Origin of the sequence: Nocardia sp. 852002-20019_SCH5090214 (assembly GCF_001665865.1) — a bacterium.
GTDB lineage: Bacteria > Actinomycetota > Actinomycetes > Mycobacteriales > Mycobacteriaceae > Nocardia > Nocardia nova.
In genome coordinates, this window is the sequence record NZ_LZMK01000123.1 from 1 (window position 1) to 56,299 (window position 56,299).

57 protein-coding genes and 3 pseudogenes (1 of these 60 cut by a window edge) are annotated in these 56,299 nt (G+C 68.8%); 20 read left to right on the top strand and 40 right to left on the bottom strand.

What is annotated here, in order from left to right:
- Positions 1-480, bottom strand: a pseudogene (locus tag A5780_RS10155) (tRNA (N6-isopentenyl adenosine(37)-C2)-methylthiotransferase MiaB); the annotation flags it as partial.
- 297 nt (positions 481-777) lie between these two features.
- On the opposite strand from A5780_RS10155, the gene A5780_RS10160 reads away from it, so the two are divergent.
- The 4 genes from A5780_RS10160 (at position 778) to A5780_RS10175 (ending at position 4,076) form a co-directional block, all read left to right on the top strand.
- Entirely contained in the window at positions 778-1,506 is a 729-nt protein-coding gene (locus tag A5780_RS10160) for an amino acid ABC transporter ATP-binding protein (RefSeq protein ID WP_064908334.1), read from the top strand.
- 85 nt (positions 1,507-1,591) lie between these two features.
- On the top strand, positions 1,592-2,422 hold the full coding sequence (locus A5780_RS10165) for a glutamate ABC transporter substrate-binding protein (RefSeq protein ID WP_063017437.1): 831 nt from the start codon (positions 1,592-1,594) through the stop codon (positions 2,420-2,422).
- A gap of 65 nt (positions 2,423-2,487) precedes the next feature.
- A complete protein-coding gene (locus A5780_RS10170) occupies positions 2,488-3,174 on the top strand; it encodes an amino acid ABC transporter permease (RefSeq protein ID WP_064908301.1) in 687 nt (228 codons plus the stop codon).
- On the top strand, positions 3,171-4,076 hold the full coding sequence (locus A5780_RS10175; RefSeq protein WP_063017434.1) for an amino acid ABC transporter permease: 906 nt from the start codon (positions 3,171-3,173) through the stop codon (positions 4,074-4,076). The genes A5780_RS10170 and A5780_RS10175 overlap by 4 nt, the downstream gene beginning before the upstream one ends.
- A gap of 218 nt (positions 4,077-4,294) precedes the next feature.
- Here A5780_RS10175 and A5780_RS10180 read toward each other — a convergent pair whose 3' ends face one another.
- From A5780_RS10180 to A5780_RS10200, 6 genes and pseudogenes are all read right to left on the bottom strand, one after another.
- Positions 4,295-4,495, bottom strand: coding sequence for a DUF6186 family protein (locus A5780_RS10180; protein ID WP_063017432.1), 201 nt, complete (start codon positions 4,493-4,495; stop codon positions 4,295-4,297).
- Complete coding sequence (locus tag A5780_RS10185) at positions 4,492-4,902, bottom strand: hypothetical protein (RefSeq protein ID WP_064908302.1); 411 nt, start codon at positions 4,900-4,902, stop codon at positions 4,492-4,494. Before A5780_RS10185 ends, A5780_RS10180 begins: the two co-directional genes overlap by 4 nt.
- A gap of 319 nt (positions 4,903-5,221) precedes the next feature.
- A pseudogene (locus A5780_RS43055) lies at positions 5,222-5,503 on the bottom strand (recombination regulator RecX); the annotation flags it as partial.
- 51 nt (positions 5,504-5,554) lie between these two features.
- Positions 5,555-6,202, bottom strand: a pseudogene (gene recX / locus A5780_RS42500) (recombination regulator RecX); the annotation flags it as partial.
- Between the two features lie 579 nt (positions 6,203-6,781).
- Positions 6,782-7,825, bottom strand: a complete 1,044-nt coding sequence (gene recA / locus A5780_RS10195; protein WP_025351561.1) for a recombinase RecA — start codon at positions 7,823-7,825, stop codon at positions 6,782-6,784.
- 216 nt (positions 7,826-8,041) lie between these two features.
- The gene (locus A5780_RS10200; RefSeq protein WP_227463068.1) at positions 8,042-9,076 is read right to left on the bottom strand and encodes an Lrp/AsnC family transcriptional regulator; all 1,035 of its coding nucleotides are present in this window, start codon (positions 9,074-9,076) and stop codon (positions 8,042-8,044) included.
- A gap of 96 nt (positions 9,077-9,172) precedes the next feature.
- Between A5780_RS10200 and A5780_RS10205 the strand changes: the two genes are divergently transcribed.
- Positions 9,173-10,582 (top strand): MFS transporter, encoded by a 1,410-nt coding sequence (locus A5780_RS10205; RefSeq protein WP_064908303.1) that lies wholly within the window; start codon positions 9,173-9,175, stop codon positions 10,580-10,582.
- Positions 10,583-10,612: 30 nt separating this feature from the next.
- Here A5780_RS10205 and A5780_RS10210 read toward each other — a convergent pair whose 3' ends face one another.
- The 10 genes from A5780_RS10210 to pgsA all read right to left on the bottom strand — a co-directional run bounded on the left by A5780_RS10210 (position 10,613) and on the right by pgsA (position 18,183).
- Entirely contained in the window at positions 10,613-11,086 is a 474-nt protein-coding gene (locus tag A5780_RS10210) for a nuclear transport factor 2 family protein (RefSeq protein WP_063017425.1), read from the bottom strand.
- 67 nt (positions 11,087-11,153) lie between these two features.
- Positions 11,154-11,348: a DUF3046 domain-containing protein gene (locus tag A5780_RS10215; RefSeq protein ID WP_030513212.1), complete on the bottom strand. Its 195-nt coding sequence runs from the start codon at positions 11,346-11,348 to the stop codon at positions 11,154-11,156.
- Positions 11,349-11,394: 46 nt separating this feature from the next.
- Positions 11,395-12,558, bottom strand: a complete 1,164-nt coding sequence (locus tag A5780_RS10220) for a glycosyltransferase (RefSeq protein WP_063017423.1) — start codon at positions 12,556-12,558, stop codon at positions 11,395-11,397.
- 108 nt (positions 12,559-12,666) lie between these two features.
- Positions 12,667-13,377: a PIG-L deacetylase family protein gene (locus tag A5780_RS10225; RefSeq protein ID WP_064908304.1), complete on the bottom strand. Its 711-nt coding sequence runs from the start codon at positions 13,375-13,377 to the stop codon at positions 12,667-12,669.
- Positions 13,378-13,535: 158 nt separating this feature from the next.
- Entirely contained in the window at positions 13,536-13,709 is a 174-nt protein-coding gene (locus A5780_RS40795; protein ID WP_030513209.1) for a hypothetical protein, read from the bottom strand.
- Between the two features lie 203 nt (positions 13,710-13,912).
- On the bottom strand, positions 13,913-14,710 hold the full coding sequence (locus A5780_RS10235) for a hypothetical protein (protein ID WP_104365956.1): 798 nt from the start codon (positions 14,708-14,710) through the stop codon (positions 13,913-13,915).
- Between the two features lie 726 nt (positions 14,711-15,436).
- Positions 15,437-16,249, bottom strand: a complete 813-nt coding sequence (pspA, locus tag A5780_RS10240) for a phage shock protein PspA (protein ID WP_030513206.1) — start codon at positions 16,247-16,249, stop codon at positions 15,437-15,439.
- A gap of 219 nt (positions 16,250-16,468) precedes the next feature.
- Positions 16,469-16,840, bottom strand: a complete 372-nt coding sequence (locus A5780_RS10245) for a helix-turn-helix domain-containing protein (RefSeq protein ID WP_030513205.1) — start codon at positions 16,838-16,840, stop codon at positions 16,469-16,471.
- Positions 16,841-16,987: 147 nt separating this feature from the next.
- Entirely contained in the window at positions 16,988-17,524 is a 537-nt protein-coding gene (locus A5780_RS10250; protein WP_369829515.1) for a CinA family protein, read from the bottom strand.
- Positions 17,521-18,183, bottom strand: a complete 663-nt coding sequence (gene pgsA, locus A5780_RS10255; RefSeq protein ID WP_227463066.1) for a CDP-diacylglycerol--glycerol-3-phosphate 3-phosphatidyltransferase — start codon at positions 18,181-18,183, stop codon at positions 17,521-17,523. The genes A5780_RS10250 and pgsA overlap by 4 nt, the downstream gene beginning before the upstream one ends.
- Before the next feature lie 119 nt (positions 18,184-18,302).
- On the opposite strand from pgsA, the gene A5780_RS10260 reads away from it, so the two are divergent.
- The 4 genes from A5780_RS10260 (at position 18,303) to A5780_RS10275 (ending at position 20,102) form a co-directional block, all read left to right on the top strand.
- On the top strand, positions 18,303-18,845 hold the full coding sequence (locus A5780_RS10260) for an amino-acid N-acetyltransferase (protein ID WP_064904197.1): 543 nt from the start codon (positions 18,303-18,305) through the stop codon (positions 18,843-18,845).
- Between the two features lie 17 nt (positions 18,846-18,862).
- Positions 18,863-19,165, top strand: coding sequence for a YciI family protein (locus A5780_RS10265; RefSeq protein WP_063017419.1), 303 nt, complete (start codon positions 18,863-18,865; stop codon positions 19,163-19,165).
- Between the two features lie 64 nt (positions 19,166-19,229).
- Positions 19,230-19,640, top strand: coding sequence for a nuclear transport factor 2 family protein (locus A5780_RS10270; protein WP_064904206.1), 411 nt, complete (start codon positions 19,230-19,232; stop codon positions 19,638-19,640).
- Positions 19,641-19,676: 36 nt separating this feature from the next.
- Complete coding sequence (locus A5780_RS10275) at positions 19,677-20,102, top strand: TIGR03668 family PPOX class F420-dependent oxidoreductase (protein WP_064908305.1); 426 nt, start codon at positions 19,677-19,679, stop codon at positions 20,100-20,102.
- A gap of 16 nt (positions 20,103-20,118) precedes the next feature.
- Here the strand turns inward: A5780_RS10275 and A5780_RS10280 are convergent, their stop codons facing one another.
- From A5780_RS10280 to dapA, 4 genes are all read right to left on the bottom strand, one after another.
- The gene (locus A5780_RS10280) at positions 20,119-22,707 is read right to left on the bottom strand and encodes a DNA translocase FtsK (protein WP_064908306.1); all 2,589 of its coding nucleotides are present in this window, start codon (positions 22,705-22,707) and stop codon (positions 20,119-20,121) included.
- 114 nt (positions 22,708-22,821) lie between these two features.
- Positions 22,822-23,445: a TIGR03085 family metal-binding protein gene (locus tag A5780_RS10285; protein WP_030513197.1), complete on the bottom strand. Its 624-nt coding sequence runs from the start codon at positions 23,443-23,445 to the stop codon at positions 22,822-22,824.
- Between the two features lie 130 nt (positions 23,446-23,575).
- Positions 23,576-25,636 (bottom strand): ribonuclease J, encoded by a 2,061-nt coding sequence (locus A5780_RS10290; RefSeq protein ID WP_064908307.1) that lies wholly within the window; start codon positions 25,634-25,636, stop codon positions 23,576-23,578.
- Positions 25,633-26,541, bottom strand: coding sequence for a 4-hydroxy-tetrahydrodipicolinate synthase (gene dapA, locus A5780_RS10295; RefSeq protein WP_063019211.1), 909 nt, complete (start codon positions 26,539-26,541; stop codon positions 25,633-25,635). Before dapA ends, A5780_RS10290 begins: the two co-directional genes overlap by 4 nt.
- A gap of 147 nt (positions 26,542-26,688) precedes the next feature.
- On the opposite strand from dapA, the gene A5780_RS10300 reads away from it, so the two are divergent.
- Positions 26,689-27,135 (top strand): hypothetical protein, encoded by a 447-nt coding sequence (locus A5780_RS10300; RefSeq protein ID WP_063019217.1) that lies wholly within the window; start codon positions 26,689-26,691, stop codon positions 27,133-27,135.
- Position 27,136: 1 nt separating this feature from the next.
- Here A5780_RS10300 and A5780_RS10305 read toward each other — a convergent pair whose 3' ends face one another.
- From A5780_RS10305 to A5780_RS10345, 9 genes are all read right to left on the bottom strand, one after another.
- Positions 27,137-28,174 carry a hypothetical protein gene (locus A5780_RS10305; protein WP_064904189.1) on the bottom strand — a complete coding sequence of 346 codons (1,038 nt, stop codon included), beginning with the start codon at positions 28,172-28,174 and terminating at the stop codon, positions 27,137-27,139.
- The gene (locus tag A5780_RS10310) at positions 28,158-29,459 is read right to left on the bottom strand and encodes a sensor histidine kinase (RefSeq protein WP_146100927.1); all 1,302 of its coding nucleotides are present in this window, start codon (positions 29,457-29,459) and stop codon (positions 28,158-28,160) included. The genes A5780_RS10305 and A5780_RS10310 overlap by 17 nt, the downstream gene beginning before the upstream one ends.
- On the bottom strand, positions 29,423-30,079 hold the full coding sequence (locus A5780_RS10315; RefSeq protein WP_030513191.1) for a response regulator transcription factor: 657 nt from the start codon (positions 30,077-30,079) through the stop codon (positions 29,423-29,425). The genes A5780_RS10310 and A5780_RS10315 overlap by 37 nt, the downstream gene beginning before the upstream one ends.
- A gap of 125 nt (positions 30,080-30,204) precedes the next feature.
- Complete coding sequence (locus A5780_RS10320; RefSeq protein ID WP_030513190.1) at positions 30,205-30,657, bottom strand: flavodoxin family protein; 453 nt, start codon at positions 30,655-30,657, stop codon at positions 30,205-30,207.
- Positions 30,658-30,687: 30 nt separating this feature from the next.
- Positions 30,688-31,176, bottom strand: coding sequence for a hypothetical protein (locus A5780_RS10325; RefSeq protein WP_064904188.1), 489 nt, complete (start codon positions 31,174-31,176; stop codon positions 30,688-30,690).
- On the bottom strand, positions 31,173-31,928 hold the full coding sequence (dapB, locus tag A5780_RS10330; RefSeq protein WP_369817533.1) for a 4-hydroxy-tetrahydrodipicolinate reductase: 756 nt from the start codon (positions 31,926-31,928) through the stop codon (positions 31,173-31,175). The genes A5780_RS10325 and dapB overlap by 4 nt, the downstream gene beginning before the upstream one ends.
- Positions 31,929-32,075: 147 nt before the next feature.
- Positions 32,076-33,191 (bottom strand): alcohol dehydrogenase catalytic domain-containing protein, encoded by a 1,116-nt coding sequence (locus tag A5780_RS10335; protein ID WP_063019226.1) that lies wholly within the window; start codon positions 33,189-33,191, stop codon positions 32,076-32,078.
- Positions 33,192-33,241: 50 nt separating this feature from the next.
- Positions 33,242-34,558, bottom strand: a complete 1,317-nt coding sequence (locus A5780_RS10340; RefSeq protein ID WP_156769436.1) for a pentapeptide repeat-containing protein — start codon at positions 34,556-34,558, stop codon at positions 33,242-33,244.
- A 130-nt stretch (positions 34,559-34,688) separates the two neighbouring features.
- Positions 34,689-35,894, bottom strand: coding sequence for an MFS transporter (locus A5780_RS10345; protein ID WP_064908309.1), 1,206 nt, complete (start codon positions 35,892-35,894; stop codon positions 34,689-34,691).
- 96 nt (positions 35,895-35,990) lie between these two features.
- Here A5780_RS10345 and A5780_RS10350 point away from each other — a divergent pair, with 96 nt between their 5' ends.
- Entirely contained in the window at positions 35,991-36,335 is a 345-nt protein-coding gene (locus tag A5780_RS10350; protein WP_063019229.1) for a helix-turn-helix transcriptional regulator, read from the top strand.
- 1 nt (position 36,336) lies between these two features.
- Here the strand turns inward: A5780_RS10350 and A5780_RS10355 are convergent, their stop codons facing one another.
- The 4 genes from A5780_RS10355 to A5780_RS10370 all read right to left on the bottom strand — a co-directional run bounded on the left by A5780_RS10355 (position 36,337) and on the right by A5780_RS10370 (position 41,951).
- Positions 36,337-37,653, bottom strand: coding sequence for a pitrilysin family protein (locus tag A5780_RS10355; protein ID WP_104406637.1), 1,317 nt, complete (start codon positions 37,651-37,653; stop codon positions 36,337-36,339).
- 178 nt (positions 37,654-37,831) lie between these two features.
- Positions 37,832-40,117 carry a polyribonucleotide nucleotidyltransferase gene (locus A5780_RS10360; protein ID WP_063019231.1) on the bottom strand — a complete coding sequence of 762 codons (2,286 nt, stop codon included), beginning with the start codon at positions 40,115-40,117 and terminating at the stop codon, positions 37,832-37,834.
- A gap of 404 nt (positions 40,118-40,521) precedes the next feature.
- Positions 40,522-40,791 carry a 30S ribosomal protein S15 gene (gene rpsO, locus A5780_RS10365; RefSeq protein WP_040720363.1) on the bottom strand — a complete coding sequence of 90 codons (270 nt, stop codon included), beginning with the start codon at positions 40,789-40,791 and terminating at the stop codon, positions 40,522-40,524.
- 176 nt (positions 40,792-40,967) lie between these two features.
- On the bottom strand, positions 40,968-41,951 hold the full coding sequence (locus A5780_RS10370) for a bifunctional riboflavin kinase/FAD synthetase (protein ID WP_030513180.1): 984 nt from the start codon (positions 41,949-41,951) through the stop codon (positions 40,968-40,970).
- 352 nt (positions 41,952-42,303) lie between these two features.
- On the opposite strand from A5780_RS10370, the gene A5780_RS10375 reads away from it, so the two are divergent.
- On the top strand, positions 42,304-42,966 hold the full coding sequence (locus A5780_RS10375) for a metal-dependent transcriptional regulator (protein WP_051755147.1): 663 nt from the start codon (positions 42,304-42,306) through the stop codon (positions 42,964-42,966).
- A 49-nt stretch (positions 42,967-43,015) separates the two neighbouring features.
- On the opposite strand, the gene A5780_RS10380 is transcribed toward A5780_RS10375, so the two are convergent.
- Together A5780_RS10380 and A5780_RS10385 are read right to left on the bottom strand one after the other, a co-directional pair.
- Entirely contained in the window at positions 43,016-44,077 is a 1,062-nt protein-coding gene (locus tag A5780_RS10380) for a tartrate dehydrogenase (protein ID WP_063019048.1), read from the bottom strand.
- Positions 44,077-45,552, bottom strand: coding sequence for an NAD-dependent succinate-semialdehyde dehydrogenase (locus A5780_RS10385; RefSeq protein WP_064908310.1), 1,476 nt, complete (start codon positions 45,550-45,552; stop codon positions 44,077-44,079). Before A5780_RS10385 ends, A5780_RS10380 begins: the two co-directional genes overlap by 1 nt.
- 150 nt (positions 45,553-45,702) lie before the next feature.
- On the opposite strand from A5780_RS10385, the gene A5780_RS10390 reads away from it, so the two are divergent.
- Both A5780_RS10390 and A5780_RS10395 read left to right on the top strand, forming a co-directional pair.
- Positions 45,703-46,944: an aspartate aminotransferase family protein gene (locus tag A5780_RS10390; RefSeq protein ID WP_064904181.1), complete on the top strand. Its 1,242-nt coding sequence runs from the start codon at positions 45,703-45,705 to the stop codon at positions 46,942-46,944.
- A 35-nt stretch (positions 46,945-46,979) separates the two neighbouring features.
- Complete coding sequence (locus tag A5780_RS10395) at positions 46,980-47,480, top strand: DUF3830 family protein (RefSeq protein ID WP_064904179.1); 501 nt, start codon at positions 46,980-46,982, stop codon at positions 47,478-47,480.
- A 60-nt stretch (positions 47,481-47,540) separates the two neighbouring features.
- On the opposite strand, the gene A5780_RS10400 is transcribed toward A5780_RS10395, so the two are convergent.
- Positions 47,541-48,932: an amidase gene (locus A5780_RS10400; RefSeq protein ID WP_227463065.1), complete on the bottom strand. Its 1,392-nt coding sequence runs from the start codon at positions 48,930-48,932 to the stop codon at positions 47,541-47,543.
- An 11-nt stretch (positions 48,933-48,943) separates the two neighbouring features.
- Positions 48,944-49,909: a D-2-hydroxyacid dehydrogenase gene (locus A5780_RS10405; RefSeq protein ID WP_063019053.1), complete on the bottom strand. Its 966-nt coding sequence runs from the start codon at positions 49,907-49,909 to the stop codon at positions 48,944-48,946.
- An 85-nt stretch (positions 49,910-49,994) separates the two neighbouring features.
- Between A5780_RS10405 and A5780_RS10410 the strand changes: the two genes are divergently transcribed.
- From A5780_RS10410 to A5780_RS10420, 3 genes are read left to right on the top strand one after another with little or no spacing between them, the layout of a single operon-like run.
- Positions 49,995-50,735: an Asp/Glu/hydantoin racemase gene (locus A5780_RS10410; RefSeq protein ID WP_063019077.1), complete on the top strand. Its 741-nt coding sequence runs from the start codon at positions 49,995-49,997 to the stop codon at positions 50,733-50,735.
- An 8-nt stretch (positions 50,736-50,743) separates the two neighbouring features.
- Positions 50,744-51,490, top strand: coding sequence for a maleate cis-trans isomerase (locus A5780_RS10415; RefSeq protein ID WP_063019079.1), 747 nt, complete (start codon positions 50,744-50,746; stop codon positions 51,488-51,490).
- Positions 51,477-52,145, top strand: coding sequence for a GntR family transcriptional regulator (locus tag A5780_RS10420; RefSeq protein WP_030513170.1), 669 nt, complete (start codon positions 51,477-51,479; stop codon positions 52,143-52,145). Before A5780_RS10415 ends, A5780_RS10420 begins: the two co-directional genes overlap by 14 nt.
- 8 nt (positions 52,146-52,153) lie before the next feature.
- Here A5780_RS10420 and truB read toward each other — a convergent pair whose 3' ends face one another.
- Together truB and npt are read right to left on the bottom strand one after the other, a co-directional pair.
- Positions 52,154-53,077, bottom strand: coding sequence for a tRNA pseudouridine(55) synthase TruB (gene truB, locus A5780_RS10425; RefSeq protein ID WP_063019055.1), 924 nt, complete (start codon positions 53,075-53,077; stop codon positions 52,154-52,156).
- Positions 53,077-53,715: a 4'-phosphopantetheinyl transferase Npt gene (gene npt, locus A5780_RS10430; RefSeq protein ID WP_281210275.1), complete on the bottom strand. Its 639-nt coding sequence runs from the start codon at positions 53,713-53,715 to the stop codon at positions 53,077-53,079. The genes truB and npt overlap by 1 nt, the downstream gene beginning before the upstream one ends.
- A gap of 203 nt (positions 53,716-53,918) precedes the next feature.
- Here npt and A5780_RS10435 point away from each other — a divergent pair, with 203 nt between their 5' ends.
- The 3 genes from A5780_RS10435 to A5780_RS10445 all read left to right on the top strand — a co-directional run.
- Positions 53,919-54,416, top strand: a complete 498-nt coding sequence (locus tag A5780_RS10435) for a GNAT family N-acetyltransferase (protein WP_064908311.1) — start codon at positions 53,919-53,921, stop codon at positions 54,414-54,416.
- Positions 54,417-54,708: 292 nt separating this feature from the next.
- The gene (locus A5780_RS40800) at positions 54,709-54,984 is read left to right on the top strand and encodes an acyl carrier protein (RefSeq protein WP_197516554.1); all 276 of its coding nucleotides are present in this window, start codon (positions 54,709-54,711) and stop codon (positions 54,982-54,984) included.
- Positions 54,981-56,299: the 5' portion of an AMP-binding protein gene (locus A5780_RS10445; RefSeq protein WP_064904170.1), read on the top strand. The gene runs 190 nt beyond the window's last position; the window shows 1,319 of its 1,509 coding nt (coding positions 1-1,319); it begins with the start codon at positions 54,981-54,983; the stop codon falls past the right edge of the window. Before A5780_RS40800 ends, A5780_RS10445 begins: the two co-directional genes overlap by 4 nt.

Here is a 56,299-nt window from a genome sequence, read left to right on the forward strand (position 1 = left end):
AGCCGGCAGCGTGGACGGGAAGGCCTCCAGCGATTCCAGGATTTCGACCTGCGCCTGCTCGTTGTGGCGGGCGCGCTCGAGCAGCACCGGCAGCGACCCGATGTTGTGGGTGCCGAAGACGACATCGACCCAGGGCGCCTTGCGCACGACGGTGTCGCGGTCCTTCTGCGCCAGGCAGCCGCCGACCGCGATCTGCATACCGGGCCGCTCGGCCTTGATCGGGGCCAGATGTCCGAGCGTTCCGTACAGTTTGTTGTCGGCGTTCTCGCGCACCGCGCAGGTGTTGAACACCACCAGATCGGCGGTCTGCCCGCCCGTCGCCTTGGTGTATCCGGCGTCCTCGAGCAGGCCCGACAGCCGTTCGGAGTCGTGCACGTTCATCTGGCAGCCGTAGGTGCGCACCTCGTAGGTCCGCGGGGACTGCGGATCGGTGGCCGAACCGGGGGCGCGTCCCGCAGCCGAATGCGCTGCAACCTGCATGGACGAATTCACGGGTCCAGGGTAGACGCTGCGCGAAATCGGACGCCCACCCCGGTCGCCCGGGACCGGGCCGCGGTGACGCCGGTCACGCGGGCCGGTGCCCAGGTCACCACCGGGTTAAGCGCAGGCGGCGACGGCGCGACGCACGCGCCAAAAGTGCGCATTTCGCGCAGGACCGCTCTAGGGTCGACTGTCATGACCGATGCTGCCGACGCAACACCCGGCACCGCCAGCGCTGGGAACACCTCCGATCCGGTCGCGGCCGAGGCATCCGCGGGAACCGCGACCGTCCCACCGATGATCTCGATGCGCAACGTGGACAAGCATTTCGGCGATCTGCATGTGCTGCGCGATGTGAATCTGGAGGTGCCGCGGGGGCAGGTGGTGATCGTGCTCGGCCCCTCCGGGTCGGGCAAATCCACGTTGTGCCGCACCGTCAATCGGCTCGAACCGATCGATTCCGGCACCATCGCCGTCGACGGTGTCGAGCTTCCGGCCGAGGGCCGCGCACTGGCGAAGTTGCGCGCCGACGTGGGCATGGTGTTCCAGTCGTTCAATCTGTTCGCGCACAAGACGATCCTGGACAACGTCGTGCTCGGGCCGGTCAAGGTGCGCCGCATCGACAAGAAGCAGGCCCGCGCGCGGGCACTGGAACTGCTCGAGCGGGTGGGCATCGCCGATCAGGCCCACAAGTATCCGGCGCAGCTGTCGGGCGGTCAGCAGCAGCGCGTGGCCATCGCCCGGGCGTTGGCGATGAATCCGAAGGTGATGCTGTTCGACGAGCCCACCTCGGCGCTGGATCCGGAAATGGTCAACGAGGTGCTGGAGGTGATGGTCGCATTGGCCAAGGAGGGCATGACGATGCTGGTGGTCACGCACGAGATGGGATTCGCCCGCCGCGCCGGAGACCGTGTGCTGTTCATGGCCGACGGCCGGATCGTCGAGGACACGGCGCCCGAAACCTTCTTCACCGCACCCGCTTCCGAGCGTGCCAAGGATTTCCTGGGCAAAATCTTGAGCCATTGATCGCAATGCACGACCGCGGCGGGATCGATGACCGGCCCGCGCACCGCGGAGGACCCTTCACACTTCACGAGAGAGAAGGCATTCGATGAGGATCACCCGAGCGCTGCGGTTCGGCATCGGCGCGCTGGCCATCGCGGTCGTCGCGACCGGATGCGGCGGCGGCAGCAACAAGACCGCCACCGAACACGCGTCGGAAGGCAAACTCACCATCGGCATCAAATTCGATCAGCCGGGTCTGGGCCTGCGCAATCGGGACGGGTCGTTCTCCGGATTCGATGTGGATGTGGCGACCTACGTCGCCGGAAAGCTCGGCGTGAGCCCGGACAAGATCACCTTCAAGGAGGCTCCCTCCGCACAACGCGAGACGCTGATCCAGAACGGGCAGGTCGATTATGTGGTCGCCACCTATTCGATCACCGATCAGCGCAAGCAGAAGGTCGACTTCGCCGGGCCGTATTACGTTGCGGGCCAATCCTTGCTGGTGCGCGCCGACAACGCCGATATCACCGGTCCGGAATCGCTGAAGGGCGGCAAGAAGCTCTGCTCGGTGAAGGGATCCACACCGGCGCAGAACATTCAGAAGAATTTCGCCAACGATGTGCAGTTGCAGGAATACGACACCTATTCGCTGTGCGTGGAGGCGCTGAAATCCGGGGCGGTGGACGCGGTCACCACCGACAACATCATTCTGGCCGGTTACGCCGCGCAATCTCCGGGCCAGTTGAAGGTGGTCGGGCAGCCGTTCACGACCGAGAACTACGGCATCGGCCTGAAGAAGGGCGACAAGGAGTCTCGCGACAAGATCAACGATGCGATCGAGGCGATGATCAACGACGGCTCCTGGAAAGCCTCGCTGGAGAAGAACTTCGGCAACACCTTCCCGATCCCGTCGCCGCCGCAGGTCGACCGCTACTGATTCGGCGCGGGTTCCGGCCGCCCGGAACCCTGTCCGGCACAGAGAAGTAGGAGGGCGCGTCCACCGTGTTCGACTTGATCTCCCGATACGACAATCAGCTGTGGGACGCCTTCTGGGTAACCATCGAACTGACCGTGTTCTCCGCCGTCGGGGCGCTGATCATCGGCACCCTGGTGGCGGCGATGCGAGTGTCGCCGATTCCGGTGGCGCGGTGGATCGGTACCGCGTATGTGACCGTGCTCCGCAATACCCCGCTCACGTTGATCCTGGTGTTCTGCTCACTCGGTCTCTACACGACCCTGGGCATCAAACTCGCGAGTGAGAGTTCGGGGCTGGATTTCCTGCCCACCAACAACTTTCGTTTCGCCGTCCTCGGCTTGAGTGTGTACACGGCGTCGTTCGTGTGTGAATCGCTGCGCGCGGGTATCAACACCGTGCCGCTGGGGCAGTCCGAGGCGGGACGGTCACTGGGCTTGACTTTCGGTCAGAATCTGCGACATGTGGTGTTGCCGCAGGCGTTCCGGTCGGTGATCGCGCCGCTGGGCAGCGTATTGATCGCGCTGACGAAGAATTCCACGATCGCGTCGGCGATCGGTGTGGCCGAGGCGGCGGCACTGATGGCCTCCATGAACGAGACCGAGGCCGACATTCTCGCCATCGGCGCGATCTTCGCCCTCGGCTTCGTCATTCTCACGCTGCCCACCGGATTGCTGTTCGGCTGGCTGGCCAAGCGATTCGAGGTGAAGCGATGAGTGCGAATGCCTCGGTCCTCTACGACGTCCCCGGCCCGAAGGCGCGCCGGCGGCATGCGCTGTATTCGGTGCTGGTGCTGGCGGTCCTGGTGGTGCTCGGCTGGCTGGTGTGGCGGGCGTTCGACGAGAAGGGCCAGCTCACCGCCGAGAAGTGGAAGCCGTTCGTAGAGTCGGAGGTCTGGCAGACCTACATCCTGCCCGGCTTGCGCGGCACCCTGGTGGCCGCCGCGCTGGCGATCGTGTTCGCGATGGTGATCGGCGTGGTCTTCGGCTTGCTGCGCCTGTCCGAGCATCGCGTCGTGCGGTGGGTGGCCGGGGTGATCGTCGAGGTGGCCCGGGCCATTCCGGTGCTGATCCTGATGATCTTCCTCTACAACTGGTTCGCCAAGGACAATCTGTTCGCCTCCGACCAGCTGGCGCTGGCGGCCGTGGTGATCGCCCTGACCGTGTACAACGGGTCGGTGATCGCCGAGATCGTGCGCTCGGGCATTCGATCGCTGCCGCGCGGCCAGACCGAGGCGGCCCAGGCGCTGGGATTGCGCAAGGGGCAGATGATGCGGATCATCCTGCTGCCGCAGGCGGTGACGGCGATGCTGCCTGCGCTGATCTCGCAGATGGTCGTGGCGCTCAAGGACACCGCACTCGGCTACCAGATCACCTATCAGGAAATCGTGCGCCAGGGTCAGCAGCTGGGTGCGGCCGAGCAGAACACCGTGCCGGCGCTGATCGTGGTCGCCGTCATCATGATCGCCCTGAACTGGGCGCTGACTGTCCTCGCCACCAGAGTGGAGCAGCGGTTGCGGTCGCGGCGCCGGGGGCGGACGGTGCTGGGTGTGAATTCGGTGCTCACCGATGCCGCGCCGGGCGTGGATCTGTCGCTGAGCCGGACCGCGGCGCCGTAACCGGGCGGTTCGGCGATCGCGGCGGATTCGGGTGCGCAGCTGGGCAGGGCGACGGTGTCGACGTCCTCCGCGGGACGAGTTGCGCTCGCACCGAGCACAACCCTCGCACCCGCCGGCTCGATGGTCGATCCTGAACGCGCACCACCCCGGTCGCCGGGCCACGCCACTCGCGGCGGCCGGGGATGGGTGTCCAATCGGCCGCTGTGCCTTCCCTGCGACTATCTGGCCAGGAAATGCCAGCCGAGCCACGCCCACAGGATTACCGCGACGATGCGGGCGGTTCGGGTGCGGGTCAGATAGCGCACGGTGTCGCCGAGGCCGGCGAACGATATACGGCGCCAATATGCCACCACCGCCGTGCTGATCACGATGACGGCCAGGACTGCGAATCCCGTGATCACGAGGGCGCGATCGGTCATTTCCGCACCAGCCACCATCCGACCCCCAACCAGATCAGCCATCCGAGGAAGCGGCCCGGCCCAGCCTCCAGCGCGGGGCTGAGGAGGGTCGACAGGGTCGGATGCGCGGCGTCGGGGACGAGCAGTGCGGGCTGGGACAGCCAGGCATACAGTTCCCACGCCAGTACGGCTGCGAACAGGATCGACCACACCACCACCGCGCGCCGAACCGCCGGCGTGAGCGACATTCGCCGTGTCCCGACCCGAAGGGCACCGACGGCGACCACGACTGCGACACCGGCGACCAGCACCGTCGCGGCGACACCGAACGGACGGGTGAACGACCCCGCCACCGCCAGCCCGACCCAGACGGCGACCGCCCCGACGTGTCGGCGCCGGCTGCCGCCGCCCCGCACGTCGGTGGTCATCAGCGCAGCATAGGGCCTGCACCGGACACCGGTCGAGTCACGCGGGCGGGTAACCCTGCGCGAGTTCGGCGCGCACGGCGGCGTAGGCGATCGACTGCCGGTATCCCTGGCGGGCGAGCATGCCGACGAGGCGATTGACCACCTTGTCCTCAGAGAGGTTTCGCGGCAGGGTGCGCATTTTGCGGCGCACCAGTTCCGCTGCTCGCTCCGCGTCGTCGTGGCCGGAATCCGCCGCTACCGCATCCGTGCCGGCGCTCTCCTCGGTATCGCCGACGGAGTTCTCGGTCCGGTTCGGCTGTGTGGCAAAGGATTGCGCGGCCGCGGCCATTTCATCCTTCACCACGGCATACGCCATGGACTGCGGGTAGCCGCGGCGGGCGAGCATGCCCACCAGCCGCGCGGTTGCCTTGTCCCGCGGTACATCGCGCGACAGCGTCGCGAGCTTTTTCCGCACCAACTCCGCGGCGTGCTCGGCGTCGTCGGGCCCGGACTTCCGCGACACCGCCCCGATCCCGCCGAGCCCGGCCCCTCCGCCTCCCCGGCCGCTCGGCGAATGATGTTCCGCTACAAGAGGCCCGGCACCGTCGGCGGGTTCGTCGTCCGCGACGGGATCTGTGTGGTCGAAACCGTCGGGGCCACTGCTCGACGTGGCGGCCGCGGCGAGCTCGTCCTTGACCACGGCGTAGGCCATGGACTGGTTGTAGCCGCGGCGGGCGAGCATGCTCACCAGCCGGTTGGTCCTCTTGTCGGTGGGGAGGTCCGGCGGCAGGGTGGTGAGCTTGCGGCGGACCAGTTCGGCGGCGCGGGCGCTCTCGTCGGCCGGGGTGATGGCGGCCAGCGCGGGCCCGGCGTCGGCGTCGGACACCCCTTTCCGTCGAAGTTCTTGCGCGAGAACCTTTTTCCCCTTGCCGGAGAAGGTGTGACGGGAATGCACCCACTGTTCGGCGAAGGCCGCATCGTCGATCAGCCCGACCTCGGCGAGGCGGTTCAATACCCGCTCGGCGACCTCGGGTGCGAACCCCTTGGCCGCCAGTTTGTCCGCCAGTTCGGCGCGGCTGCGCGCCCGATCGGTGAGCAGGCGCAGGCAGATGTCCTTGGCCTGCGCCTCGGTCCCCGCCTTCGGTGCAGCGGATTGCGCGGCGTCGGAACGCTTCCCGCCGTCGGTGCCGGATCGACGCCGCGAACCCCGGCGCCCTCCCCCGTCGCCGCCGTCCCCGCGTGACCGTTTTCTCGAGCCCCGGTCGTCCGGAACGAACGAGCCGTTGTCGCCACCCTTCGGCTGCCCCTCCGCCCGGTGGATGCGGTCGGACTGACGATCGCCGTCGACGCGCTCGCCCCACCCGCGCTGCAGCGCGTCGACCTCGGCCTGCAGTGCGCGCATTCGATTGCGCGCCTGGGAGGCTTGTGTCGCAGAGCCATCACCGAAACGACCGGAGATCGCGGCTTCCACACTCGACTGCGTCCGCCCTTCAGGCTCGGAACCGTCCCGCCCCTCGAGCCCACCACGACGCCCAGCGTCGGGCTCGGAACCGGACCGAATCTCCGGCTCGATGCGGGGCGGAAGCTCGGGCTCGAATACCGGCCGGTCGACGGGGCCGGTTGTGCCCGTGGCATCGACCGAATCATGCTGGGGCACCGGGCCGTCGTCGGAACGCCAGACACCGGTGAGCGAATCCCCCGTGGCCGATCGCCGACGTCGGGGCGAACCGCCCTGTCGGCGAACGGGTTTCGACCACGACTCGTCGTCCGGGTCGCCACTGCGTCGGGAGCGGGAGTCGATGTCTTCCAGTTGCCGCCGCAGGCGTTCGACGGCGTCGAGCCGAGAGGCGCCAGGGTCCGGGAGGGGTGTGGACCCCGGCGCTTCCCGGTGCGGCATCGGTTAGAAGTCGACGGGCGCCTCGGCACCCGCGTCTGCGGTGACGTCGGCACCGATGCCGAGCTTCTCCTTGATCTTCTTCTCGATCTCGTCGCGCACGTCCGTGTTCTCCAACAGGAACTTGCGGGCGTTCTCCTTGCCCTGGCCGAGCTGATCGCCCTCGTAGGTGTACCAGGAGCCGGACTTGCGGATGAAGCCCTGATCGACACCCATATCGATGATCGAGCCCTCCTTGGAGATGCCGGCACCGTAGAGGATGTCGAATTCGGCCTGCTTGAACGGCGGCGACACCTTGTTCTTGACGACCTTGACGCGAGTGCGGTTACCCACCGCATCGCTGCCGTCCTTCAGCGTCTCGATGCGGCGCACATCCAGACGCACGGAGGCGTAGAACTTCAATGCCTTACCACCCGTGGTGGTTTCGGGCGAGCCGAACATCACGCCGATCTTCTCGCGCAACTGGTTGATGAAGATGGCGGTGGTGCCGGAGTTGTTGAGCGCACTGGTCATCTTGCGCAGCGCCTGGCTCATCAGGCGGGCCTGCAGACCGACGTGGCTGTCGCCCATCTCGCCCTCGATTTCCGCACGCGGTACCAGCGCCGCGACGGAGTCGATGACGATGATGTCCAGCGCGCCGGAGCGCACCAGCATGTCGGCGATCTCCAGCGCCTGCTCACCGGTGTCGGGCTGCGACACCAGCAGGGCGTCGGTGTCGACACCGAGTTTGCGGGCGTATTCCGGATCCAGCGCGTGCTCGGCGTCGATGAAGGCCGCGAGTCCGCCGTTGGCCTGCGCGTTGGCGATGGCGTGCAGAGCGACCGTGGTCTTACCGGAGGATTCCGGACCGTAGATCTCCACGACGCGGCCACGCGGCAGACCGCCGATGCCCAGCGCCACATCCAGCGCGATCGAACCCGTCGGAATGACCGAGATGGGCTGATGCGCCTCCTCGCCCAGGCGCATGATCGCGCCCTTACCGAAGCTCTTCTCGACCTGCGCCAGAGCGAGCTCGAGCGCCTTGTCGCGGTCGTAGGCCTGTGGTGCCATCGTCTGTTCCCCTTCTGACGGGTAAGTCTCGTTGTGTGGTTAGCGCCCACGGTAGAGGGCGGCACCGACAAGTTCTGACGGCAAGCTTAGACGAACACGTGTTCGAGGCAAGCGACGCGCCCGCCGACACGCACGACAGCCGCACAGCCGCACCCCGTTCCCGGCAATCGCCGCGCTGTCCGGCCGGTCATGCGGCCTCGATCCGCCGTGGCCTCGTCATCGAGTTGCCGTCGGCACCACCGCGATCCGGTCGGTCTGCATCAACGCCTGCGCCTGTTTCAGCATCCGCAGCGTCGGGGTGACCTCGACGTCGACGATCCCGTCCAGAGCCCCCAGCCGCTCGGTGAGGTAGCGGTACAGGTGCGAACTGTCGCGGCAGACGATGGAGGCGACCAGATTGGTGGGCCCGGTGGTGGCCGCGACGAACGCCGTCTCCGGATGGGTGGCGATCGCCCGGCCGACGGCGTCGAGCTCGGCCGGGCGCGTCCGCACCCACAGCGAGGCCCGCACCGCGTATCCCATGCGCTCGACGGCGAAATCGAGATCGAAATACAGCACGCCCGCCGCCGCCAGCTCGGACATCCGCCGCGCGACCCGGGTCGGACTCCAGCCGGTTTCGGCCGCCAGCCGGGCATAGGAGGCGCGTCCGTCGCGGGCCAGCAGCGCGAGCATCGCCTCGTCGGCCGCGGACAGGTCCATCGGCGCGTCGGGTCCGCGCTGATCGTTCATCGCGGGCCGCGGTCCCAGCCGCCGCAGCTGTTCGGCGGTCAGCAAGCGGCTGTAGCGCGGCCACTCCTCCGCCAGCGGAAACCGGTGGATGATCTCGTAGGCCATCAACCCGGTGACCTGGCTGGCCCGCGGAAGAACGTTGAGCAGCAACGCATCTCGCTGTTCGATCGAGCGCGGGCGGCTCACACAGGTGACCTCCGAACCGGTCGACAGCAGCGCCACCCAGCTCACATCCGGCAGCCGCGCCAGCGATTCGGCCAGCCGCAGCGCCTTGTCCGGGGTGGACCGCACCCGCAGCATCCAGCGCGTATTCCCCAGCGGCATGGCGTTGACCTGGCCGGAGACGTGCAGGATGCCGCGTTGGCGCATCGATCGATAGCGGCGGGCCACGGTTTGCTCGGAGACACCGAGGATCGCGCCGAGGGTGGCGAACGGGATGCGGGCATCGGTGACCAGGCCGTGCACGATCTGCTTGTCGAGCGTATCGAGAACGGAGGATTCGATTTCGTCTTCGGGGTTCACAGGCGGAATCTCGCATCGACGGCCGGATAGCTGGATGGATATTCAAACATCTCGCACGCTTGGCGTCGATATCGTTCGCACTACCCGGAGGTCGCCATGCGGAAATGGCTCCCCTTGTTCGCGGCGTGCCTCGGCACGCTCATGCTGCTCATCGACGTCACGATCGTCAACGTCGCGCTCCCGGACATCGCCGCCGATCTCGGCACCGGACTGTCGGGGTTGCAATGGGTCGTCGACGGCTACGCGCTGGGCCTGGCGGCACTGCTGCTGGTGCTGGGCTCGTTCGCCGACCGATTCGGCGCCAAACCCACCTATCTCGCGGGTCTGGCGATATTCGCGGCCGCCTCTCTGGCCTGCGGACTGGCTCAGTCCTCGGCCCTGCTGGTGGCCGCGCGGGCCGTGCAGGGAGTGGGCGGTGCGGCCATGTTCGCGACCACCCTGTCGCTGCTGCACGCCACCTACATCGGCCGCGATCGCGGCACCGCGTTCGGCGCGTGGGGTGCGGTCGCCGGGGCGGCCGCCGGCATCGGGGTGGTGCTCGGCGGGGTACTGACCGACCTGCTGTCGTGGCGGTGGATCTTCCTGGTGAACCTGCCGATCGCGGCGGTCACCATCGTGCTGTCGCTGTACGCCTTCGGCCCGTCGCCGCGCCGGCCCGGCCGTAGCGTGGACGTCGCCGGGATGGCCGCCTTCGCCGTCGCGGCGACCGCGCTGACCTACGGCATCATCCGGGGCGGGGAAGACGGGTGGGGCGACGGCGCGGCAGTCGGCACGCTGATCCTCGGCGCGATCGCGCTCGCCGGCTTCGCTCTCGTCGAATCACGCAGCGCCACACCGATGTTCCCGCTCGCGCTGCTGCGCAACCGGGAATTCACGGCCACCCTGGTCGCGGCGGCGGGCTTCAATTTCGCCGCCTTCGCGAGCAGTCCCCTGATCTCGCTGTGGTTGCAGCAGCCGCTGCAGCTCAGCCCGCTGCGCGCCGGCCTGTCCATGCTGCCGATGGCGGCGACGGCATTCGTGGTCTCGGGCGCGTTCGGGCGGTGGCTGCACGACGTGGCGCCCCGCTGGACCATCGGTGGCGGATTGGTGATCACCGGTATCGGGGCGGGCCTGCTCGGCGTGATCGACGCCGGATCCACCTGGAGCGCACTCCTTTTCGGCTACGTGGTGATCGGCATCGGCATCGGTGTGCTCGCGCCGCCGCTGGTGGCGGTCGCGATGGCCGCGGTGCCTCCGCAGCAGAGCGGCACCGCCGCCGGAGCGGTGAACACCGCCCGGCAGCTGGGCCTGGCCCTCGGTGTCGCGGTACTCGGCACGGTATTCCGCAGCTCGGCGAACGAGGACCGGATCACGGTGTCGCAGTTCGTGTCCGGGCTGGACGCCGCGGTCGCGGTGGCGGCGGGTGTGGGCATCGTTCTCGGCATCATCGCCTTCGCTCTGTTCCGCACCCGTGCCGGGACCACCGAGCCGGCGGAACCGGCTGCCGCCGAGATCCAGGTCGGCTGAATCGGCGCCGATTGCCCGGAGAAAATGCGGTCACCCTTCGGATCCGAGCCCCGCAGGCAATCGCGGCGGGGTTCCCTGAGTCCAGGTGATGCGTAGCGAGGAGGCCCGGATCCGCCAGCCGTCGGCTGTGCGGACCAATTCGGTGTCGGCATGGCCCGCAGAGATGAACACCGCCTCGGAGCCATCGGCGAGGACATGGGTGCTCAACTGGGCGCCGCGCGCCGTGGCGCGGTCGCCGTCGATCTCGATCACCGCGTTGGTTCCCAGGTGAACGGTCCGGTCGAACAGCGCCATCCCGCGCCGGATGTGCGCGAGTACGGCGTCGCGGCCGTGGACGGTGCCGATCGGCATCTCCGCGGTCGCGTCCTCGGTGTAGTAGGTGCGCGCCCACCGGTCGTCGAACACACCCTCGTCGAGCGAACGCAGATAGCGGTCCAGCAAGTCGGTTATCTCGGACCGGTCCAGTAGTTCCCGAATCCGGTTCTCGGTGATCTCGGTATCCATGCGACCACCCTGCAACCTCGAGCAAGCTCGAGGTCAAGGTCGCTGTGACGCAGCCGACGGCCGGCGCTCACCAGCGGTTCTTCGGTACGTCGAATTCCGCGCACAAGGCCCGCCAGACCTCGCGCGGGTCGATACCGTCCTCGATCGCCTGGGCGCCGGTACGGCCGTTCATCGAGGGCAGGACATGATCGGCCAGCAGCAGGTCGCCGCGGGCGACGCCGAATTCGGTATGCAAGAGTTCCTGAAATTCAGTCAACCGCACCGTGCCGAGGGTACCGGTCGCGCACGAACCGCCGGCGGGCGTGCGGTCAGCTCGCGCGAGCCCGATCCAGCGTGCGGTGACAGATGTCGATCGGATCGGCGACATCGGAGACGGTGGCCGCGGCCGCGGCGGCGGCCTTGCGATAGGACTCGTCGCCGAGAACGGTGTGCACCGCCGCGCGCAGCGATTCCGGGGTGAACGGCCGCACCAGCAGCGAACTCCCCTGGCGGACGGCACGATTGGCCAGTTCCCACTGATCCCCGCCACCGGGCACCGTCACGATCGGCACGCCGGCGAGCAGAGTTTTGGCCAGCAATCCGTGTCCCCCGCCGCCGACCACCACGGCGGCGTGGCGCAACAGCTCGTCCTGCCGTCCCAGACCCGCCGTCGCCCACGGCGGAAGATCCGCAGGGGGCGTATCGAGCATCGAAATCGCCACGCGCACAGCACTGTCCGCGAGCGCCTCCAACGCACCGGTCGCCAGATCATCGAACCCGGTCCGGGCGGTCGAGGGCGCGACCACCACCAGCGGCCGGTCGCCGGGCGGCGGCGCCAGCAGCTCCGAGGTCGGCTCCCACAACAGCGGCCCCACCACGTGCGCGTCCGCGGGCCAATCCGGCCGTTCGACCTCCAGAGCGGGCAGCGTGGCGATCAACCGCGCGTCCGGACCCGGATCCACCTCCGGCAGGCCCACACTCGCCCGGGCCGCTCCACGCTGGCGCTCACCGCGGGTGATGGCGCGCGCGGTCAGCCCGCGCAGCACCGTATCGCGCATCCGCCCACGCAGGCCCTCCCCCGGCGCGAGCCCACTGCCGATGGGAGGCAACGCTTTCGACGGCAGATACAGCGGATGCGGCGACAACTCGACCCACGGCACCCCCAGCCGCTCGGCGGCCATCCCACCGCCGGCGGTGAGCACATCCGAAACCACCAGCTCCGGCAGCATCGCACTGAGATCGGGGAGGATCTCCGAGGAGATATGCGCCGCGCGTTCGTGGATCCGCGCGCCGGCGTCGGCGTCGTCGTCCTGCGGGCGCGGCGCCAAACCCTTCAACCGCCGCACCGCGATGCCCGCGTCCCGCGCCGCATCGAACCAGCGCGGACTGGTGAACAACACCGGATCATCGCCCGCCTGAAGAAACCGCAGGCACAGCGCGATCGCCGGAAACGCATGACCCGGATCCGGACCCGCGACGACAGCCACTCGCATGCGCCCCACCCTGCCATACCCCCTCCCTGCCCGATGCCGGGCGGGCACAGCTACCCGACGGTCATGAACGGCGCCCGGGACGATCGTGGCCGCTCACAGTGCCGGCGATCAGTCGGCGAAGTGGTACAACTCGAACCCGACCGCCCGCTCGGCATCGAAGCCCGCTTGCGGTCCCGTGGCCCGATCCACGATGGCGCGGGCCTGATCCGCCACCGGCTCATCGCTCAGCGCGCTCAGGTAGCGACTGTGCTGCATCAGCGAATCCACCGCCGCCCGAACGGTATCGGTGACATCCACCGCATGCGTCACCACCGGACCCACCACCGCCGCCCAGCGCGGCGTCCAGATCGGCAATTCGGCCAGCTCCGGGAAGATCCATTCGTTGCCCGCGTCCGAGATCGCGTCCAGCGCACTGCGCCCCACCGCGCGATGATCGGCGCTGTTCGCATAACCCGGCGCCCAGGTGTCGCCGAAATTGAACAACACCACCATCTCCGGTCGATGCCGCCGGATCGCCGCGGCCAGATCGCGGCGCAAACCGAGCCCACCCTCGATCCGCCCGTCCGGATAGCCGAGAAACTCCACATCCTCGACCCCGACCGCGCGCGCCGACGCGATCTCCTCCTGCTCCCGCACCGGACCACACTCGGCCGGCGGCAGGCCCGCGATCCCGGCCTCACCGCTGGTCGCCAGCAGATACCGGATGTGCTTACCCTGCTTCGTCCAGCGCGCCACCGCGGCCGCGGCACCGTACTCGATATCGTCGGGATGGGCGACGATCACCAGACCGCGCTCCCAATCCTCGGGTAGCTCTAGCATTTGCCTCCGCTTCGCTCCGTCGGTCCACAATCGAGGCGGCCGAGAACCATGAACGTGCACCGCTCCGAAACGCTAACACGACCGGTTCCTCGGCTTCGCCGTCGCGAAACAGCAAGGGGCCGTTAGGTATTCGTACCGAACGGCCCGGGGTTGGCTCACTACAGTTTGGTGACCGTCGACTTGTTCGAGCCGGAGACGGCCTTGTACAGCAGGTACAGGCCGAAGACCACGACGCTGATCATCAGGATCGGGAACAACGCCTTGACCAGCGCGCCGATCACGATCAGCGCCAGCCACACGAGCGCGACGACGCCCAGAATCTTCCAGAACATGTCCATTCCTCCCGAAGGTTTCCGAACCGCCGTCAACGCGATCCGACTCCTCCATACTGTCAACTCGACGCCGGAAAATCACCAGGTCACAACCGATATCCGGGAAATATCAGGGTGAACCCCTAGGCGGATCAGCCGCGAGGATCGGCCCTGAACGCGGCGCCACCGGCCCCAGGGACCCGACGCCGCCGAGGAGCCCGCACTCAGTGCCGGTCGGCCAGGTCGGTGAGGGCCTGAGCCCAGCCGTCCAGTCGGTCGGCCGCCTCGCGCAGGGTGAACATGGCCCAGCCGAATTCGTCCGCCGGGGTCGGCGCTTCGCTCGCCCCGGCCGCCAGGATCTGACCGGCCGCGGCGACAAGCTGCTCGTATTCGGTCACGCCGGATTCCAGCCGGCCGACCATCGCGCCCGATTGCTGCCGCAATCCCGCCCCGGCATGCGAGGTCGCAACCACCGCGAGCGCCTTTTCCATCGCCGCGATATCCCCGGCGAGAGCGTGCAGGGCGGCCGCGCCGGATGCCGCGGTCGCCACGGTGTCGGCGAAATCGTCGGCCGGGATTCGCCCGCTCGCCTCGATCTGACGGCCGAGGGCGTGAAAGGCGCGTTCCGCCCGGACCAGCCGGGCGATGGGCGCCCGCGCCGCGGACTGCGCTGCGGGCAGCCGCCGGGGTACGAACGCCGCGGGCGGCAAGGGGTTTCGACGCAACTCCAGGTATCGGCGGGTGCTCACCGCGGCGCCGGTCACCAGCGCGGCCGCACCGCCACCGACCACCACAACCGCCCACACGGGCGCCGAGATCGCGACCAGTCCGGCCGTTCCCAGCGCGGTCACGCCCGAGGCCGCGCTCCAGCGGAGGCTGCGTCGCCGCACCCGCCGCCGGCGGCGAAGTTCACGCTCCCGCGGGTCGGCCCACTTCCGGACCGCATGCAAGGCGAATTCCCCGGCGTCGCGTAGCGTGCCCGGAACCCGCCCGGCGCGTGCGAGCGGCTCCTCCGCGGCCACGGTGTGGGCGATGGGATCGCGAAACGCACCTCGGCCAGGCGAACGACGGCGCTCGCGCGCATTCCCACCGGCTCCGCGTGATCCGGTGGGCGACCAAGCGGGCCCGCTGTCCGGCTCACGGATCTCGTGGTCGACGCCGTGAGCGCTCGGGTTCTCCGTGTCCGATGCGGGATCGACTATCGTCCGGCCGCCATCGGATTCGATATCGGGAGCCTTGCCACGCCGACGAGACCGACGACCGGACGGCGCTACACGACGACCGCGCAGAATCTCGCGCGCCGCACGGCGACGGGTGTTCACGTCTCGGCCCTCGGCCCGGGAGTTCCGGTCCGCGCCCGTGTCGTCCACCGCCTCGGACGATCGACTATGTGCACCGGCACCTTCGGGCTCGGCATACGCGGCGGATGTGGTCACGCCCGGCGGCGAGGGATCGTCGACGCCGGTCACCGCGTTCTCCTCGAAAGCCGGTGAAGGCGTGGCCGCAGCGGAAACCCGATGCCGCTCAATGGATTCGGCGATCGACTGCCACGCGGCGGCGTCGGCGACGGGCGGGGAGGTCGTCAGTGGCGTCCGCGCCGCATCGGCCGACGGTGCGGCGGAGGCGGGCGGCGCGGACGCGGCGCCGCGAGCGGATCGGGACCAGGGCCGCGCACGGGTCGGCGCGGGCTCGTTACCTGCCCGCGTTCGTCCCATCTGCCCAGCCTTCCGATCGACCCGCTACGCGCCTTACTGCTGCGCGGCCTGGCCCTTGTTCACCTGCGGCTGAGCCGGGTTGGCGATGGACTGACCGGCGGAGTCACCCGAGGGCAGCGCGTCGCCACGCATGGAGGCGCGGATCTGCTCGAGGCGGTTGTGGCCGGCCATCTGCACGCTGGCCTGCTGCACCTCCATCATGCGACCCTGCACGGTGTTCTGCGCGAGCTCGGCGGCGCCCAGCGCGTTGGCGTAGCGACGCTCGATCTTCTCGCGCACCGCGTCCAGGCTGGGGGTGCTGCCGGGAGCGGACAGCGTCGAATCCATCTGCTGCAGCGATGCGGAGACCTGCTCCTGCATCTTGGCCTGCTCGAGCTGGCTGAGCAGCTTGGTGCGCTCGGCGACCTTCTGCTGCAGCAGCATGGCGTTCTGCTCGACCGCCTTCTTGGCCTGGGCGGCGGCCTGCAGTGACTGGTCGTGCAGCACCTTCAGGTCCTCGACGGACTGTTCGGCGGTGACCAGCTGGGCCGCGAACGCCTCGGCGGCGTTGGTGTACTGGATCGCCTTGTCGGCGTCGCCGGCGGCATTGGCCTGATCGGCCAGCTGGACGGCCTGGCGCGCGTTGGCGTTGAGCTTCTCGACCTCGTCGAGCTGACGGTTGAGCTTCATCTCCAGCTGGCGCTGGTTACCGATCACCGACGCGGCCTGCTGCGACAGGGCCTGGTGTTGACGCTGGGCTTCCTCGATAGCCTGCTGAATCTGCACCTTCGGATCCGCATGCTCCTCGATCTTCGAATCGAAGAGGGCCATCAGGTACTTCCAGGCCTTCACGAACGGATTAGCCATCGATTGATCCCGCCTCCATCTGACTACGCCGCGCCCCAGCACGGCGGCGGTGCGCGACCGTCACGCACCCCTGTGTCCCTATCCTCCACGGCATCGGATCCGGGCTGCCGAACCACCCGTAACCGACGCTTACAGAGAATCTATCGGTTTCCGCTCCGTCGTACAGCCTTGCCGGCGCCGATCCGGCGCCGGCAGTTGTGATCGCCGGTTCGCGGCGAGTCACTTCGCTTGCACCAAGACCAGTTTCTCGGCCTTCGGGGCCGGAATCACGATCCGGGTGTCCTCGGCGATTCCCGCACGGGCCGACGCACTCGCGGCGGGCGCGGTGTCGGCGGTCTCCGTCGCGGGGGCCGGGGCGTCGGCGTCGGCCATGGTGGCGCTCACGTCGACCAGCACCTGCGACAGCGGCACGTCCAGCGCCTGGCAGATCGCGGCCAGCAGCTCGCTCGAGGCCTCTTTCCGGCCGCGTTCGACTTCGGACAGATAGCCCAGGCTCACGCGTGCCGACGTCGACACCTCGCGCAGGGTCCGGCTCTGGGCGATCCGAGCGCGCCGCAGACTCTCGCCGATGGCCTCTCGAAGCAGCGTCATCTCGTTCTCCTCACGTTCTCGCCTCACCGGGCCGAGCGCGACCGCCGTCGAGCGTGACGCACCCCTCCGTCTACAGTGCCAACGTCGCATGCCACCCCGTTGGTTCCCGTCCGCGGGAACCGATCGGCAGCCACCGGAAAGCCGTCGTCAGCCGGTGCCGGTGCGGTCGCCGCCACCGACGCGGCGCAGCAGCTCCGCGACGGCCGTACGAACCGCGCTCATCCTGATCGTCCACCGGTCCCCGGCCAGCTGCAACCGCACCACCTCGGTCCCTTCGGGCCCGCTCAGCCCCAGGAAGACGGTGCCGACCGCGCAGCCGTTCTGCGGGTCCGGCCCGGCGACGCCGGTCAATCCGATCCCCCAGTCGGCCCCGCACACCGTGCGCGCGCCGACGGCGAGCTGTTCGGCGGTTCCGGCCGCGACCGGCCCGTCCGTGGCCAAGGTGTCCTCGCTCACGCCGGCCAGGCGATGTTTGAGATCGGTGGCGTAGACGATCACTCCGCCGCGCAACACCACACTGGCTCCCGGCACCCCCGCGATGGTGGCCGCGAGCAAACCGGCGGTCAGGGATTCGGCGGTGGCCACGGTCTGACCGATGCGGGTCAGCGTCGCCACCAGTTCGCCGGCCTCGGGGACAGCGGCCAGCGGGTCGGCGGCGGCCACCTCGGTGCCCACCGTCGTCACCGCCGCTCGACCGGCCGCGCCCACAATCGGGCCGCCTGCACCACGTAATCCAGTCCGGTCACCACGGTCAGCACCACGGCGACATACATCAGCGCCATTCCGGCGCTCGCCCACGCGCCCGCCAGCGGCAGCAGCAGAACGGCGATCGCCACCGACTGCACCAGGGTCTTGGCCTTACCGCCGCGGCCGGCCGGAATCACGCCGCGGCGCACCACCGCCAGTCGCAGCAACGTCACGCCGATCTCGCGGGCACAGATCACGACAGTGATCCACCACGGCAGATCGCCCAGTGCCGACAACCCGATCAGGGCCGCACCGATCAACGCCTTGTCGGCGATCGGATCCGCCAATTTGCCGAAGTCGGTGACCAGTCCGTACTTGCGCGCGAGCTGTCCGTCGATGCGGTCGGTGATGGCCGCGACGCCGAACAGCGCGGCCGCGGCGATCCGCCACCCGGTGTCGTGGCCGCCGGCGGCGAACAGCGCCAGCAGGAAGATCGGCACGATCACGATGCGCAGGACCGTGAGAATGTTGGCGATGTTCATCAGTGGCACCGCGGACGGCTCGACCGTCCGCTTCGGTTGCGGCGGAACGAGATTCGCCCGCGCTCTGCCGGCCTCGGCCCAGGTCCGGTCCATGTCGTCGCTCTGCACGCTCACCGGCACCCCCGGCCGGAATGCACGCAGCCGCGGCCCCCGGCGGATCGAGGCAGGCGGGCGGACGAGATGTGCGGCACTCCACCAGACTATCGGTTAACGACCCGACTACTGTGCACCCCATGACGACGCGGGCACACCACACTGATTCGATCGGCGCCACCGGCCCCGGCACCGTGGTCGTCCGACGCGCCCGCACCTCGGATGTGCCCGAGATCAAAAGCCTCGTCGACGTCTACGCGGGCCGCATTCTGCTGGAGAAGAATCTCGTCACACTCTATGAGTCGGTCCAGGAATTCTGGGTGGCCGAGGCCGACGGGCGCCTGGTGGGATGTGGCGCATTACACGTGCTGTGGGCCGATCTGGGCGAGGTGCGTACGGTCGCGGTCCACCCCGACGCCAAAGGACAGGGCGTCGGGCGCCTGATCGTGGATCAGCTGATCGCGACCGCCCGCGAACTCCAGCTGCAGCGACTGTTCGTGCTGACTTTCGAGGTGGAGTTCTTTTCCCGGCACGGGTTCGCCGAGATCGACGGCACGCCCGTCACGGCGGAAGTGTTCGCGGAGATGTGCCGCTCCTACGACACCGGTGTGGCCGAATTCCTCGACCTCAGCTACGTCAAGCCGAATACCCTCGGCAATACTCGAATGCTGTTGACCCTCTGAATCTTTCGGGAGCTCGCGTGCCGATCTTCGCCGTCCACTACACCTATTCCGATGCCACCGCCGCCGGGCGAGACGAGCATCGGCCCCGCCATCGGGAATGGCTGTCGAATCTGGTCGACCGGGATGTGGTCCTGTCGACCGGGCCGTATGCCGACGGCTCCGGCGCGCTGCTGCTGTTCCGCGCCGACGATGCCGCGGCGTTGGAGGAGCTGCTCGCGGCCGATCCGTTCGCCCGGGAGGGGCTGATCGACGCGAAGCGATTCCTGGAATGGACCCCGGTGATGGGCGCCTTCTCGGCACAGGCGGCGCCGAACGCCTAGGCAGGCGCGGCGAAGCCCGCTACGATGCTCGGCATAGTCAACCAGTTGCATATGCGAGGTGGCGATGCAGGCATTCCGACAGGCCGTGGAGGCACGTGACAGCGCGGCGATCGAGGCGTTGCTCGCCGAGAACGTCGTGTTCACCAGCCCGGTGGCGTTCAAGCCTTATCCCGGCCGGGCCATCACCGCCGCGATTCTGCGCGGCGTCATGCGGGTCTTCGAGGACTTCCGTTACGTCCGCGAAATCACCGAGGGGCACGACTCGACGTTGATCTTCGAGGCGACGGTCGACGGTAAACATGTCACCGGTGCGGATTTCATCCACACCGACGAGGCGGGCCGCATCGACGATCTGATGGTGATGGTCCGCCCGCTTTCGGCGGCCAATGCCCTGGCCGCGGCGATGGGTGCGCAGTTCGAGCGCATCCAGGCGGAGGCGGCCGAGCAGATCCAGCGAGAGAACGCGCCGCTGTAGGCCACACCGCGCCGTCCGGCGATCTACCGTGAACCGGTGCGATTGGATCCCGATACGGCACTGACGCGAGCTCGCGCGGCCCGCGTTGCCCGGCTGGGTACGACCGATCCGACCGGCCGGCCCCATCTGGTGCCCGTGACCTTCGCACTCTCCCCGACGGGCCGCATCCTGGTCACCGCGGTCGATCAGAAGCCCAAATCGACGACGGATTTACAGCGGCTGCGCAATATCGCCGCCGAGAACCGGGTCTCGGTACTGGCCGACGAATACGACGAGGACTGGTCGCGGCTGTGGTGGGTCCGGCTCGACGGCACCGCCGCCGTCGCCACCGGCGACACCGAACGCGCGGAGGCGATCGCCTGGCTCACCGCGAAATACCCGCAGTATCGCGGCAACGCCCCGCGCGGACCGGTTATCCGGGTCGAGATCCGGACCGTCACCGGCTGGGCCTACACCGGGTGAGGCCTACGCCGGGAGCCTAGGCATCGATCGCATCGGGTTCGGCCGCCGGCTCCGCCTCTCCCCCGCCGCGGATCGAATACAGCAGTCCGTCCAGCTCATCGGGTTTGACGAGCACGTCGCGCGCCTTGGAGCCCTCGCTCGGGCCGACCACGCCGCGGGTCTCCATCAGATCCATCAGGCGGCCCGCCTTGGCGAATCCGACGCGCAATTTGCGCTGCAGCATCGAGGTGGAACCGAACTGCGAGGTGACGACCAATTCGACGGCCTGCAGGAAGACATCCAGATCATCGCCGATATCCGGGTCGACGTCCTTCTTCTCCCCGGCCTTGGCGGTGGTGACGCCTTCCTGGTACTCGGGTTCGGCCTGATTCTTGGCGAAGTCGACGACGGCCTGAATCTCCTCGTCGGAGATGAACGCGCCCTGCAATCGGGTCGGCTTGGACGCGCCCATCGGCAGGAACAGGCCGTCGCCCATACCGATCAATTTCTCCGCACCCGGCTGGTCCAGGATGACGCGGGAGTCGGTGAGCGAGGACGTCGCGAACGCCAGCCGGGAGGGGACGTTGGTCTTGATCAGACCGGTCACCACGTCCACCGAGGGCCGCTGGGTCGCCAGCACCAGATGGATGCCGGCCGCGCGCGCCTTCTGAGTGATGCGCACGATGGCGTCCTCGACGTCGCGCGGCGCGGTCATCATCAGATCGGCCAGCTCGTCGACGATCGCCAAAATGTAGGGGTAGGGCCGGTACACGCGCTCGCTGCCCAGCGGCGTGGTGATCTGGCCCGATTTCACCTTCTTGTTGAAATCGTCGATGTGGCGGACCTTGCTGGCCTGCATGTCCTGATACCGCTGTTCCATCTCCTCCACCAGCCAGGCCAGCGCGGCGGCGGCCTTCTTGGGCTGGGTGATGATGGGCGTGATCAGATGCGGAATGCCTTCGTACGGTGTGAGTTCCACCATCTTCGGGTCGATGAGGATCATCCGGACCTCGTCCGGAGTGGCGCGGCCCAGCAGCGAGACCAGCATCGAGTTGACGAAACTCGACTTACCCGAACCGGTGGAACCGGCGACCAGCAGATGCGGCATCTTCGCCAGATTCGCGGAGACGAATTCGCCCTCGATGTTCTTGCCGAGGCCGATCACCAAGGGGTGGTGGTCGTTTCGCGTGGACGGCGCCTTGAGCACATCGGCCAGCCGGACCAGTTCGCGGTCGGCATTGGGCACCTCGATACCGACCGCCGACTTGCCCGGAATCGGTGCGAGCAAACGCACATTCTCGGTGGCCACCGCATAAGCGATATTGCGAGCCAGGGCGGTGATCTTCTCGACCTTCACACCGGGGCCGAGTTCGACCTCGTAGCGGGTGACCGTCGGACCGCGCACGAAACCGGTGACCGCCGCGTCGATCTTGAACTGCACCAGCACCTCGGTGATCGCTTCGATCATCGATTCGTTGGCGGCGCTGCGCTTCTTCGGCGGATCACCGTCGGTCAGCAGGGTCAGCGGCGGCAGCTGATAATCCCCGTCGACCTCGCGGTCGGTGACGAATTCCAGTTGCTGCGGAGGCTGCGGCTCGGGTGTCTGGTCGACGACCTTCGGCGGCTTGCGCGTCTTGGGTTTGCTTGCGGGGGGCGGTGTTTCGTCCGGCTCGGCGATATCCTTCGCATCGCGCAACGGCGGTTCGCCGAGAACCTCGGTGACGGCGTCGGCGCCACCGAATTCGTCGGTCGGATAATTCTCCGCCGGGGTGCGGCCACGCCGCGAGGAACGGCTCTTGTGCATCGGAAAGCCGTCGGCGTCATAGTTTTCCGGGTCGTAGAGCCCGTATTGCCCGTCGTCGTCGCCGTATTCGGGATCGGGCAGGCCGAACAGTTCACGCAGCCGGTGCGGGACCTCGCGCACGGTCGTCCCGGTCACCAGCAGCAGTCCGAAGAGCATGGCCAGCAACAGCAGCGGCACCGCCAGCCACGCGGTGAGCCCGTTGCGCAGCGGCCCGCCCAGCACATAGCCGACGAAACCCGCCGCATGGGCGCGCCCGTGCGCGTCGGCCGGCGCGCCCGCGAAGATATGCCAGATTCCGAGCGCCGGCAGTCCCACCAGCAATCCGCCGAGCACCAGCCGGGGCCGGATCTCGGGCCGCGGTTCGGTGCGCATGAGCACCACCGCGATACCGGAGGCCACGAACGGCAGCACGGCCGCGGCGGATCCGGCGATCGCGCGCACCGCGGTGTCGACCCAGTGACCCACCGGGCCGCCCGCCGACATCCAGACCGCCGCCGCGATGACGACGCTGAAAGCGACCAGCGCCAACGCGATTCCGTCGCGGCGGTGACCGTGTTCGATCTCCCCCGCGCGGCTGATGGTGCGGGTGGTGGCGCCGAATCCGCGCGCCAGCACCGACCAGCCGTTGCCGATACCGCGTCCGAGCACCGCCAGCGGCGCGGTCTGCGGTGACCGGCGCACCGGCCGGCGGGTCGCGGTGGTGCGGCCACGCGGCGCCGATCGGGCGCGTCCGCCTCCCGAGCGAGTCCGCGCCGGAGCCCGCCCCCGGGTGGATCCCGCCCGCGAACTCGACGTCGTGGTGCCGCGGGACTTACCTGCCATGACCTCAGGCTAGCCGCAACAGCCCCATCGGGACCATCCGCAACACCCATCCCAACCACATCATTGCCGACCTCACAACGCCGTCAGCGGCCGGAAACGACGCGTGCGAAGGCCTCAGACGCTGCGATCGGAGGCGAAGACCGCGGCCACATCGTCCACCCCGCCGGCGGCATCGATGCGGACCTCGTTGCGCCCGAATGCGTGAAGCAGCAGTTCGGAGGGCTGCCCGGTGAGTACCACCGCATCGCCGCCGACGTTGTGCGCCGTCACGCGATCACCCTCCGGCGTCGCCAGCACGACGGTGACCGGGGATTTGCGATACGCCATCCGCGCCATCCGCCGCGTCGCCGACCACAACTTGCGCTCGTCCTCGGCCGACAAGGTGCGGGGCTTCCACTCCGGGTCGGCGCGGCGCACGTCCTCGTGGTGGACGAACATCTCGGTCAGGTTGACCACGGCGTCGACCGGCTTCAGCGGCGACCACCACGGCGGCCCGGTGCGGATCTGCTCCAGCAGTTCGGTGAACGGCTTCTCGGACACCTTCGCCTGCACCGAATCGAGGTATCCCGCAAGGGGTTTCAGCAGAATCCCCGGCGCGGCCGCGGGATGGCGCTCCCGTACCACCAGATGCGCGGCCAGATCGTGCACCGTCCAGGTACCGCACAGGGTCGGGGCGTCGGGACCGACCGCCGTCATGGTCGACACCAGGGCCCGGCGTTCCCGTTGAGCCATACTCATGGGCCGAGCGTAATGGTTCCGAGCCCGGTGGAGGTAGGCAGCGTCACCCCGCAGGTGTCCCTGCGCTTCATCGGCACTGCGCAGCGGCCCCGCCCGGGCTCATCGCTGCGGGCGGGGCCACATCGAAGGATCAGACGCCCATGACGGTCGGCACGATCATCGGGCGGCGGCGGTAGGTGTCGGCGACCCAGCGGCCCACCACGCGCCGCACGCCCTGTGCGATGCGGTGCGTATCGGTGACACCCTCCCCGGCCAGGCGCAGCAGTTCGGCCTCCACCAGCTCCTGCGCACCCAGCAGCGCACCCGGATCGTCGGAGAAGCCGCGGCCGCTGACCTCGGGCGTGCTGACCGCCTTACCCGTGGTCTCGTCGACGACCACGGTGATCGCGATGAAACCGCCCTCACCGAGCACCAGACGGTCCGACAGCGTCGATTCACCCACGTCGCCGACCGACAAACCGTCGACGTACACCTGCCCGACCGGATAGCGGCCGACGATCGAGGCGATGCCGTCGACCAGGTCGACCACCACACCGTCCTCGGCGAGCATGACCCGTTCCTCGGGCACGCCGGTCGCCACCGCGAGCGCGGCATTGGCGCGCAGATGCCGCCACTCGCCGTGCACCGGCATGGCATTCGTGGGGCGGACCGCGTTGTACAGGTAGAGCAGCTCACCGGCCGAGGCGTGCCCGGAGACGTGCACCTTCGCGCTCTGCTGGGTCACCACGGTGGCGCCCAGCCGGGCCAGGCCGTTGACCACCGCGAACACCGCGTTCTCGTTGCCCGGGATCAGCGAGGAGGCCAGCACCACCAGATCGTCGGCTCGGATGTTGATCTGACGATGGTCGCCGCGCGCCATCCGCGACAGCGCCGAGAGCGGTTCGCCCTGCGAGCCGGTGGAGATCAGCACCAGTTTGTGCACGGGCAGATTCGCGGCCTGATCCAGATCGACCACGATGCCCTCGGGAATGTTCAGATACCCGAGATCCTGCGCGATCTGCATATTGCGGACCATCGAACGACCGACGAAGCACACCCGGCGGTTGTAGCGCTGCGCCACGTCGACGACCTGCTGGATGCGGTGGACGTGGCTGGCGAAGGAGGCCACGATGACGCGGCCCTTGGCCTTGCCGATCACACTGTCGAGGACCGGGCCGATCTCCCGTTCCGGAGTGACGAAGCCGGGGACCTCGGCATTGGTCGAATCGACCAGGAACAGGTCCACGCCCTCGTCGCCGAGGCGGGAGAACCCGGCCAGGTCGGTGAGGCGGCCGTCGAGCGGCAACTGATCGAGTTTGATGTCACCGGTGTGCAGGGCCAGTCCGGCCGGCGTGCGCACCGCGACCGCGATGGCGTCGGGAATGGAGTGGTTGACCGCGAAGTACTCGCAGTCGAACGGGCCATGGGTGGTCCGCTGGCCCTCGGTGACCTCGATCAGCTTGGGCTGCAGGCGATGTTCGCGGCATTTCGCGGCCACCAGCGCGAGCGTGAATTTCGAACCGACGACCGGGATGTCGGGACGCAGCCGCAACAGGAACGGCACCGCGCCGATGTGGTCCTCGTGCCCGTGAGTCAGCACCACGGCGGCCACCTCGTCGATCCGGTCCTCGATCGGCCGGAAGTCGGGCAGGATCAGGTCGACGCCGGGCTGCTGATCCTCGGGGAACAACACACCGCAGTCGACGATCAGCATCGCGCCGTCGTATTCGAACACGGTCATATTGCGGCCGATTTCACCGATGCCGCCGAGGGCGTAGACGCGCAGGCCCTGCTTCGGCAGCTTGGGCGGCAGCCCGATCGGCAATGCCGACGAAACCGGTTGCGGCGCAGCCTGTTCCGTACGACCGCGGCCCGACTGGCGGCCCCGGCCGGAACGCCGGGAACGGCCCCGGTCGCCGGTCTGCTCGCCGCGCTGCGCGGGAGCCGATTCGCCGCGCTGTGGCGCGGGAGCGGTTTCGCGCTGGGCCGCGGGAGCGGATTCGCGTCGCTCAGGGGCGGTCCGGCGCTCGACGGCCGGTTCGGCGGCGCGCGCGGGCTCCGGGGGCGGCGCCTGTTGCGTCGCGGGCGCTGAAACCTCTTGCACCGCAGGCGCTTCGGGTTCCTTGCGCGGCGCGGGCGGCGGCGCCGGAGCCGGCGCTCCCGCCGCTCGGCTCGCGGTCCGGCGCGGACGACGGTTCACCGGTTCACTCATGCAAGCACTCCCGCCAGCCGCAGTTCGGCGACGATCGATTCCAAGTTCACACCCACGGGCATCAGCTGCGGCAGCCTCGGCTCGCCGACTTCCATTCCGAGCAGTCGCAGCGAGGATTTGATCAGGGCCACGCCGCCGACGCGGGCCATCGCGCGGTTGACGGGCAACAGACTGGCGTTGATGTCACGGGCCAGCGTCACCTCACCGGCCGCGTACGCGTCGCGCAGCTGCACCAGCCGCTCCGGCACCAAATGCCCGATCACGCTGATGAATCCGACCGCGCCGACCGACAACCACGGCAGGTTGAGCACATCGTCACCGGAGTAGTAGGCCAGTCCGGTGTCGGCGATCAGTTCCGCCCCCGCGCCCAGGTCGCCCTTGGCGTCCTTCACCGCGACGATATTCGGATGTTCGGCCAGGCGACGCAGCGTATCCGGGGCGATCGGCACGATCGACCGCGGCGGAATGTCGTAGAGCGTCACCGGCAGATCGGTGGCATCGGCGACGGCGGTGAAATGCGCCAGCAGGCCTTCCTGTGACGGACGCGAGTAGTACGGCGTCACCACCAGCAAACCGTGCGCACCCGCACGCTCGGCGTTGCGAGCGAGCTCGATACTGTGCGCGGTGTCGTAGGTGCCGGCGCCCGCGATGACGGTGGCGCGGTCGCCCACGGCGTCGACGACGGCGTGCAGCAGGTCGAACTTCTCCGATTCGGTGGTGGTCGGCGATTCCCCGGTGGTGCCGGAGATGGCGAGCAGGTCGACACCGCGGTCGACCAGGCGTGCGGCCAAGGCGACGCCGGAATCGACATCGAGCTTGCCCTCGGCGGTAAAGGGGGTCACCATCGCGACACCGACCGTGCCGGACGCGCGCAGCTCTCTTCGCGTCGATTCACCGTTCGTCATGGTCAGAAAGGCTACCCGGTCGCGGAGACGACACCGAACCGTCGCCCGTGATATCGGCAGACATTCCGGTCACATTCCAGCAATGACAGCAACCGTGACGATATCCTGGCGGTGGCGTGATGTCACAAATGACGTCATACTGATGTCATGGATCTGAACAAGTACACCGCCCGCCTGCGCGACGACCTCATCGCGGCGGCCGCCCTGGGCGACGAGAAGACCCAGGCGACCGCCGCGGCCCTGGCCGCCGCCACGGAGAATTCGCTGCGGCTGACGCTGCTGGCCGCGCTCTCGGACCTGGCCGAGGAGGTCAACGCGACCCTCGACGATCGCACGGTGCACGTCTCGCTGTCGGGTACCGACGCGCAGGTCGAGGTACGCCGCACCGCGAGCGAGGAGTCGCACCCGACCTTCGAGGAGATGACCGGCGACATCAGCCGGGTCACCCTGCGCATGGTCGAGAATCTGAAGGCCCGCGCCGAGGAGGCCGCGACCCAGAGCGGTCAATCGCTGAATTCCTGGCTCTCCGGCGCGGTACAGGGCGCCCTGCGCGATCAGATGCGCAAGGGCGGCCCCGGGCGCTGCGACAGCTGAGTCAGTCCATCACCGTCACGGTGCCGGTGGGGCCGATCTCGGTGCGGCGGTCGTGGTCGGGCGCCTGCGCGAGCACCGTCGACAGCACCCGCCGACCTGGCGGCAGGATGCGCACCGTCACCGAACCGGCGTTGGCCGCGTCCAATTCCCGTGTGGCGACGTCGATGACGCGCTCGCGCAACCACTTCGGCGCATCGGCGAAACCACCGTCGTCGAGCAGGACGACCTCCACCCCGCGTGCGCGCGCACCCCGCGCGGCGCCGCTGAGTTCCTCGGTCATCAACTGCGGGGCGCGCAGTCCGTCGCGCAGTTCCGCCTCCAGGAGCCGGCACTGTTCCCGTTCACCGACGGTAAGGACCGCGCCGTCGGCGATGCGTTCCAGGATCGGGCGGGCCACCCGGTCCAGGCGCTCAAGCTGGCGCGTGCGTTCGCCGTCGGCAGCCGCCATCGTCGCCTCCGCGGCGGCCTGGGCGCTCGCTTCCTCGCGCAACCCCCGCAGCGAACGCTGGGTGGGCCGCATGATCTGCGCGAACACCGAGATGGCGATGACGGTGCCGATGGGCACGATCGCGGCGACGATCGCGCTCGCGTTCAACCAGGCCCGCGCGCCGTCGACACCGATGACGACCGCGACTCCGGCCACGCCGAGCCACGCCGTGCCCATCCGGCCGCGCAGGACCAGCACGGCCAGCACATACGAGGTCGCGAAGGTGGTCCACACCATCTGCCGGGTTTCCGGTATGCCGGGAGCGACCGAGGTCAGGGCGGTGGCGACCGGTCCGGCGGCGGCGACGAAGATCGTCACGGTCCACGGCAGCGGATCGCCGGGGACCACCAGCACCAGTGCACCGCCCACCACCATCACGATCAGCGCGGTCACCGCCGGCAGCGCAGTGGTGGAGTCGAGGTTGCGGACCATGTAGAGGGTGATGGTCCCCTCCAGCAGGACCAGGAACAGCCACGCGGTGGGGCCGCGCAGTCCGAGCAGCTCACGCAACCCGAACGCTTGTTCACGACCGGATTCAGTGCGCACCGTCACCGCCCCACACCAAGGTCACAGCGGTGCCCTCCCCGGGTTGCGATTCCACGAATCCGGCGCCACCGGCCAGCTGGCGCATGCGGCCGAGAATGCTCACCGAGATGCCGAGGCGGTCCGCGGAGACCGCGTTCGCGTCGAATCCCGCGCCGTCGTCGGTGAAGACGACCCGGATGCTGCCCGCGCTGATCGTGCAGGTCACTGTGCGCGTCACCGCGCGACCGGGCACCGCCGCGTGGCGCAGGCTGTTGCGGACCGCTTCGGCCAGGGCGGCGGCGAGGGTGCGCGCGGCGGCGGCGGGCATGCGCAGGTCGTCGAAGCCCGGCCAGGTCCTGGTGGTGAACCGAATGCCGGCATTCACCTCGTGCACCGCGGCGCGCAGGAAAGTCACGGCCGCACGAGCGTCGAGCACATCGGGTTCGCGCGATTCGACGCGGATCTCGTCGAGTTGGTCCAGGGTGCGTTCGGCCTGCCGGCGCAACACATCCGAGGGTTCGCTACCGCGCGAGGCGTCCAGCAGCGTCGAGAGAACGGCGTCGTGAATGAGGGCGGCGAAGCGGGCACTCTCGTTGTCGCGGGCCGCGGCCGCGGCGGCTTCGGCAGCCTGTCTACTCGCCGCCACCGATTCGCGGTCCACCCGGGCCGCGGCCGACAGCGCCGAAACCACACACCACACGAACAGCGCCGACAACCCGACGGCCCGGGCGAACGCGCTGAGCACGGACGCTGCCGTGAACTGTTCCGCCAGATAGATATTCGTCAAAGCGACGGCCGCCGACCCGATCAGCAGATACGCCACCGCGACGAGCGCCGGCCACGCCAACGTCGCCGCGAGCACCCCGAGTGGCAGCATCCGATACAGCCACACCGAATTCGCGCCGATGCTGTGGGTGTCGAGCCCGATCAGCATGGTCGCCACCGCGGACAGGAAGGCCACCGCGGCGCAACTCGACACCAGCCGGATGGTGCGCGGGCTCGACCGGATCGACAGCACGGCCAGTACCGGGAACAGTCCGAACGCCAGCGCGCTGGCACTCGGCGTCCACCAGGCGGGCGTGAACCGCGCCTGCTCGGTGATCTCCGGAAGATCGGCGAGGCCCATGATCACCCCACCCGCGCCGATCGAGAGCCCCAGCCGGCGCATGACGCGCTCCACCGCAGGCGTATCGGAGCGCACCTGCGCGCGGCCGGGAACCCGGATGCGGGCCGCGGCTGCGGTGCGCGCGAAGACTCCGGGTGCGTCGACCGCGATCATGCCTGGTTGTTGCGTTCGGGCACCGGAAGCCATCCGTCCTCCACCGCGCGCTTGTAGAGGTCGGTCTTGGTGGGCGCGGGGCGGCCGGCGTCGGCGTATTTCTGGCGGATCCGGCCCAGGTAGTCGTTGACCGTCTGTTCCGAGAGCCCGGTCAGCCGCGCCACCCGGGAAGCCTTCTCGCCGGACGCGTAGAGGGTCAGCACCTCCTGCTGACGCGGGCTCAATCCGACGTCGCGCAGCTGCGGATCGCCGTCGATGGCGGCGGCCCAATCGGTGGTGACCACCTGTTCGCCGCTCGCGGCGGCGCGCACCGCGGCGACCACGGTCTGCACATCCTCGGATTTGCGCACCACGCCCAGCACCCCGGCGCGCGCGGCCGAGCGCACCAAGAAGGGATTATCGGCTCCGGTGAACACCAGCACCTCGAGCCCGCGATCGCGCAGGGCCTGCACATTGGACTGCGGGGTGGAACCGTCGGCGAGCCGCAGATCGAGGATCACCAGATCCAGTTCCGGTGCCGCCGAGAGCAATTCGGACACCGTTCCGGCGGTGATGACCAGTTCCAGATCGCTTTCGCCGGCCAGCATGCTGGCCAGGCCGAGCGCGACCGACTCGTGGTCCTCGACCAGACCGATCCGCCGCGGTGGCGTCATATGGTCCTCACCCTTCCCGAAACCCGAACACCACGCCGCGCCCCGGCCGGGAACGCGACGTCCTGCCGTCGAGTATGACGGTGCCGGTGATATCCGTGTGAGACACCAGAAATCGGGTCACCGGCTCAGGCGGTCAATTGCGCCGCTATCGTCGCACCCAGTTCCCAGCATTTCTCCCGGTCGTCCTTGCCCGGCTGACCGGTGACGATCACGGGTGCGGCGGCCTGTTGCCACCCCATCCCGGTCGTCACGGTCGTGATGCTGCGCTCGGCGCCCTCGGTGCCCTGATTGCCGTGGATGTACACCCCGAACGGCCGGCCGCGGGTGCTGTCGAGGCAGGGGTAGTAGAAGGTGTCGAAGGCGTGTTTGAGCGCGCCCGACATGTAGCCCAGATTGGCCGGCGTGCCCAGCACATAGCCGTCGGCGGCGAGGACATCGCTCGCGGTCACGGCCAGTGCCGCCCGCCGCACCACCTCGACTCCCTCGATCTCGGGGTCGGTGGCGCCCGCGACCACCGCTTCGAACATGTCCTGCAGGAACGGCGAAGGCGTGTGGTGGATGATCAGCAACGTCGGCACCTAGGCGAGCCTAGTGGGGCCGGCGGTGGGTCAAGACCCGGTCCGGCGTTCGACGCGCTCGAGTTCCACGGCGCGGCGCATGGTTTCGCGAGCGCGCGAGCGGTCGCCGGCGTAGTCGTAGGCCCGGGCGGCGCGATAGTTGGTGCGCCAGTTGTCGGGGTCTGCCTCCCACTCCTTCTTGACCTGTTCGAACAGCTCGTCGGCGGCGGCCTTCTCCAGCCGGCCGGAGGGGCGGCGGGGCAGGTCGGAGACGTCGAGTTCGAGGCCCTCGCCGTGGATGCGCCGGGCCAGATGCTGGTGGGCGAGGGCGGCGCGAATGCTGGTGGCCACCACCCACACTCCGAGGATCGGCAGGATCAGCACGCCCACGCCCATCGCGACGGCGGCGGGTTTGCCCGAGGTCATCAGTTCGATCGCGATGCGACCCAGCAGCAGGAAGTAGAAGGCCAGCGCGACGACCAGGAAGACGATGAAGGCGACGATGCGCAGCACCTGTCGCCCGCTGTCGCGCTCGTTCACAGGTCCAGCAGCGGATCGAGCCCGACGGTGAGGCCCGGGCGGGCGCCGATCCGGCGCACACCCAGCAGTACACCCGGTGCGAAGGAGGTGCGGTCGATCGAATCGTGGCGGATCGTGAGCGTTTCGCCCTGGGTGCCGAACAGCACCTCCTGGTGCGCGACCAGCCCGGCCAGCCGCACCGAATGCACCCGCACCCCGTCGACGCTCGCTCCGCGCGCGCCGTCGAGTTCGGTGGTGGTGGCATCGGGGCTCGGGCCCACGCCGGCCTGCTTGCGGGCCTCGGCGATGATGCCGGCGGTGCGATAGGCGGTGCCGGAGGGTGCGTCGGCCTTGTTCGGGTGGTGCAGTTCGACGACCTCGACCGAATCGAACCACCGGGCGGCCTGTTCGGCGAACCGCATCGACAGCACCGCGCCGATGGCGAAGTTGGGGGCGATCAGCACGCCCACCTCGGGATTGTCCGCCAGCCAGGAGCGCACCTGCGCGAGCCGGGATTCGTCGAAACCGGTGGTGCCGACCACGGCGTGAATACCGTGTTCCACCAACCACTTCAGATTCGGCATCACCACGTCGGGGTGGGTGAAGTCGACCACGACCTGGGCGCCGGCCTCGGTGAAGGCCTCGAGCGCGTCGTCCTTGTCGACCCCGGCGACCAGCTCCAGGTCGTCGGCGGCCTCGACCGCCGCGCAGATCGCCTGCCCGACCTTGCCCTGCGCGCCGAGTACGCCCACCCGGATCCGGTTCGTCGCCACCGTGAACTCCTCACATACCGTTCGATGCCCGTTGCGGTCAGAGCCTATCGGCAGGGGTGCCGGGCGCCACCACACCGGTCACCCGGAAGTCGCGTGCGTCACCCGGCGCGACCACCGAGAGCCGACGGCAGAGGCGAGGCCGGCGCCTCAGTCGAAGACGATCACCTGACGCAAGGCGTGCCCGGCGGCCAGCTCGTCCATGGCGTGGTTGATCTCGTCGAGCCGGATACGCGAGGAGACCAGTCGTTCGACGGGCAGCCGGCCCTCCCGCCACATCCGCACGTACTCCGGGATGTCGCGCGCCGGAACCGCCGAGCCGAGGTAGCTGCCTACGATGGAACGTCCCTGCGCGACCAGACCGAGCGGTGAAATACTCGCGCGCGCTTCGGGATGGGGTAGCCCGACGGTCACCGTGGTGCCGCCGGGCGCGGTGGCCGTCACCGCGGTCTCGAAGGCCCGCACATTCCCCGCGGCCTCCACCACGACCTCCGCCGCGATGCCGCGCTCGGCCACCTCCACCGGCGTGTAAACCTGCGTGGCGCCCAATTCCTTTGCCAGCGTGAGCTTTTCGGGTACGGTGTCGACGGCGATGACCTCGGCGCCGAGGCTGTCCCGCAGCGAGGCGGCCGCCAGCACGGCGGCCATACCCACGCCACCGAGACCGACGACCATGATGCGGTCCCCCGCGCCGGGGCGGGCCGAATTCAGCAAGGCCCCGCCGCCGGTGAGGACCGCGCAGCCGAGTACGGCGGCGACCTCCGGCGGGACATCGTCGTCGACCGGCACCACCGACCGCCGATCGACCACGGCGTGGGTGGCGAATCCGGAGACGCCGAGATGGTGGTGGACGGGTCCGTTCGCGCGGCGCAGTCGGCGACCGCCGCCCAGCAGCTCGCCCTCGTTGTTGGCGACGCTGCCCGGCACACACGGGGTGCGGCCGTCGGTGGCGCAGCCCTCGCACTGTCCGCAGCGCGGCAGGAAGGTCATCACGACCCGCTGGCCGACCCGCAGATCGCTGTCACCGGGACCCACCTGCTCGACCCGTCCGGCCGCCTCGTGGCCGAGCAGCATCGGCACCGGCCGCACCCGGTTTCCGTCCACCACCGACAGGTCCGAATGACACAGTCCGGCCGCCTCGATCCGGACCAGCAGCTCCCCCGGTCCCGGCTCCGCCAACTCCAGATCCTCGATCACGATCGGGGTCGAATCGGCATAGGGAGTCGGGTCGCCGATCCGCTCCAGCACAGCACCACGAATCTTCATGGCACCGACGGTACCGGGCGAGCGCCGCGCCGAGTATCGGCGCCGACTACTCAGTCTTCCGGCGGTCCGACGACCGAAGCGGTGCCGGCGGGAAGACCCGCCTCCTCCGCGTCCGACTCCACCGGCGCCCGGTCCGGTGCGCTCGGGCCGCACGGCCTCCCCGGGATGAGGGCGTGCTCCGCCGACACCGTGCCACGACAGGTGACTCCCCGGAGATCGACATCGGGCACATCCCGTTCGAGGCCGATGCGAGCGTTGTCGAACACCGTGTCGCCGGAGTCGAAACGTGTGTCGGCACAGGTGATTCGCGAGCTGCCGACCACGATACCGTCGAAACGCGCACTGTCCCCCGCCACCTCGACGCCGTCGAAGAAGGTGCTGTCGGCGGTGAAGCGCGCCCGGGTGAACGACGTCGTCGGGCCGGTGAACCGGGCGCCGGTGAATCGTGTTCGGGGCCCGCCGAATTCGGCCTCGGTGAAGTCGGCCTTACCGCGGAAGACGGCATTCACGAAGCTGGTGCCGGCGCGCCCGGTGTAGACGTCGCCCGAGGTCGGGGTGAATTTCGTGCCCCGGAACAGCGCGTCGCTCTCGAAGTGCGCGCTGTGGAACGTCACGTGCGTGCCGACGAATTCCACGTTCTCGAAGTTGGCGGACCGCTCACCGATGAAGCGGGTACCGCGCAGATGCGTATGCCCGCCGGCGAAGACCGCCCAGCGGAAGTCGACATCCTCGAGCACCGCGTCGTCGAAGTTGAAATCGCAGTGCGACCACGATGTTTCGGCCTGCGGGCGCAGATGGGTCACGATCACCGCGATGATGGTGCGCCGCACCTCGCGATCGTTCTGCCGCAGCTGGTAGGCGCGCTCCACCTGCGGCCCGCCCGCTCCGTCGGTGATCTTGCGAGAGCTCAGGTGGGTAGCCCCTTCGTCGGGGTCGTAGGGCAGTCGCAGATAGCCGCACAGCACGTCGATGCACTGCTGGCGCATGCCGCGCGCGGCGAATTCGTCGGCCACCCCCGCCATCGCGTAGACGCCCGCCATGCGCACCGCGACATCAGCATTACCCAGTTGCGCCGCGGCGGCCCCGAACAGCTGCGCGAAGCGGCCGCGTTCGTTGTCGCGCTGTTTACGATAGGCCACGACCAGCGCCACCGCACCGCCCACACCGGCCGAGACCGACAACGCGATCTTCGTCAGATCCAGCTGGTTCGGCGTATCGGCCTTCGCGCCGAGCGCGAGCCACAGCACCCACCAGGCGATACCCGCGATCGCCAAACCGCCGAGCACCACCGAGACGACCGATACCAGCAATGCCGAACGCTGTATCCGCTGAGCCTGCCGCTGCGCAAATGTCCCCCGCCGAGCCATGGGCGCATAGTAACGACAATTCCGGATCCGCCACAGCCGGTGGAGGATTCGGCCCGGCCGAGCGGCGACGCGGCGCCTGCCTTTCGGGCGGACGCCGCATCGTCTTGTCCGGCAGACTGTTTCGCGCCGATCAGTTCGCCGCGCGACTCCCGCGCACCCCGATCGCGGCCGCGGTCAGGCAGGCCGCGGCGACCACCACCACGAACCACGGGAAGATCGTGCCCATCCCCCACTGCGTGGCCGCCCAACCGGCCAGCACGGTCGGCAGGGCCATCGCCGTATAGGCCAGCAGGTAGTAGGCGGACATGGTCTCGCCGCGCTTGTGCTGCGGCACCACGTTCGACAGATGCCGCAGCGATCCGCCGAAGCCCAGGCCGAAGGTCGCGCCGAGCAGAACACCGGCCAGCAGCACCACGACCCAGTTGTGGGTCGCCAGCGCCGGAATGGTCAGCAGCAGCGCGATCGCCATCCCGGTATCACCGCCGACGGCCGCGCGACGCGCCGGAATCGCGGTCGCGAACAGCTGAGCCAGCGCCCCGGCCGTCGCGGTCGAGGCGACCACGGCACCGCCGAAGACCAGATTGTGCACGCCGGTCTTCTCGGCGGCCAGCGAGGGATACAGCGACAGCAGCACACCCAGTACCGACCACGCCGCCATGACGCCCAGCGCCGAGAACCAGAAATCGGCCCGGATCTCCTGCGGTACCGCCGGTTTCGCGATCCGGATGGGACCCGACATCCGCGCGGTGTGCGTTTCGGTCATCACCACCACGCCCACGCCGATCAGCAGGCAGAACACCGTGATCACCACATACGGCGTGCGCAGCGGATGCGGAACGTACTGGGCGAGCAGTGCCGACCCCAGAATGGCCACGGCCATACCGACATTGAAGGCCACACCCGTCAGCTGCCCCGACCGCGCGCCGTGCTGGGGACGCAGATCCAGCAGCGCCGCCGCCCCGGCGACGACGGTGGCACCGACGGCCACGCCGTGCAGCGCCCGCGCCACCAGCAGCATCGCGACATTGTCGGCGAACAGGAAGACGACCAGTCCGATCACCATCGTGGCGAGTGCGCCCAGCAGCACCGGCTTGCGGCCGACCACATCGGAAATCTTGCCCGACACCAGAACCGCGGCCAGCGCGGCGACGGCGTAGACGGCGAAAACGATGGTGGTGGTCAGCGGCGAGAAATGCCATTCCTTCTGGTACAGGCCGTAGAGCGGGGCGGGAACACCGGATACTCCGAGCGCGACTCCGCTGGCGACCAGAATCAGTGCATAGGCCCAGGACTGTGTGGTCCGCGGAGCCGGTGCAACCGTGACAGTTGCGGCCATCGATTCTCTCCATCAGGTAAGTTTGATTGCGATCGAACTCAACCACCGTAGCGATGGTTTGATTCCCATCAAACCGAATTTCCCGTGAGAAAGATCATGAGCGATAGCAACAAGACCGTGGAAGCTCATCCGGTCGCCACCGTGCAGGAGGTGCTCGGCGCCCTGCACGACCCGGTCCGGCTCGAGATGGTGCGCAGGCTCAGCAATGCCGGCGGCCCGGTGCGCTGCGGCATGCTCTACGACACCATCAACAAATCCACCGCGACCCACCACCTGAAGATTCTGCGCGAGGCCGGGGTCACCGAACGCATCGTCGCCGACGGCCAGACCTACGCGCGGCTGCGCACCGAGGAAGTCGAGCACGCCCTGCCGGGACTGCTCGCGGCGGTGGTGGGCGCGGCCAATCGCGCGGGCGAATCCGGCGCCGCACCGCGCGACTGACTCACTCCGCCAAGCGTTTCACCGCACCGGGCAGGTCGCGCATCCTCCGATACGGTCCCGCCACCGAGGCCGCGTACGGCCGCGCCAGCAGGGTGCGGGCGATCGCGGACACCTCCGCGGTGGTGACGGCGTCGATGCGCGCCAGCGTCTCCGAGACGCTGCGGTGATTGCCGTAGCTGAGTTCACTGCGGCCGATGCGGTTCATCCGGGAGCCGGAATCCTCGAGGCCCAGCACCAGTCCACCGCGCAGCGATCCCTTGGCCCGGGCACATTCGGCGTCGGTGATCCCGTTGGCGGCAACATCTTCCAGGACCTCGCGCGCCAATGTCGTGACCTCGCCGAGATTTTCGGGCTGACATCCCAGATAGACCGAGAAGGCGCCGGTGTCGGCGAAGGTGTCGACGCTGGAATACACCGAGTACGCCAGGCCGCGTTCCTCCCGGATTCGTTGGAAGAGACGGGAACTGAGCCCGCCGCCGAGCACGGTGTTCAGCACCGACAGCGGCCAGCGCTTATGCCCTTCGTGCCGGCCGAACGCGCGCACCCCGAACACCAGATGCGCCTGTTCGCTGTCGCGGTAGGTCCAGTGCAGCTGCGGTGCCGTGCGCTTGCGGAAATGCCCTTCGCGGCGCGGCGCCGGTTCCCGCAACGGATCGAGCCGGTCGCCGAACGCGCGATGTACCAGCTCCACGGTGTGTTCGTGCTCGATATTGCCGGCCACCGCCACCACCATCCGGTCCGGACGGTAGCGGCGCAGATGGAACCCGCGCAGCTGCGCGGCGGTCATCTGCTCGACTGAGTCGACGGTGCCGATCACCGGCCGCCCGATCGGATGATCGCCGAACAGCGCGGTCAAGAACGAGTCGCCGACCAGGTCCTCGGGATCGTCGTCGCGCATCGAGATCTCCTCGAGCACCACCTGACGTTCCACGTCGACATCGATCGGACGGCACAACCCGTTCAGCACCACGTCGGAGACGACATCGACCGCGAGCGGCAGATCGTCGTCCAGCACATGGGCGTAGTAACAGGTCTGCTCCTTGGCGGTGAACGCGTTGAGTTCCCCGCCGACCGCATCCACGGCCTCGGCGATGTCCAGCGCGGTACGAGTCGGGGTCGCCTTGAACAGCAGGTGTTCCAGGAAGTGCGCGGCGCCGGCCACCGAGGGCCCCTCGTCGCGTGAGCCGACGCCGACCCAGACACCGATCGACGCCGATCGCACCCCGGGCACATGTTCGGTGACCACCCGCAGTCCGCCCGGCAGTACCGTACGCCGCACCCCGCTGTCGGAGAACGACCCGTCCTCGGCGAGGACCAGCGAAGAGCCCCCCTGCTCGAGAGCGAGCAAGGGGGCGTCGGCGCCGGCTTTCGCCGGAGTTCCCGCGCGCGAGGCTTGCTTCGTCTTCGGCGCGCGAGCTGTGCTGCCCGGCGCGCGCGTCGAAACCGAGGGCTTCGGGGCGCGCGCCGAGGACTTCTTCTTCGTCACATCCAACTATTTACTCGGCCGCGGCCTCGGCTGCAGCCGGAGCCTCGTCGGCGGCCGGAGCAGCGGTCTCCGCGCTCTCCTCCTCCGACACCGGGACCAGCGAGATCTTGCCGCGGTTGTCGATATCGGCGATCTCGACGCGGATCTTGTCGCCGACGTTCACCACGTCCTCGACCTTGCCGACCCGCTTGCCGTTGCCCAGCTTCGAGATGTGCACCAGACCGTCGCGGCCCGGCAGCAGCGAGACGAACGCGCCGAAGGCGGTGGTCTTGACGACCGTGCCCAGGAAGCGCTCGCCGACCTTCGGCAGCTGCGGGTTGGCGATGGCGTTGATCGCGTCGATCGCGGCCTGCGCCGACGGGCCGTCGGTTGCGCCGACGAACACGGTGCCGTCGTCCTCGATGGAGATGTTGGCGCCGGTGTCCTCGGTGATCTGGTTGATGACCTTGCCCTTGGGCCCGATCACCTCGCCGATCTTGTCGACCGGGATCTTGATCGCGGTGACGCGCGGCGCGTAGGGGCTCATCTCGTCCGGGGTGGCGATGGCCTCGGCCATCACGTCCAGGATGGTCAGGCGCGCGTCGCGAGCCTGGTTGAGCGCACCGGCCAGCACCTTCGACGGAATGCCGTCGAGCTTGGTGTCGAGCTGCAGCGCGGTGACGAAGTCGCGGGTACCGGCGACCTTGAAGTCCATGTCGCCGAAGGCATCCTCGGCGCCGAGAATGTCGGTCAGCGCGACGTAGCGGGTCTCCGACTCACCGTTGTCGCCGGTGACCTCGTCGGACACCAGACCCATGGCGATACCGGCGACCGGGGACTTCAGCGGCACACCCGCGTTCAGCAGCGACAGCGTGGAGGCACACACCGAACCCATCGAGGTGGATCCGTTGGAGCTCAGCGCTTCCGACACCTGGCGGATCGCGTAGGGGAACTCCTCCTGGCTCGGCAGCACCGGCACCAGCGCCCGCTCGGCGAGCGCGCCGTGGCCGATCTCGCGCCGCTTGGGCGAGCCGACGCGGCCCGTCTCACCGGTGGAGAACGGCGGGAAGTTGTAGTGGTGCATGTAGCGCTTGCTGGTCTCCGGGCCGAGCGAGTCGACCTGCTGGGCCATCTTCACCATGTCGAGGGTGGTGACGCCCAGGATCTGGGTCTCACCGCGCTCGAACAGCGCCGAACCGTGCGCCCGCGGGACCACGGCGACCTCGGCGGACAGCGCCCGGATGTCGGCCAGGCCACGACCGTCGATGCGGAAGCCGTCGGACAGGATGCGCTGGCGCACAAGCTTCTTGGTGACCGAGCGGAACGCCGCGCCGATCTCCTTCTCGCGGCCCTCGAAGTCCTCGGTCAGCGCCGAGAGCACCTCGAGCTTGATCTCGTCGATGCGCTCCTCGCGCTCCTGCTTGCCGGCGATCGACAGCGCCTCACCCAGCGGGTTCTTCGCGGTACCCTCGACGGCGGTGTAGACGTCGGCCTCGTACGGCGGGAAGAGCGGGAACTCCTCGGTGGGCTTGGAGGCCAGCGCCGCCAGGTCGGCCTGCGCCTTGCACAGCCGCGCGATGAACGGCTTGGCGGCCTCGAGACCTTCGGCCACAACGGTTTCCGTCGGCGCCTGGGCGCCGTCTTCGACCAGCGCGATGACCTTGTCGGTCGCCTCGGCCTCGACCATCATGATCGCGACGTCACCGGACTCGACCACGCGGCCGGCGACGACCATGTCGAACACGGCCTCTTCCAGCTGCTCGACGGTCGGGAACGCGACCCACTGGCCCTGGATGAGCGCCACGCGCACGCCACCGACCGGACCCGAGAACGGAAGTCCCGCAATCTGAGTCGAGGCCGACGCCGCGTTGATCGCGACCACGTCGTAGAGATCGTTGGGATCCAGGCTCATCACCGTGACTACGACCTGGATCTCGTTGCGCAGGCCGTCGACGAACGACGGGCGCAGCGGACGGTCGATCAGGCGGCAAGTCAGGATCGCGTCGGTGGAGGGGCGGCCCTCGCGGCGGAAGAACGAGCCGGGGATGCGGCCCGCGGCGTACATCCGCTCCTCGACGTCGACCGTCAGCGGGAAGAAGTCGAACTGGTCCTTGGGGTGCTTACCGGCCGTGGTGGCCGACAGCAGCATGGTCTCGTCGTCCAGGTAGGCGACGACGGAGCCGGCGGCCTGCTTGGCCAGGCGCCCGGTCTCGAACCGGACGGTGCGGGTGCCGTAGCTCCCGTTGTCGATCAGGGCCACCGATTCGAACACACCGGGTTCGACCTCGATGGCGGAGCTCGTCTGGGATTCGGTCATATTTCTGTCTCAACCTCTCGTCTCGCCGGATCGAACGCCGTCGAGGCGCGATCCGGCTGGGTGTCCCCGCGCAGTTTCATCCCTGCCCGGAGGCAGCGGCTTGTCTGCGCGAGGCAGCCGTACCCGGGCTCGGGCGCGCGACAGCCCTCCTGGCTGTGGCGCGACACCCGGCCGATCCCCCATGGAACCGGCGACGCGGAGGCGGTCATCGATCGAAGCCCGCCGGCAACTCTCGCCGAAAGGCCACTACCGAAGACCGACGCCACGCGTGCGGGTGCATACGGCTGGTGCGGTGCCGATATACGACTAGCCGACGGGGAGATTCTATGCCTCCCCGTCGGCTGCGCGTTAACTACCTGTGATTGTCAGCGCGTCTGTCTCGCGTCCGTGCGGGCGCGAGCAGATCAACGCCGCAGTCCGAGCCGCTCGATCAGCGAACGGTAGCGCTCGATGTCCTTGTCCTGCAGGTACTTCGACAGCCGCCGACGGCGACCGATCAGGCCCAGCAGGCCGTGGCGGGTGTGGTGATCGTGCTTGTGCACCTTCAGGTGCTCGGTCAGGTCGGAGATCCGCTTGGACAGCAGCGCGATCTGGGCCTCCGGCGAACCGGTGTCCTTCTCGTGCAGGCCGTACTCCTTGAGGATGGCCGCCTTCTGCTCGGTGGTCAGAGCCACGAATTCACTCCTTGTTTTCTCAGTCCGCGCTCGAGGAAACCGGGAAACCCCGGGCGGGCGCCACCGCGGACCGCAGCAGACCCGACGAGCCAGCCTACCGGATCACCGCACGTCGGACCGAATCGGCCCGATCCGGCCGGCCCCACACCGGGAATCTGTCCGGCGGGCGGATTCGCTCAGCGCTGGGCGTCGCTCGCCTCGGCGGCGGCCAGCACCTGTCGCGTCTGCTCGACGTCGTCGCCCATGGCCCGGACCAGATCGTCGATCGAGTCGAAGCGGCGCATACCGCGCAGATGCTGCACGAAGTCCACGGCGACGTGCTGGCCGTATAGATCCGCCTCGGTGTCGAGGACGAAGGCCTCGACCGTGCGGGTGCGGCCGGAGAAGGTCGGGTTGGTGCCCACCGAGATCGCGGCCATGGCCCGCTTGCCCGGCCGGGTGACGCCGACCGTCTCTCCGGCGGCCAGCACGGTGAACCAGCCCGCGTATACGCCGTCGGCCGGGATCGCCGCATGCATCGGCGGAGCCACGTTGGCGGTCGGAAAACCGAGTTCGCGACCGCGGCCGTCGCCGTGGACGACGACACCCTCCACCCGGTGCGGGCGGCCGAGCGCGTCGGCGGCCGCGGCCATGTCACCGGCGTCGACACAGGCCCGGATGTAGGTGGAGGAGAACGTGACCGCGTGTTCGCCGACCAGCTTCACACCGTCGACCTCGAAGCCGAACCGGCCGCCCAGCTCGCGCATGGTCTCGACGGTGCCCGCCGCCTTCTTGCCGAAGGTGAAGTTGTCGCCGACCACGACCTCGGCGACATGCAGCTTCTCGACCAGCAGGTCGTGCACGTAGCGGCCGGGAGTGAGCTTCATGAAGTCCTGGGTGAACGGCATCACCAGGAACACATCGATACCGAGTTCCTCGACCAGCTCCGCGCGCCGGGTCAACGTGGTGAGCTGCGCCGGATGCGATCCGGGACGCACCACTTCCATCGGATGCGGGTCGAAGGTCATGAGAACCGAGGGAACACCGCGCACCGCAGCGGATTTCACCGCACGGCTGATCAATTGGGCGTGACCGCGGTGCACACCGTCGAACACGCCGATGGTGAGCACACACCGACCCCAGTCCGGTGGCATTTCCTCGAGACTTCGCCATCTCTGCACACACCGAAGCCTACGCAAGCGCGGTCACGAACCGGGATTCGGCGGGGCGGTTGTTCACCCGACCGTCACCCGCCCGCGGCGAGCGCGAGGTTGTGCGGGCTTGCGGGCTGCGGCCGCAATGGTCCCGCTGTACCTGATGGCAGGTCCGCGCCGGCCCGGCCCCGCTGTGCTCGATCGCGGGGTCCGCGGCGGCCTCCGTGGTTACGCAGGCTGCCTCCTCCGGCCGCAACGCTGCCCCCGCTAAGCTCGATACGTGCCCGGAAAACGTGATGTCGCCACCCGGCGTGAGCTGGCAGATTCCGCTGCGTCACAAGCGTCTCCCGATGCGGGCGCGGCCGGGCGCGCGGCGAATGTGGCCCCCTCGCTGTCGTCGGTCGCCCAGGATTATCTGAAGGTCATCTGGAGTGCGCAGGAGTGGTCGCAGGAGAAGGTGTCGACCAAACTGCTCGCCGAGCGGATCGGTGTGTCGGCGTCGACGGTGTCGGAGGCGGTGCGCAAACTCGCCGATCAGGGGCTGGTCGAACACGCCCGCTACGGCGCCATCACGCTGACCGACAACGGCCGCCGGGCCGCAGTCGCCATGGTGCGCCGCCATCGGCTGATCGAAACGTTCCTGGTCAGCGAGCTCGGCTACGGCTGGGACGAGGTGCACGACGAGGCCGAGGTGCTCGAGCACGCGGTGTCGGAGACCCTGGTGGAACGTATCGACGCCAAACTCGGCCATCCCGATCGCGATCCGCACGGCGACCCGATCCCCTCCGTCGACGGTGCGGTCCCCACACCGCCCGCCCATCAGCTCAGCGACTTCCAGGCCGGACAATCCGGCCGGGTGGCGCGCATCTCCGATTTCGATCCCGCCATGCTGCGGTATTTCGATTCCGTCGGCATCGCGCTCGACACCGTGATCACCGTGGTGGAGCGGCGCGATTTCGCCGGCACCATCGCGGTGCGGATCGGCGAGCACACCATCGACCTGGGAAGCCCTGCGGCAGAAGCGATCTGGCTGACCTCCTGACCGGCCACCGCAGCGCCTCGGCACCGAGAGTCGCGGCGTATCGCCGCCCCTACTGTGTGACCAGCGCCGCGGCGCGTTCGGCGATCGCGGTGCCGAGTTCGGCGGTGGTCGCCGTACCGCCCAGATCGGGGGTGAGCACCTCCCCCGCGGCCAGCACATCGCAGACCGCGCGGTCGACGGCCGCGGCCGCCGCGGATTCGCCCAGGTGGTCGAGCATCATCGCACCGGCGAGGATCTGCGCCACCGGATCGGCGATGCCCATACCCGCGATATCGGGCGCACTGCCGTGCACCGCCTCGAACATCGAGGGCGCCTCGCGCGCGGGATTGATATTCCCCGAGGGCGCGAGCCCGAGCCCGCCGGTCACCGCGGCGGCGAGGTCGGACAGGATGTCGCCGAACAGATTCGAGCCGACGATCACGTCCAGCCGATCCGGATGCAGCACGATCTCCGCGGCCAGCGCATCGACATGCATCTGCCGCGTCTCGACGTCCGGATACTCGGCGGCGATCCGCTCGAAAACGCTGTCCCAGTACGGCATCGAATGAATGAGGCCGTTGGACTTGGTGGCCGAACACAGTCTGCGGTCGCGCCGGCGCGCCTGCTCGAACGCGTATCGGATGATGCGTTCACATCCGGTGCGGGTGAATATCGATTCCTGAACCACGAATTCGTCCGGCCGCCCGGGATTGTGCATTCCCCCGATCGCGGAATATTCGCCCTCGGAATTCTCCCGCACGATGAGGATGTCGAGATCGTCGGCGCCGCGTCCGCGGAGCGCGGATTCGGTGCCGGGCAGCAGCCGGACCGGGCGCAGATTCACATACTGCCCGAAGGCGCGCCGCAGCGGGATCAGCAGACCCCACAGCGAAATATGGTCGGCCACACCGGGAAATCCCACGGCGCCGAGCAGAATCGCGTCGAAAGCCGCCAGCTGCTGCGGACCATCCTCGGGCATCATCGCGCCGGTGCGCAGATATTGCTCACAGGACCAGTCGAATTCGGTCCAGGCGATGCCGGGCAGCACCGCGTCGAGAACCTTGACCGCCTCGGCCGTGACGTCCACGCCGATACCGTCGCCGGGAATGGTGGCAATGCGATACACCGGCATCACAGTGCCACACCGATGTATTTGGTCTCCAGGAATTCGTCGATGCCGGTGAAGCCCCCCTCGCGTCCGAGACCCGATTCCTTCACTCCGCCGAACGGCGCCGCTGGATTGGACACCACGCCCTGGTTGAGTCCCACCATGCCGGTGTCGAGCGCCTCGCTCACCCGCAATCCGCGCCGCAGATTCTCGGTGAACACGTACGCCACCAAACCGTAGGGCGTGTCGTCGGCGCGTTCGATCACCTCGTCCTCGGTGTCGAAGACGGCCAAACCCGCGACGGGGCCGAAGATTTCGGTGCCGAACATCGCGGCGTCGTCCGGGACACCGGTCAGCACCGTGGGTGGATAGAAGTATCCGGGTCCTTCGGCGGCGGTTCCGCCGAGCAGGACGGTGGCGCCGCGCCGGCGCGCATCGGCGACCAGTTCCGACACCTTCGCGACCGCGGCGGCGTCGATCAGCGGTCCGACCACCACGCCGGGATCGGCGCCGCGGCCCATCGGCAGGGCCGCCATGCGTTCGATGAAGCGGCGGGTGAATTCGTCGGCGATGCCGCGTTGCAGGTAGATCCGGTTGGCCGCGGTGCAGGCCTGGCCGATATTGCGCATCTTCGCCGCGAGCGCGCCCTCCACCGCGGTATCGAGATCGGCGTCGTCGAACACGATCAGCGGGGCGTTGCCGCCCAATTCCATCGACGTGCGCATCACGGATCTCGCGCACTGTTCCAGCAGCAACTTCCCGACGGCGGTCGATCCCGTGAACGACAGTTTGCGCGAGCGCGGATCCGCGATCATCGCACCGGTCACCGCCGCCGGATCGGAGGTGGTCACGACATTGACCACGCCGTCGGGAACCCCTGCGGCGGACAGTATTTCGGCGATCGCCAGCGTGCACAGCGGGGTCTGCTCGGCGGGTTTGACCACACAGGTGCAGCCCGCGGCCAGGGCTGGGCCGATCTTGCGGGTCGCCATCGCCATGGGGAAGTTCCACGGGGTGATCAGGATGCTCGGTCCCACGGGCCGGCGCGCCACCACGAAGCGGGATCCACCGGCCGGCGCGGGCATATAGCCGCCGTCCAGCCGCACCGCCTCCTCGGCGAACCAGCGGAAGAACTCCGCCGCGTACACGACCTCGCCGCGCGCCTCGGCCAGCGGTTTGCCCATCTCGGCGGTGGCGATGCGGGCGAGCCGGTCGGTGTCGTCGAGCATGGCCCGATGGGCGCGCATCAGGATCTCCGACCGGGTCCGCGCGGGCACCTCGGCCCACGCGTCCTGGGCCGCCGCGGCCGCGGCCAGCGCGGCGACGCCGTCCTCGGGGCCGGCATCGGCGACGGCGGTCAGGATCTGCCCGGTGGCCGGGTCCTCCACGTCCAGCCGGGTAGCGGCCTCGCGCCGGCGCCCGCCGATGAACAGGCCGGTCGGGACGCTGTCGATCGCCGCGCGCGTCGCGGCATCCGGATCCGCAACGGTATACGTCATCGCTCGCTCCTCTTCTCGGAACAGCAGGTCGGTTCGGCGCAGTCGTTGCCGTCACCGTCGCGGCCATGTTATACACATTGTCAACAATCCGACAATAAGAATCCGGCCGTCACCGGCGCGGATTTCCCGTCGCCCGGGAGGCGGATCACCATGACTGCACTTTCCCCCGTTCTCCGGCAGGCCACGCCGGTCACCGTCGATCACGGCGAGGGCTGCTACCTGTACGGCACCGACGGTCGCCGGTACCTCGACTTCACCGCCGGGATCGGCGTCACCAGCACCGGGCACTGTCATCCGCGGGTGGTCGAGGCCGCGCGTGAACAGGTCGGCAGCCTCATCCACGGCCAGTACACGACGGTCATGCACCGGCCGCTGCTGCGGCTGACCGAACGGCTCGCCGATGTGCTTCCCGCCCACCTGGATTCGGTGTTCTTCGCCAACTCCGGCAGCGAGGCCGTGGAGGCCGCGCTGCGGCTGGCCCGGCAGGCCACCGGCCGCCCCAATGTGGTGGTGTTCCACGGCGGCTTCCACGGCCGCACGGTCGCCGCCGCGACCATGACCACCTCCGGAACCCGCTTCTCGGCCGGTTTCAGCCCGCTCATGGGTGGTGTGCACGTGGCGCCGTTCCCCACCGCCTACCGCTACGGCTGGTCGGAGGAGGAGGCGACCGATTTCGCCTTGCGCGAGCTCGACTACATCCTCACCACGCTCACCGCCCCGGCCGAGACGGCCGCCTTCATCGTCGAACCCGTGCTCGGCGAGGGCGGCTACATCCCGGGCAACACCCGGTTCTTCCAGGGCCTGCGCGAGCGCGCCGACCGGCACGGCATCCTGTTGATCTTCGACGAGATCCAGACCGGGTTCGGCCGCACCGGAAAGTTCTTCGGGCACCAGCATTTCGACGTACAGCCCGACGTCATCACCATAGCCAAGGGGTTGGCCAGCGGTTTTCCGCTGTCGGGAATCGCCGCGCCACAGGAGCTGATGGCCAAGGCCTGGCCGGGATCTCAAGGCGGCACCTACGGCGCCAATGCCGTGGCCTGCGCGGCCGCGGTCGCCACCATCGACGTCATCGAATCCGAGGGGCTGGTGGACAACGCCGCCGCCCGCGGGGACCAATTGCTGGCCGGCACCCGAGCCTGCGCCACCAAGGCGATCGGCGATGTGCGCGGCCTGGGCCTGCTCGTGGGCAGCGAATTCACCACGGCGGCAGGCGAACCCGACACCGCCACGGCCGCGACGGCCCAGCGGCTGGCCGCCGAGCGCGGCCTGCTCCTGCTGACCTGCGGGGCCTACAGCAACGTCGTGCGAATGATCCCGCCCCTGATCGTGACCGCGGAACAGGTCGACGAGGCGCTGGCGCTGTGGACCGGCGTCCTGGACGAGCTGTAGCGATACCCACGCCCCGAGCGGAACAGGAGATCTCGATGGCCCGGTACCTCACCATCACCCTCACCAAGGCCGGCGTGCGGGCTCGCGCGCGATTGCTGGACGAGCTGGCCCCGCACACCTGCGCGGCGGTGTGGGACGCACTGCCGCAGGAGGGCGACGCGTTCCACGCCAAATACGCCCGCAACGAGGTGTACACCCTCGTGCCGCGCATCACCGCCGCGCCGCATCGCGAAAACCCCACCGTCACACCGATTCCCGGTGACGTCTGCCTGTTCGACTTCGAACCGTGGGAGATCGGCAATCCCGCCTACGGCTACGAACCGGGCTCGGCCGCGCACGACGCGCAGGGCGCCACCGATCTGGCAATGTTCTACGACCGCAACAACCTGCTGATCAACGGCGATATGGGCTGGGTCCCGGGCAATGTGTTCGCGACCATCGAGGAAGGACTGCCGGAGCTGGCCACCGCGTGCAACGCGCTGTGGCTGCGCGGCGTGGAAGGCGAAACACTGTCCTTCACACGGTCTTCGGAGTAACGACACGTCGCAGGTGCGACTGAGCGGCCCGGTCCGAACAGGTCCGGGCCGCGTCGCATTTCAGCTCAGCACCGCCTCGGCGAAGCGGGCCACCGCGAGCACGAAATCGTCGGAGTGACGCGGCCCGACGATCTGCAGCCCCACCGGCATTCCCGCCGCGGTTCGCCCGGCGGGAATGGTGATCGCCGGCTGCTGGGTGAGATTGAACGGATAGGTGAACGGGGTCCACTGCGGCCAGCTGTCCATCGAACTACCCGGCGGCACATCGTATCCCGCGTCGAAGGCGGTGATCGGCATGGTCGGCGTGACGAGGACGTCGTAAGCGGTATGGAAGGCCCCCATCACGATGCCGATCTCCGCCGCCACCGCACGCGCCTCGATGTAGTCGACCGCGCTCAGCGTGCGACCGCGGTCCCACATGGCGCCCAGGCCGGGGTCGACCCGCTCCCGGGTGCCCTCGGGGAACGTCGAGAGCATGGCCGCCGCCCCGGCCGCCCACATCGTTTCGAACGCCGGGCGCGGATCGGCGAATCCGGGATCGGCCTCGACCACCCGTAGGCCGGCCTCGTCGAGCGCCCGCACCGCCGCCGCGACGACCGCCGCGACCTCGGGATCGACCTGCGCGAAACCGAGATTCGCCGAAAAGCCGACCGTCGCACCGCGCACCTCGCGCTGCAGTTCGCCGCGGAAGGTCAGCAGCGGCGGCGCACCCGCGGTCGGATCGCGGTGATCGGGCAGCGACAGGATGTCCATCAGCAGCGCCACGTCCTCGACCGTGCGGGCGATGGGCCCGGCGTGTGCCAGCGGCCCGAACGGGCTGGCCGGGTACAGCGGGACCCGGCCGTGCGTGGGCTTGAATCCCACCACCCCGCAGAACGAGGCCGGAATCCGGATGCTGCCACCGCCGTCGGTCCCGATCGACACGGGTCCCATGCCGGCCGCGACCGCCACCGCCGAACCGCCGGAGGAACCGCCGGACGTCTTGTCCGGGTCGACCGGATTACGGGTGATTCCCGTCAGCGCGCTGTCGGTGGTGGCCTTCCACGCCAGCTCCGGCGTGGTGGTCTTACCCAGGAACACGAGTCCGTCCTCACGCAGCCGGGCGGTGGCCGGGCTGTCGACCGGCCACGGCACATCCGGCCGGATCGAGGTCGAGCCGCGCAGCGTCGGCCACCCCTCGGTGAGGAAGATGTCCTTGATCGAGATCGGCACGCCGTCGAGCAGGCCCTGCGCACGACCACCCTGCCAGCGCGCCTCGGACTCCTTGGCCTGCACCATCGCCCGCTCCGGGTCGACCAGGCAGAACGCGTCGAGGACGTCGTCGCGGGCCGCGATCGCGTCCAGCGCGGCCTGCGTGGCCTCGACAGGAGACAAGGCCCCGGCCGAATAGGCGGCGGCCAACTCGGCCGCGGTCATCGCCGCGGGGTCGGTCCCTGTATCGGGGTGGGCCATCGTGACTCCCTTCAGCTGGGCACGTAACCCAGCTTCTTGTCGACCACATTGTGTAAGGGCTGACCGCTTGCCCACCGCTCGAAATTCTCGGTGAACGCGGCGACGATCTCCGCCCGCCAGCCGATGAAGTCGCCGCTGTTGTGCGGGGTGACAACGACATTCGGCAGATCCCACAGCGGGTGGCCGGCCGGCAGCGGTTCCGGATCGACCACGTCCAGCGCCGCACCGGCGAGCACGCCGCCGCGCAGCGCCGCGACCAGATCGTCGGTGACCACGGATTCCCCACGCCCGACATTGATGAAACGCGCATGCGGCTTCATCGCCGCGAAGGCGCTCGCATCGAACATGTGCCGGGTCTGCGGGGTGAGCGGCGTCACGCAGACCACGTAATCCGCCCCGGGCAGTTCGGCGTGCAAATCGGTTGCCACCGTGCCGAAATCGGGATCGCCGATGCGCGCGGTCCGCCCCAGCCCGCGCACCCGCATCCCGGCCGCGCGCAGCAGGCGGGCGATCGCGCGTCCGATCGAGCCGGTGCCGACCACCAGCACCGCGGCTCCCGCCACCCGCTCGGATTCGCGGTGGCGCCACTGGTGACGCTGCTGCAGCCGCAGCGATTCGGGCAGATCCTTGGCGAAGGCGAGCACCTGGGCGAGAACGTATTCCGCGATGGGCTCGTCGAACAGGCCGCGGGTGTTGGTGACCTGTACGTCGCTGTCGATCAGTGTGTCGAACATCACGGCGTCGACACCCGTGCCCCCCACATGCACCCACCGCATCCGATCGGCGCGATCCCAGGCGCCGGGCAGGGCGGTGCTGCGGAAGTCGTAGACGAACAGCGCCTCGGCGCCGGGCAGCGCGTCCGCGAGCGACGCCCCGTCGGCGAAGCGGACGGTGGCCTGCTCCAACACCGGACGCATGAATTCCGCGTCGGGCTCGACGCCGTCGTGCAGGACGGTGACAACTGGGCCCGCGTTCATATTGACAGGCTAAAAACCCATCGTATGCTTGTCAACAATCCGATTGTGCGCGGAGGATTGTCGCCCGGACGCGAGAGGGGCCCTCGTGGAACTGAATTTTCCCGAGCTGGACGGGCCTGTCGCGCAACGGGGCATCGGGATCATCGCGCCGTTCGATCTGGCGCTCGAGCGCGAACTGTGGCGGTGGGCTCCCCTGGAAGTGAGCCTGCATCTGGCGCGCACGCCGTACGAACCGGTGCCGGTCTCGCTCGAGATGGCCGAATTGGTCTCCGACGCAGCACATCTCACCGCGGCGACGCGCAACGTGCTGCACGTGGAACCCGAGGTGATCGCCTATCTGTGCACCTCGGGCAGCTTCATCAAGGGGCTGGCCTACGAGCGAGCGCTGCGCGACACCATCTGCCGGGCCGGTGCCCGCGACGCGATCACCACCTCCGGCGCACTGATCGAGGCCGTGCACAAACTGCAGTTGTCCAAGATGTCGGTCATCACGCCCTACGACGAGATTCTGACCACGAAGCTGCACGAGTTCCTGCACGAGGCCGGTTGCGAGGTCCTGCGATCGGATCATCTGGGACTCGGCGGCGGCATCTGGAAGGTCAGCTATCGCACGATCGCCGAACGCATCATGGCCGCCGATGATCCCGCCGCGCAGGCCATCTTCGTCAGCTGCACCAACCTTCCCACCTACGACCTGGTCGAACCGCTGGAACAGCTGCTCGGCAAACCGGTCCTGACCGCCAACCAACTGACCATGTGGGCCTGTCTCGGACGGATGAAACTGCCGATGATGGGCCCTGGCAAGTGGCTGCAGAACGTTTTCTAGGAGGCGCTGTGGAACGGACACCGACCGTCGGATTCATCTATCCCGATCATGCCGCCGAGGACGAATATCCCTGGGCAGCAGCGCATCTCGGCGTCGAACTTCGTGTCGCGCACATCTACGGCACCGACCTGCACGCGGTGCCCGAACTGCTCGAGCTGGGCAGTCCGGACAAGTTGCGCCGGGGCGCGGATCTGCTGGCGCCCTTCGATCCCCTGGCCGTGGTGTGGGCCTGCACCTCGGGCAGCTTCGTCTACGGACCGCAGGGTGCGCGCGAACAGGCGGACGAGCTCTCCCGGATCTGCGGCGTCCCCGCATCGAGCACCAGTTTCGCGTTCGTGGAGGCGGTGCGGGCGATAGCCGCCGGCCGCGTCGCCGTGTGCGCGAGCTATCCGGACGAGGTCGCCGCCCTCTTCGTGGACTTCCTCGACGCCGCCGGCATCCGGGTGGTCTCGATGTCGAGCGCCGGAATCGACACGGCCGCCGAAGTGGGGACGCTGACACCGTCGCAGGTGCTGGACCTGGCGGCGGCGAACGACCATCCCGACGCCGAGGCGCTGCTGATTCCCGATACCGCGATGCATACGATACAACTGCTTCCGGAGCTGGAATCAGCGCTCGGCAAGCCGGTACTCACCGCGAACCAGGTCACCGTCTGGCACGGGCTGCGACTGGCGGGGCTGCCCGCCCACACGCCTGCGTCCGGACCGGGGCTCGGAACGCTCTTCTCGGAAAGGCCGATTCATGTCGGTGATTGAGTTCGAACCCGTGAATCGGCAGTCCACGGCGGAGATGATCGCCGACCGGCTGCGCGCGGCGATCGTGCGCGGCACGCTGGCGCCGGGGACCCAGCTGGTGGAGGCCGAACTGGCCGCGCAATTCGACGTCTCGCGCGGACCCGTCCGGGAGGCCATGCAGCGCTTGGTTTCCGAAGGGCTGCTGCACAGCGTGCGGCATCGCGGCATCTTCGTCATCGAACTCAGCCTGGCCGACGTCGTCGACATCTACCGCGCCCGCACCGCGATCGAGGGCGGCGCGCTGGACCTGATCCTGGACGGCCGCCGCGAGATCGCCTACGAGGCCTTGCAATCCAGCGTCGCCGATATGCAGGCCTGTGCCGAACGCGGCGATGCCACCGGCGTCACCGATGCCGACCACGAATTCCATCAGGCACTGGTCACCAGCGCCGACAGCCCGCGGCTGGTGCGGGCCGCGCGGACACTGCTGATCGAGACCCGGATGTGCCTGGGCGCCCTGCAGACGACCTACACCGACCTCGGTGAGCAGGTCCGCGAACATGTGGCGCTGCGCGAGGCCATCGCCGCCGGCCCGCCGCGCGATGTGCACGAACTGCTCGTCGGGCATATGCGCGACGCGGTCGATCGGCTCCGGGAGCAGATCGGCGAGGGGTAGGCCCGCGCTCAGTCGATGAGCCCGCGCGGGCGCACCACGAAGACGGGCGAGGAGCGCTTGCCCTTCTCCTCGAGCAAGGCGATGGTCCGGCCGTCGGTGGTCGTGGCCGCGTGCACCCCGCGCAGGCCCACCGGGTCCAGCCAGCGTCCGTCGCGCAGCGATTCGGCCTGTTCGGCGTCGATCTCCCGATGCGGAAAGGCAAGGCGCACAGCGGCATCGACGTCGAGATTCAGGCTCGGCTCGTCGGCGAGCTGCTCCAGGGTGCGAGCGTGTTCGAGAGTGAACGGGCCGACCCGGGTGCGGCGCAACGCGGTCAGATGTCCGCCGACCCCCAGGGCGGTGCCGAGATCGCGGGCCAGCGCCCGGATGTAGGTGCCCGAGGAACAGTCGACCTCGACGTCCAGATCGACGAATGTCGTTGCGCCGGTGTCGATATCACGCCGGCCAAGAATGTCGAACCGGGAGACCGTGACCGGCCGGGCCGCCAGTTCCACCTGTTCGCCCGCCCGGGCGCGCGCGTACGCCCGCTCACCGTTGACCTTGATCGCGCTCACCGTCGAGGGCACCTGCTGGATATCGCCGGTGAGCGCGGCGACGGCCGCGGCGATATCGGCGTCGGCGAGATGGCCGGCGGGGATGGTGGCCAGCACCTCACCCTCGGCATCGTCGGTGACGGTGGCCTGGCCGAGGCGAATCGTCGCGGTATAGGACTTGGTGGTCAGGCTCAGCAGGCCCAGCAGTTTGGTGGCGCGCTCGACGCCGAGCACCAGCACGCCGGTGGCCATCGGGTCGAGCGTGCCGGCGTGGCCGATCTTCCTGGTACGCAGGATCTTCCGGCAGCGCGCGACCACGTCGTGGCTGGTCTGCCCACCGTCCTTGTCGATGATCAGCAGACCGCCGAGCGGATCGACGATCGCCTCGCGTTCGGCCATCAGCCGGCCACGATCGCGGTCAGGATCAGCCCCTCGGCGACCGTCCAGCGGCCGTCGAACGCGGTCAGCGGCGCACCGCCGTCGAGAGTCTGCCCGGGAACCAGCAGCGCACTGTGGAAGGTGCCCGCGGTGCCGGTGTCGTCGACGGTGAAGGTGATGTGGGCGTCCTCGAAGCCGAGCCAGCGCTGGGTGAGCGGGAACCACGCCTTGTAGGTGGCCTCCTTCGCACAGAACAGCAGCCGGTCCATATGCAGTCCGGTCGCGGGGATCGCGCCGCGCAGCCAGTCCCGTTCGGCGGGCAGGCTCACCGAGTCCAGCACCCCCTCGGGCAGCGTGTCGTGCGGTTCGGCGTCGATGCCCACCGACCGCCAGCGCAGCCGATGCGCCAGCACCGCCGCTCGGTACCCGTCACAGTGGGTGAGGCTGCCGACGACCCCGCGCGGAAACAGCGGCATCCCGCGCTCGCCCTTGCCGATCGCCGCCGGCGGCTCACCGAGCTGGGCCAGCGCCAGCCGCGCACAGTGCCGGGCGCCGATGAAATCGCGCCGCCGCTTCTCGACCGATTGCGCGATCAGATGTTCCTCACCGGGATGCGGTTTCAGATCCTCCGGATACCGCAACAGCTCCGCCGCGGCCACTCCCGCGGGCAGAATGCTGCCGATGACGCGCGCCTGTTCCTCGATGACCGCCTCCTGAGTCGACCCTGTCTGCGCTACGAGCCTAGCGGTGCGGGCGGTTCACGGACTCGGCCAGCTCCGGGGAAGCGGCAGCGGCCCACCGCAGCAGGCGCACCGAAAAATGGGAGGATCCGTCGGGGTCGAAGGCCGTAAAGTCGCGCGGCATGCCCCATTCGGTCGCCACCGCCACACCTACCGACGAGCCCCTGCTCTGGGCGATGCTGTTCGAAGCCTCTCACGCGGCCGAACAGAACATGACTTCGGACGAACTGCGCTCGGTGCCCGAACTCGCGCGCTACGTCGAGGGCTGGGGCCGCCCGGGGGATCTCGGGGTCGTCGGCGGGCCGTCCGGCGGCGCGGGTGCCGCCTGGCTGCGACTGTTTCCCGCCGACAACCCCGGCTACGGATACGTCGACGACGCGACACCCGAACTCGCGATCGGAGTGGCGCCACAGCTGCGCGGCAGCGGGCTCGGCACCACTCTGCTGCGCCGTCTGCTGGCGGATGCCCGGCAGCGCTACGACGCGGTGAGTCTCAGTGTGCGGCAATCCAATCCGGCGCTGCGGCTGTACGAGCGACTCGGTTTCGACATCGTCCCGGGCTCGCATGTGGTCAACCGGGCCGGTACGACGAGCGTGACCATGGTGCATCGCTTCCGCTGAACCGCCGAGCGTCCGCACCGCACACCGACGCCGGGAACAAAGGCGGGTCCATACAGCGGCCGGTCGAGCCCCCCGCTCATTCTGCCCGCAACCGGACCACTGCGGTTCGTTGATATTGGCACTTTTCCTTAGAGGTTCGGAAATATACGGTGCAACCGTACGAGGAAAGAAATAGCGGATCGGGTGGACGGAATCTTATCCAACGCCGCCGAAGCAATTTCGTTCGACCCGGTGCGCGACCGCATTTCGGGTGCCTCGTCAATGGCGGAAAGAGCAGTGTCAGGATATGAATATGGCCGGATCCGAAGAACGGCACGGCGGCAGTGGCAGCAATTGTGACCGGCTTCGCGCCATTACCGCCGAAGTGCTCGAGATGGACGTAGACGGTGTCGATATACGGGCGCATTTCTACGAGGATCTGGGCGCGTCTTCGCTGGAAAAGACCGAAATACTAGCCCGAATCGAACGCGAATTCTCGGTGACGCTTTCGGATGGTTCGATCGCACGGCTCGATTCGCTCGGCGACGCATTGGCGGTCGTCGACAGCTCGGGTGGGGTGCATCGGTGAACCTCGTCGAATTCTTCGTCGGACGACACCTCGACTCGCCCAGAAAAGACGCGCCCGCCTATATCGACTCCGAGCTCGGCGAGATCGGCTACACCGAATTGTACCGCGCTGCAGGCGCATTCGCGGATCTGCTCTCCGGCAACGGAGTCGCGCCGGGCAGCCGGGCCATGGTGTTGGCGGACGACTCGGTCGCCACGGTGGTGGCTGTGCTCGGGCTGTGGTGGCACGGCTGCGCGGCGGTGCCGGTGAATCCGGCGCTGTCGGACAAGGAGATCGGGTTTATCGCGGCCGACAGCGGGGTGAAGTTCGGATACGTCGATGTATCCGGGACGCGCCTGAGCAGACTTGCCGCGGCGCTCCCGGACATCGGCCAGTTCCGGAACCACGTCCGCGAGTTGATACTGCGGCAACGGCGTTCCGGTGAGGCGGCCACGCCGCCGCCCCAGCAGCAGTGGCTGCCCGATCAAGAAGCCTTGGTGCAGTACACCTCCGGCAGCACCGGCGTGCCGAAGGGCGTGGCGCATCGGGCGAGCGCGCTGCAGTGGGTGCCGTCCGGGTTCGGGCGGATAGCCGCGCTGGCACCCGGCGATATTGTGCTCTCGACGGCCAAACTCTCGTTCGCGTACGGGTTCGGCAATTCCCTGTTGCTGCCGCTGCACGCGGGTGCGACGACCGTGCTGCTCAACGGCGGGGTGGACGCCCAGTTCGTCGCCGCGGCGCTGCGCCGCCACCGTCCGACCGTGTTGTTCTCGGTGCCGCGCCTCTACGCGGCTCTGGCCGAATCATTCGACGACCGTGGCAGCAGGCTGCGTTTGGCGGTTTCCGCGGGGGAAGCGCTGCCGGCAGACCTGAGCGAACGGGTGATGCGGCGACTTGGGGTTCCGCTGGTGAATAGTCTCGGGACGACCGAAGCGCTGTACATCCTGCTGGCAACGAATCCCGCCGAACCGGGTCCCGGCACCATCGGCAGGCCCGTGCCCGGGGTACGGGCCACGGTGCGCGACCAGGACGGCAGGATTCTCGACGGTGACGAGGTGCAGGGCCGCCTGCACGTCGCGGGTCCGTCCGTCGCGGCCGGCTATCTCGACCGACCGGAAGCGACTCGGGAAACCTTCGCCGACGGCGGCGCGTACACCGGCGACATTGTCCGGCGCACCCGTGGCGGCCCGATCTACTACGTCGGCCGCGCCGACGACTTTCTGAATCTCGGCGGCTACAAGGTGGCGCCTGCCGAGATCGAGGGTGTCGTCCGTGCTGTCGTAGGGGTGCGCGATTGCGCCGTGGTAGGGGTGGCGGACGACCACGGGCTGCAGCA

What these genes read in the sequence shown, in the direction of transcription:
- A5780_RS10160 (WP_064908334.1), top strand. Translation starts at nt 778, where the DNA reads ATGATCTCGATGCGCAACGTGGACAAGCATTTCGGCGATCTGCATGTG.
- A5780_RS10165 (WP_063017437.1), top strand. Translation starts at nt 1,592, where the DNA reads ATGAGGATCACCCGAGCGCTGCGGTTCGGCATCGGCGCGCTGGCCATC.
- A5780_RS10175 (WP_063017434.1), top strand. Translation starts at nt 3,171, where the DNA reads ATGAGTGCGAATGCCTCGGTCCTCTACGACGTCCCCGGCCCGAAGGCG.
- A5780_RS10180 (WP_063017432.1), bottom strand. Translation starts at nt 4,495, where the DNA reads ATGACCGATCGCGCCCTCGTGATCACGGGATTCGCAGTCCTGGCCGTC.
- A5780_RS10185 (WP_064908302.1), bottom strand. Translation starts at nt 4,902, where the DNA reads ATGACCACCGACGTGCGGGGCGGCGGCAGCCGGCGCCGACACGTCGGG.
- recA (WP_025351561.1), bottom strand. Translation starts at nt 7,825, where the DNA reads ATGGCACCACAGGCCTACGACCGCGACAAGGCGCTCGAGCTCGCTCTG.
- A5780_RS10205 (WP_064908303.1), top strand. Translation starts at nt 9,173, where the DNA reads ATGCGGAAATGGCTCCCCTTGTTCGCGGCGTGCCTCGGCACGCTCATG.
- A5780_RS10210 (WP_063017425.1), bottom strand. Translation starts at nt 11,086, where the DNA reads ATGGATACCGAGATCACCGAGAACCGGATTCGGGAACTACTGGACCGG.
- A5780_RS10220 (WP_063017423.1), bottom strand. Translation starts at nt 12,558, where the DNA reads ATGCGAGTGGCTGTCGTCGCGGGTCCGGATCCGGGTCATGCGTTTCCG.
- A5780_RS10225 (WP_064908304.1), bottom strand. Translation starts at nt 13,377, where the DNA reads ATGCTAGAGCTACCCGAGGATTGGGAGCGCGGTCTGGTGATCGTCGCC.
- A5780_RS40795 (WP_030513209.1), bottom strand. Translation starts at nt 13,709, where the DNA reads ATGTTCTGGAAGATTCTGGGCGTCGTCGCGCTCGTGTGGCTGGCGCTG.
- pspA (WP_030513206.1), bottom strand. Translation starts at nt 16,249, where the DNA reads ATGGCTAATCCGTTCGTGAAGGCCTGGAAGTACCTGATGGCCCTCTTC.
- A5780_RS10245 (WP_030513205.1), bottom strand. Translation starts at nt 16,840, where the DNA reads ATGACGCTGCTTCGAGAGGCCATCGGCGAGAGTCTGCGGCGCGCTCGG.
- A5780_RS10260 (WP_064904197.1), top strand. Translation starts at nt 18,303, where the DNA reads ATGACGACGCGGGCACACCACACTGATTCGATCGGCGCCACCGGCCCC.
- A5780_RS10270 (WP_064904206.1), top strand. Translation starts at nt 19,230, where the DNA reads ATGCAGGCATTCCGACAGGCCGTGGAGGCACGTGACAGCGCGGCGATC.
- A5780_RS10280 (WP_064908306.1), bottom strand. Translation starts at nt 22,707, where the DNA reads ATGGCAGGTAAGTCCCGCGGCACCACGACGTCGAGTTCGCGGGCGGGA.
- A5780_RS10285 (WP_030513197.1), bottom strand. Translation starts at nt 23,445, where the DNA reads ATGAGTATGGCTCAACGGGAACGCCGGGCCCTGGTGTCGACCATGACG.
- A5780_RS10290 (WP_064908307.1), bottom strand. Translation starts at nt 25,636, where the DNA reads ATGAGTGAACCGGTGAACCGTCGTCCGCGCCGGACCGCGAGCCGAGCG.
- dapA (WP_063019211.1), bottom strand. Translation starts at nt 26,541, where the DNA reads ATGACGAACGGTGAATCGACGCGAAGAGAGCTGCGCGCGTCCGGCACG.
- A5780_RS10300 (WP_063019217.1), top strand. Translation starts at nt 26,689, where the DNA reads ATGGATCTGAACAAGTACACCGCCCGCCTGCGCGACGACCTCATCGCG.
- A5780_RS10310 (WP_146100927.1), bottom strand. Translation starts at nt 29,459, where the DNA reads ATGGCTTCCGGTGCCCGAACGCAACAACCAGGCATGATCGCGGTCGAC.
- A5780_RS10315 (WP_030513191.1), bottom strand. Translation starts at nt 30,079, where the DNA reads ATGACGCCACCGCGGCGGATCGGTCTGGTCGAGGACCACGAGTCGGTC.
- A5780_RS10335 (WP_063019226.1), bottom strand. Translation starts at nt 33,191, where the DNA reads ATGAAGATTCGTGGTGCTGTGCTGGAGCGGATCGGCGACCCGACTCCC.
- A5780_RS10340 (WP_156769436.1), bottom strand. Translation starts at nt 34,558, where the DNA reads ATGGCTCGGCGGGGGACATTTGCGCAGCGGCAGGCTCAGCGGATACAG.
- A5780_RS10345 (WP_064908309.1), bottom strand. Translation starts at nt 35,894, where the DNA reads ATGGCCGCAACTGTCACGGTTGCACCGGCTCCGCGGACCACACAGTCC.
- A5780_RS10350 (WP_063019229.1), top strand. Translation starts at nt 35,991, where the DNA reads ATGAGCGATAGCAACAAGACCGTGGAAGCTCATCCGGTCGCCACCGTG.
- A5780_RS10360 (WP_063019231.1), bottom strand. Translation starts at nt 40,117, where the DNA reads ATGACCGAATCCCAGACGAGCTCCGCCATCGAGGTCGAACCCGGTGTG.
- A5780_RS10380 (WP_063019048.1), bottom strand. Translation starts at nt 44,077, where the DNA reads ATGCCGGTGTATCGCATTGCCACCATTCCCGGCGACGGTATCGGCGTG.
- A5780_RS10385 (WP_064908310.1), bottom strand. Translation starts at nt 45,552, where the DNA reads ATGACGTATACCGTTGCGGATCCGGATGCCGCGACGCGCGCGGCGATC.
- A5780_RS10390 (WP_064904181.1), top strand. Translation starts at nt 45,703, where the DNA reads ATGACTGCACTTTCCCCCGTTCTCCGGCAGGCCACGCCGGTCACCGTC.
- A5780_RS10395 (WP_064904179.1), top strand. Translation starts at nt 46,980, where the DNA reads ATGGCCCGGTACCTCACCATCACCCTCACCAAGGCCGGCGTGCGGGCT.
- A5780_RS10400 (WP_227463065.1), bottom strand. Translation starts at nt 48,932, where the DNA reads ATGGCCCACCCCGATACAGGGACCGACCCCGCGGCGATGACCGCGGCC.
- A5780_RS10405 (WP_063019053.1), bottom strand. Translation starts at nt 49,909, where the DNA reads ATGAACGCGGGCCCAGTTGTCACCGTCCTGCACGACGGCGTCGAGCCC.
- A5780_RS10420 (WP_030513170.1), top strand. Translation starts at nt 51,477, where the DNA reads ATGTCGGTGATTGAGTTCGAACCCGTGAATCGGCAGTCCACGGCGGAG.
- truB (WP_063019055.1), bottom strand. Translation starts at nt 53,077, where the DNA reads ATGGCCGAACGCGAGGCGATCGTCGATCCGCTCGGCGGTCTGCTGATC.
- A5780_RS10435 (WP_064908311.1), top strand. Translation starts at nt 53,919, where the DNA reads ATGCCCCATTCGGTCGCCACCGCCACACCTACCGACGAGCCCCTGCTC.
- A5780_RS40800 (WP_197516554.1), top strand. Translation starts at nt 54,709, where the DNA reads ATGGCCGGATCCGAAGAACGGCACGGCGGCAGTGGCAGCAATTGTGAC.